Source organism: Hafnia sp. HMSC23F03 (assembly GCF_001816025.1).
Taxonomy (GTDB): Bacteria; Pseudomonadota; Gammaproteobacteria; order Enterobacterales; family Enterobacteriaceae; genus Hafnia; species Hafnia paralvei.
Genome location: NZ_KV824190.1, coordinates 13,995 through 71,665, shown reverse-complemented (window position 1 = coordinate 71,665; position 57,671 = coordinate 13,995). Strand labels below are relative to the sequence as shown.

General features: G+C 49.0%; 44 protein-coding genes and 3 tRNA genes (1 of these 47 only partly in view). 28 read left to right on the top strand and 19 right to left on the bottom strand.

Annotated elements, in window-relative coordinates; translation table 11 throughout:
• Window positions 1-41: 41 nt before the first annotated feature.
• Window positions 42-761 carry a GntR family transcriptional regulator gene (locus HMPREF3091_RS02575; protein ID WP_004094469.1) on the bottom strand — a complete coding sequence of 240 codons (720 nt, stop codon included), beginning with the start codon at window positions 759-761 and terminating at the stop codon, window positions 42-44.
• Window positions 762-888: 127 nt separating this feature from the next.
• Here HMPREF3091_RS02575 and HMPREF3091_RS02570 point away from each other — a divergent pair, with 127 nt between their 5' ends.
• Together HMPREF3091_RS02570 and HMPREF3091_RS02565 are read left to right on the top strand one after the other, a co-directional pair.
• Window positions 889-1,689, top strand: coding sequence for an amidohydrolase family protein (locus tag HMPREF3091_RS02570; protein WP_070714013.1), 801 nt, complete (start codon window positions 889-891; stop codon window positions 1,687-1,689).
• A gap of 28 nt (window positions 1,690-1,717) precedes the next feature.
• Window positions 1,718-3,058, top strand: a complete 1,341-nt coding sequence (locus HMPREF3091_RS02565; RefSeq protein ID WP_070714010.1) for an MFS transporter — start codon at window positions 1,718-1,720, stop codon at window positions 3,056-3,058.
• 187 nt (window positions 3,059-3,245) lie between these two features.
• Here HMPREF3091_RS02565 and HMPREF3091_RS02560 read toward each other — a convergent pair whose 3' ends face one another.
• Complete coding sequence (locus tag HMPREF3091_RS02560; RefSeq protein ID WP_168168167.1) at window positions 3,246-4,880, bottom strand: vWA domain-containing protein; 1,635 nt, start codon at window positions 4,878-4,880, stop codon at window positions 3,246-3,248.
• Window positions 4,881-5,370: 490 nt separating this feature from the next.
• Between HMPREF3091_RS02560 and HMPREF3091_RS02555 the strand changes: the two genes are divergently transcribed.
• Window positions 5,371-6,024, top strand: coding sequence for a tellurite resistance TerB family protein (locus tag HMPREF3091_RS02555; RefSeq protein WP_070714007.1), 654 nt, complete (start codon window positions 5,371-5,373; stop codon window positions 6,022-6,024).
• 336 nt (window positions 6,025-6,360) lie between these two features.
• On the top strand, window positions 6,361-6,726 hold the full coding sequence (yacL, locus tag HMPREF3091_RS02545; RefSeq protein WP_004094450.1) for a protein YacL: 366 nt from the start codon (window positions 6,361-6,363) through the stop codon (window positions 6,724-6,726).
• An 82-nt stretch (window positions 6,727-6,808) separates the two neighbouring features.
• Here yacL and HMPREF3091_RS02540 read toward each other — a convergent pair whose 3' ends face one another.
• Complete coding sequence (locus tag HMPREF3091_RS02540; RefSeq protein ID WP_004094449.1) at window positions 6,809-7,156, bottom strand: YacC family pilotin-like protein; 348 nt, start codon at window positions 7,154-7,156, stop codon at window positions 6,809-6,811.
• A gap of 260 nt (window positions 7,157-7,416) precedes the next feature.
• Between HMPREF3091_RS02540 and cueO the strand changes: the two genes are divergently transcribed.
• Together cueO and HMPREF3091_RS02530 are read left to right on the top strand one after the other, a co-directional pair.
• Complete coding sequence (gene cueO / locus HMPREF3091_RS02535) at window positions 7,417-9,039, top strand: multicopper oxidase CueO (protein WP_070714000.1); 1,623 nt, start codon at window positions 7,417-7,419, stop codon at window positions 9,037-9,039.
• A 286-nt stretch (window positions 9,040-9,325) separates the two neighbouring features.
• Window positions 9,326-10,657: a polysaccharide deacetylase family protein gene (locus HMPREF3091_RS02530; protein ID WP_070713996.1), complete on the top strand. Its 1,332-nt coding sequence runs from the start codon at window positions 9,326-9,328 to the stop codon at window positions 10,655-10,657.
• 67 nt (window positions 10,658-10,724) lie between these two features.
• Here HMPREF3091_RS02530 and panD read toward each other — a convergent pair whose 3' ends face one another.
• The 9 genes from panD to thpR form a co-directional block, all read right to left on the bottom strand.
• The gene (gene panD, locus HMPREF3091_RS02525; RefSeq protein ID WP_008814566.1) at window positions 10,725-11,105 is read right to left on the bottom strand and encodes an aspartate 1-decarboxylase; all 381 of its coding nucleotides are present in this window, start codon (window positions 11,103-11,105) and stop codon (window positions 10,725-10,727) included.
• A gap of 128 nt (window positions 11,106-11,233) precedes the next feature.
• Window positions 11,234-12,094, bottom strand: a complete 861-nt coding sequence (panC, locus tag HMPREF3091_RS02520) for a pantoate--beta-alanine ligase (RefSeq protein ID WP_070713991.1) — start codon at window positions 12,092-12,094, stop codon at window positions 11,234-11,236.
• Window positions 12,095-12,159: 65 nt separating this feature from the next.
• On the bottom strand, window positions 12,160-12,954 hold the full coding sequence (panB, locus tag HMPREF3091_RS02515) for a 3-methyl-2-oxobutanoate hydroxymethyltransferase (RefSeq protein ID WP_035503720.1): 795 nt from the start codon (window positions 12,952-12,954) through the stop codon (window positions 12,160-12,162).
• A gap of 220 nt (window positions 12,955-13,174) precedes the next feature.
• The gene (gene folK, locus HMPREF3091_RS02510; RefSeq protein ID WP_070713989.1) at window positions 13,175-13,654 is read right to left on the bottom strand and encodes a 2-amino-4-hydroxy-6-hydroxymethyldihydropteridine diphosphokinase; all 480 of its coding nucleotides are present in this window, start codon (window positions 13,652-13,654) and stop codon (window positions 13,175-13,177) included.
• A complete protein-coding gene (gene pcnB / locus HMPREF3091_RS02505; protein WP_210403537.1) occupies window positions 13,651-15,045 on the bottom strand; it encodes a polynucleotide adenylyltransferase PcnB in 1,395 nt (464 codons plus the stop codon). Before pcnB ends, folK begins: the two co-directional genes overlap by 4 nt.
• Before the next feature lie 151 nt (window positions 15,046-15,196).
• Window positions 15,197-16,072 carry a tRNA glutamyl-Q(34) synthetase GluQRS gene (gene gluQRS, locus HMPREF3091_RS02500; RefSeq protein ID WP_070713983.1) on the bottom strand — a complete coding sequence of 292 codons (876 nt, stop codon included), beginning with the start codon at window positions 16,070-16,072 and terminating at the stop codon, window positions 15,197-15,199.
• Window positions 16,073-16,219: 147 nt separating this feature from the next.
• Entirely contained in the window at window positions 16,220-16,675 is a 456-nt protein-coding gene (dksA, locus tag HMPREF3091_RS02495; protein WP_004094427.1) for an RNA polymerase-binding protein DksA, read from the bottom strand.
• Window positions 16,676-16,867: 192 nt separating this feature from the next.
• On the bottom strand, window positions 16,868-17,575 hold the full coding sequence (gene sfsA, locus HMPREF3091_RS02490) for a DNA/RNA nuclease SfsA (RefSeq protein ID WP_070713979.1): 708 nt from the start codon (window positions 17,573-17,575) through the stop codon (window positions 16,868-16,870).
• Window positions 17,576-17,612: 37 nt separating this feature from the next.
• Window positions 17,613-18,173, bottom strand: a complete 561-nt coding sequence (gene thpR / locus HMPREF3091_RS02485; protein WP_070713975.1) for an RNA 2',3'-cyclic phosphodiesterase — start codon at window positions 18,171-18,173, stop codon at window positions 17,613-17,615.
• A gap of 89 nt (window positions 18,174-18,262) precedes the next feature.
• Between thpR and hrpB the strand changes: the two genes are divergently transcribed.
• Entirely contained in the window at window positions 18,263-20,701 is a 2,439-nt protein-coding gene (gene hrpB / locus HMPREF3091_RS02480; RefSeq protein ID WP_070714103.1) for an ATP-dependent helicase HrpB, read from the top strand.
• A 106-nt stretch (window positions 20,702-20,807) separates the two neighbouring features.
• Entirely contained in the window at window positions 20,808-23,387 is a 2,580-nt protein-coding gene (gene mrcB, locus HMPREF3091_RS02475; protein WP_070713973.1) for a bifunctional glycosyl transferase/transpeptidase, read from the top strand.
• A gap of 373 nt (window positions 23,388-23,760) precedes the next feature.
• Here mrcB and ompC read toward each other — a convergent pair whose 3' ends face one another.
• A complete protein-coding gene (gene ompC / locus HMPREF3091_RS02470; protein ID WP_035503714.1) occupies window positions 23,761-24,900 on the bottom strand; it encodes a porin OmpC in 1,140 nt (379 codons plus the stop codon).
• A gap of 698 nt (window positions 24,901-25,598) precedes the next feature.
• Here ompC and fhuA point away from each other — a divergent pair.
• From fhuA to fhuB, 4 genes are all read left to right on the top strand, one after another.
• On the top strand, window positions 25,599-27,830 hold the full coding sequence (gene fhuA / locus HMPREF3091_RS02465) for a ferrichrome porin FhuA (RefSeq protein ID WP_070713968.1): 2,232 nt from the start codon (window positions 25,599-25,601) through the stop codon (window positions 27,828-27,830).
• A gap of 77 nt (window positions 27,831-27,907) precedes the next feature.
• Window positions 27,908-28,705, top strand: a complete 798-nt coding sequence (fhuC, locus tag HMPREF3091_RS02460; protein ID WP_035503713.1) for a Fe3+-hydroxamate ABC transporter ATP-binding protein FhuC — start codon at window positions 27,908-27,910, stop codon at window positions 28,703-28,705.
• Window positions 28,706-28,731: 26 nt separating this feature from the next.
• Window positions 28,732-29,646: a Fe(3+)-hydroxamate ABC transporter substrate-binding protein FhuD gene (gene fhuD, locus HMPREF3091_RS02455; protein WP_070713965.1), complete on the top strand. Its 915-nt coding sequence runs from the start codon at window positions 28,732-28,734 to the stop codon at window positions 29,644-29,646.
• The gene (fhuB, locus tag HMPREF3091_RS02450) at window positions 29,646-31,664 is read left to right on the top strand and encodes a Fe(3+)-hydroxamate ABC transporter permease FhuB (RefSeq protein ID WP_070713963.1); all 2,019 of its coding nucleotides are present in this window, start codon (window positions 29,646-29,648) and stop codon (window positions 31,662-31,664) included. The genes fhuD and fhuB overlap by 1 nt, the downstream gene beginning before the upstream one ends.
• Before the next feature lie 67 nt (window positions 31,665-31,731).
• On the opposite strand, the gene HMPREF3091_RS02445 is transcribed toward fhuB, so the two are convergent.
• Window positions 31,732-32,505, bottom strand: coding sequence for a DUF2076 domain-containing protein (locus tag HMPREF3091_RS02445; RefSeq protein WP_070713960.1), 774 nt, complete (start codon window positions 32,503-32,505; stop codon window positions 31,732-31,734).
• Window positions 32,506-32,770: 265 nt separating this feature from the next.
• Window positions 32,771-33,811: an aminopeptidase gene (locus HMPREF3091_RS02440; RefSeq protein WP_004094415.1), complete on the bottom strand. Its 1,041-nt coding sequence runs from the start codon at window positions 33,809-33,811 to the stop codon at window positions 32,771-32,773.
• A 412-nt stretch (window positions 33,812-34,223) separates the two neighbouring features.
• On the opposite strand from HMPREF3091_RS02440, the gene cysD reads away from it, so the two are divergent.
• The 15 genes from cysD (at window position 34,224) to recD (ending at window position 54,372) form a co-directional block, all read left to right on the top strand.
• A complete protein-coding gene (gene cysD, locus HMPREF3091_RS02435; protein ID WP_070713957.1) occupies window positions 34,224-35,132 on the top strand; it encodes a sulfate adenylyltransferase subunit CysD in 909 nt (302 codons plus the stop codon).
• 37 nt (window positions 35,133-35,169) lie between these two features.
• Complete coding sequence (gene cysN / locus HMPREF3091_RS02430; RefSeq protein ID WP_070713953.1) at window positions 35,170-36,609, top strand: sulfate adenylyltransferase subunit CysN; 1,440 nt, start codon at window positions 35,170-35,172, stop codon at window positions 36,607-36,609.
• A gap of 17 nt (window positions 36,610-36,626) precedes the next feature.
• Window positions 36,627-37,268 carry an adenylyl-sulfate kinase gene (gene cysC / locus HMPREF3091_RS02425; protein ID WP_070713950.1) on the top strand — a complete coding sequence of 214 codons (642 nt, stop codon included), beginning with the start codon at window positions 36,627-36,629 and terminating at the stop codon, window positions 37,266-37,268.
• A gap of 61 nt (window positions 37,269-37,329) precedes the next feature.
• Window positions 37,330-37,653 carry a DUF3561 family protein gene (locus HMPREF3091_RS02420; RefSeq protein WP_371328671.1) on the top strand — a complete coding sequence of 108 codons (324 nt, stop codon included), beginning with the start codon at window positions 37,330-37,332 and terminating at the stop codon, window positions 37,651-37,653.
• Window positions 37,654-37,869: 216 nt separating this feature from the next.
• Window positions 37,870-38,265, top strand: coding sequence for a FlxA-like family protein (locus HMPREF3091_RS02415; RefSeq protein ID WP_083321341.1), 396 nt, complete (start codon window positions 37,870-37,872; stop codon window positions 38,263-38,265).
• Window positions 38,266-38,600: 335 nt separating this feature from the next.
• On the top strand, window positions 38,601-39,470 hold the full coding sequence (gene lgt, locus HMPREF3091_RS02410) for a prolipoprotein diacylglyceryl transferase (protein ID WP_008814545.1): 870 nt from the start codon (window positions 38,601-38,603) through the stop codon (window positions 39,468-39,470).
• Between the two features lie 70 nt (window positions 39,471-39,540).
• Window positions 39,541-40,335 carry a thymidylate synthase gene (gene thyA / locus HMPREF3091_RS02405; protein WP_004094404.1) on the top strand — a complete coding sequence of 265 codons (795 nt, stop codon included), beginning with the start codon at window positions 39,541-39,543 and terminating at the stop codon, window positions 40,333-40,335.
• A 246-nt stretch (window positions 40,336-40,581) separates the two neighbouring features.
• Entirely contained in the window at window positions 40,582-41,040 is a 459-nt protein-coding gene (locus tag HMPREF3091_RS02400; RefSeq protein ID WP_246839945.1) for a prepilin-type N-terminal cleavage/methylation domain-containing protein, read from the top strand.
• The gene (locus tag HMPREF3091_RS02395) at window positions 41,031-41,612 is read left to right on the top strand and encodes a prepilin peptidase-dependent protein (protein WP_070713946.1); all 582 of its coding nucleotides are present in this window, start codon (window positions 41,031-41,033) and stop codon (window positions 41,610-41,612) included. Before HMPREF3091_RS02400 ends, HMPREF3091_RS02395 begins: the two co-directional genes overlap by 10 nt.
• Window positions 41,609-42,058: a DUF2509 family protein gene (locus HMPREF3091_RS02390; RefSeq protein WP_070713942.1), complete on the top strand. Its 450-nt coding sequence runs from the start codon at window positions 41,609-41,611 to the stop codon at window positions 42,056-42,058. Before HMPREF3091_RS02395 ends, HMPREF3091_RS02390 begins: the two co-directional genes overlap by 4 nt.
• Window positions 42,052-42,423: a prepilin-type N-terminal cleavage/methylation domain-containing protein gene (locus tag HMPREF3091_RS02385; RefSeq protein WP_070713940.1), complete on the top strand. Its 372-nt coding sequence runs from the start codon at window positions 42,052-42,054 to the stop codon at window positions 42,421-42,423. Before HMPREF3091_RS02390 ends, HMPREF3091_RS02385 begins: the two co-directional genes overlap by 7 nt.
• Window positions 42,424-42,521: 98 nt before the next feature.
• A complete protein-coding gene (recC, locus tag HMPREF3091_RS02380) occupies window positions 42,522-45,893 on the top strand; it encodes an exodeoxyribonuclease V subunit gamma (protein WP_070714098.1) in 3,372 nt (1,123 codons plus the stop codon).
• Between the two features lie 144 nt (window positions 45,894-46,037).
• Window positions 46,038-48,944 (top strand): pitrilysin, encoded by a 2,907-nt coding sequence (gene ptrA, locus HMPREF3091_RS02375; RefSeq protein ID WP_070713937.1) that lies wholly within the window; start codon window positions 46,038-46,040, stop codon window positions 48,942-48,944.
• Window positions 48,944-52,519, top strand: coding sequence for an exodeoxyribonuclease V subunit beta (gene recB / locus HMPREF3091_RS02370; protein ID WP_070713934.1), 3,576 nt, complete (start codon window positions 48,944-48,946; stop codon window positions 52,517-52,519). The genes ptrA and recB overlap by 1 nt, the downstream gene beginning before the upstream one ends.
• Window positions 52,516-54,372, top strand: a complete 1,857-nt coding sequence (recD, locus tag HMPREF3091_RS02365) for an exodeoxyribonuclease V subunit alpha (RefSeq protein WP_070713932.1) — start codon at window positions 52,516-52,518, stop codon at window positions 54,370-54,372. Before recB ends, recD begins: the two co-directional genes overlap by 4 nt.
• 22 nt (window positions 54,373-54,394) lie before the next feature.
• Here the strand turns inward: recD and argA are convergent, their stop codons facing one another.
• Complete coding sequence (gene argA, locus HMPREF3091_RS02360; RefSeq protein WP_070713930.1) at window positions 54,395-55,723, bottom strand: amino-acid N-acetyltransferase; 1,329 nt, start codon at window positions 55,721-55,723, stop codon at window positions 54,395-54,397.
• Window positions 55,724-55,956: 233 nt separating this feature from the next.
• Here argA and amiC point away from each other — a divergent pair, with 233 nt between their 5' ends.
• Window positions 55,957-57,207, top strand: coding sequence for an N-acetylmuramoyl-L-alanine amidase AmiC (gene amiC / locus HMPREF3091_RS02355; protein WP_070713927.1), 1,251 nt, complete (start codon window positions 55,957-55,959; stop codon window positions 57,205-57,207).
• Window positions 57,208-57,351: 144 nt separating this feature from the next.
• Here the strand turns inward: amiC and HMPREF3091_RS02350 are convergent.
• The 3 genes from HMPREF3091_RS02350 to HMPREF3091_RS02340 form a co-directional block, all read right to left on the bottom strand.
• Window positions 57,352-57,428, bottom strand: a tRNA-Met gene (locus HMPREF3091_RS02350).
• A 79-nt stretch (window positions 57,429-57,507) separates the two neighbouring features.
• Window positions 57,508-57,584, bottom strand: a tRNA-Met gene (locus tag HMPREF3091_RS02345).
• A gap of 54 nt (window positions 57,585-57,638) precedes the next feature.
• Window positions 57,639-57,671 (bottom strand) — tRNA-OTHER (locus HMPREF3091_RS02340) (it continues 49 nt past the right edge of the window).

Genomic DNA, 57,671 nt, shown 5'->3' with positions numbered 1-57,671 from the left:
AGATGAAAAGGCGAGCTCATATCTAGCCGATAATGAGAGGGCTAGCGGTGAGAATCGTAATGAATTTCGTACTCTTCGCGATAGAGTGTCTCCCCCCACAATACAGGCTTTTTCTCTGCCGTAAGGTAACTGTGTTGACGAATGAGTATTGGACGAGAGCGCTTGATGTTTAACCACTTGGCCGACTCTTGGTTTGGCAGCGCAACTCGAACTTGATTAGAAATCATCTGGATATTGATTCGCAGGCTTTTTTCAAAAATGAGCTGTAACGCTTGTTCCTCTAGCGACTTCCTTTCTATCTGCAAGGCTAGAATTGACGGCATGTAACGGATTTCTAGCGCAATTGGTTGCTGGTTAATGAATCTCAGCCGCAAGAGCTTATGGACACTCTCCTTGTCGGATAGCTGCAGTTTCTTCTGTAAGAACTCAGTGCAGGGAACCACACTAAAATCTAGCACTTGGTATTGCAGTGTTTTGTCACTGTCTATTAGGTCTTGTTCAAAAAAACCAAGCGTGTGCGTATTCACCGTCGTGACGATAGGTGGGCTTTTGACGAATGTCCCACGGCCTCTAACACGATTAATCAGCCCATCGGCGATCAATCCTTGCATAGCATGAACGACGGTCGCTCGAGTGGTATCAAACTGCTTGGCGAGTTCGTTTTCAGAGGGGAGGCGCTCACCTGGCTTATAAACGCTTTGTGCTATTCCCCGCCGTAGGGCTTCTTGTATTTGCATATAAATGGGCAAAATGTGAGCCATTTAAAATTATTCCTCTTGGCTGGGTTGCATAGTCAACTAGTCAACTTTGAAGTCAGGATACATCATTCTATCAGACTTCAACCTCCAGTTACCGTTAGGGATGTACACAATAAAAATGAGTTATGGAATGACTTTTGATACACATGCACATGTTTTTGTGCGGGGACTAGCGCTTGCAGAGCATTGCCGCTATGTTCCTGATTACGATGCCACACCAGGGAGTTTTCTTACACACCTAGACAATAACGGCATTGATGTCGGTCTTTTAGTACAGCCCAGCTTTTTGGGGACTGACAATCATTTCATGCTGAATGCACTACGCGATTATCCCACTCGATTTCGTGGCGTTGCGGTGGTGAAGCCGGGTATCACTCGCACTGAGTTAGATGATATGGCGCGTCTTGGCGTGGTGGGCATTCGGTTAAATTTAATCGGTACAGATTTGCCCGATCTCACAACCCCAGAATGGCAATCGCTTTTAACTCACGTTAGGGATTTAGGTTGGCATGTTGAGCTACATCGTGCTGCCAGTGATTTACCGGATTTGATTCAGATACTGCTCGATATAAACGTCAAAATAGTGATTGACCATTATGGCTTGCCGTCTACTGCGCTTAAACAATTCGATCCTGGGTTTCAGTTTTTACTTGAGAAGGCTGCGAGTAAAAAAATTTGGGTAAAGTTATCGGGCGCATATCGTAATGGTGGCATTGATACTTTAACGGAAAATGTCACGCCTCTTATCCCTTTGCTACTTAAGCATTTTGGAGCCGAACGATTATTGTGGGGCAGCGACTGGCCTCATACTCGTTTTGAAAAAAATATCAATTACCAGCGTGTATTTGATGCATTTGCAGTTGAAGTCACGGATGAAAAAACAAGAAATAAAATCCTTTCAGCTAGCGCTGAAGCGCTATTGAGAGCGTAAAACTATCAAGGTGATAAAAGGATGTGCCATGGGTGTTTTATATAAAAAAAGCGGGTACAAGTGGGTTGTACTTATCGTTTGTATCTTAGCGTATTCATCGGGAAATTTAGTTCGCTGGAACTATACAGGTATTTCTCAATACTTGATTGGTGAATGGCATATTGGCAAGGAAGAATTAGGGATACTCGGCTCTGCATTTTTTTACTCTTATGCGATAGGGCAGAGTCCATGGGGAACACTTACCGATATATTGGGCGGTAGAAAAGTTATCTCTATCGGAATATTACTTACGGCAATCATGTTTTCCCTATTTGCTTTTGTCGATAGTTACTATCAGGCAATTGTCGTCAGAATTTTGATGGGGTTCGTTGGGGCGGCAACGTTTGTGCCCTGCATGGCTGTGCTGTCTCGTTGGTTCAGTAAAAAAGAACGCGGCATGGTGTTAAATATTTTCTCTGGAACCGGCGGCGGTTTGGGGGAAATTTGGTCATTTTTATTAATGCCGCTTATTTCTTTATTTATGATCGGTGGGGCAACCATATTCGGTCTGAGTTCATGGCGCGCCTCTACGCTGATTATGGCTTTTGTTACGGTAGCTATAGTTATTATGTGTTTTGCGGGGATGCGCTCGGATCCTTCAGAACTAGGCCTACCCTCGATCGTTGAGCAAGAGAATAAAAAACAGAGTAAAGACGCCAGCTATAAAGCCACGCTTTTTAATGCGCTACGCGATCCTTGGTTTTGGGTAATCACTTTTGCATGGCAAGGTTTCACCGTTTGTTTACGTTTGCTTCCTGCTTGGTTACCTATTTATGCTGCGGCTTACTATAAACAAACTCAGGGATTATCTAACTCTGAATCTATGGTCGCTGGCGGTATGATGGCGTCAGTCTATGTTGCCGGTCGAATTATAGGTACCCCATTATTGGGAAAATTATCGGATTTTCTGCTCGTTCGCTATAGTGTTCCTAGAACACTCATCATTGCCTGTTTCCATATCTTCATTACTTTATCGATGTTTATCTTAAGCCATCGTATGCCATCTTCATTCCTGTTTGCTGTGCTTGTATTTGTTATTGGCGCAGCAATAAATATGTTTCCTTTGGTTAATGCGGCCGTTGCTGAAATTTGGCCAATTAAGACGGGCGGTGCCTTAATGGGATTAGTGAATACCGTCGGGCAATTGATCGGCGCATCGGCGTTGGCATACAGCGGTTTTATGGCTGATAAGTTCTCCATTATTGGTGCCGGTTATAGTTTTGAATATCGAGGGATCTGGTATTTAGCCATGATTTTCAGTTCTATTTCTGTTATTGCCTCTTTCTTGGCCAGTTATCGTGAAAGAAGAAGCATCAGAGGGATGAGCTGAGCCATGATTCAGTGTTTGCCACTCATACGTAAGCTGGCGCTTAAATTCGTCATCTAGACATAATAATAACGAGCAAATAGCGTAGTTACTTTTTAAGGAATATGTTAAATCCACCTGCATAGCAGGTGGATTTTTGTATCGTCATAGTTGAAGCGGCATCTAGCGATATGATGGCCTTGCAGACTAATTACTTCTCAGTCGATGAAAGATTTTTCGCTAAAGTCGCAATCTGGATAAACTCGGCGCGCAGGCCTAATGAATCATCTCCCTTTGCATCACGAGCCAGATTTATAGTGTCATCGATACTAAACGATCCCGTATAGCGCCCGCTATTTTTTAGCTGTTGTGCTAATGCTGCTACGGCACTGGCAAAGCGGAAGTCATCGCTTGCTTGCGACAACGACGGCTTTATCTGTGATTTTGTGAGCGGGATTTCAATCAATTTTGAATCGTTTCTTATTTCTGGAGATACGTTCGCGTCTTTGGTTTTTTGCTGCGCCGGTTCCTTATAGCGAATGCGCAGTAGGGCGAGTTCGTTGTTCTTTATATCAGAGGATGGCGTCTCATGCTGATAGCGAGACTTTTCTAGCCAGCCTTTTTCCCCTACCGGAATAATTTCATATAATGCCGTGACCGTATGTCCTGCACCAATATCTCCGGCATCCACTTTATCATTGCTAAAGTCTTCTTGGTTGAGTAGGCGTTTTTCATATCCTAATAAACGATATTCTTTAACCTGCTGCGGATTGAATTCAACTTGTAGTTTAAGATCGTTAGCTACCACGCTCATGGTTGAACTCAGTTGCTCAACCAGTACTTTTTGCGCTTCTTGCATACTGTCTATATAGGCGTAATTACCATTGCCGACGTCTGCAATATGCATCATGAGTGAATCGTTATAGTTTCCTTGACCAAACCCTAACGTGGTTAGATTGATGCCATTTTTAGATTTCTGCTTTATTTTCTCTTCCAACTGATGAGTATCAGTGACACCAACGTTAAAGTCGCCGTCGGTGGCTAAGAGAATACGGTTGATCCCATTTTTAATGAACCCTTTTTCAGCCATTTGGTAGGCCAAGTCAATTCCGGAACCGCCTGCAGTACTGCCGCCAGCACTTAGCTGGTTGATCGCGGAAAGAATATCTGATTTATCTTTACCTGAGGTCGGTGGCAAAATTGTTTTTGTTTCGCCTGAATAAATGACGATAGATATTTTATCCTGCTCGCGCATTTTATTAACCAACAGTTTTAGCGAGCTTTTTACCAGCGGTAATTTATCGTCGTCACTCATGGAACCGGATACATCTATTAAAAACACCAGGTTGGCGGGGGGGAGTGCCGTTGCGTTTATGTCGGTTGCCTTAATGGCAATACGTAACAGCTTAGAGTGCGCGTTCCAAGGGGTTGGCGCAATTTCGGTGGCGACGCTAAACGGCGAGTTATCTACCGGCTTAGGGTAGTTATAGTGGAAGTAATTAAGCCATTCTTCTAAACGTATAGAGTCAGACGGCGGTAATGTTCCTCTATTCAATAAACTGCGCATCACGGTGTAACTGCCAGTATCAACATCGGCGCTAAACGTAGAAATGGGTTCTTGAGCGACAGATTTAACGCTGTTTTCTGTATAGGTTGGATATTTGTTATTGTCCTCAGCCATCGGGGTGGCCTGAGTATTCACTCCCAACTGAGGCTGCATTGTGCCAATGACGTATTCGCTCCCAGTACGTGCGTGTGGGTTTTGTTGTGAACAACCGCTGGATACTAAGCTGGCTACACATAAAGTGCTTACAAGCAGTAGTTTATGCGTTGGTTTTTTTTTCATGCTAAACATTTCCTTATGCAGAACAGAATGGTTAATGAGTTTAATGTTTTATAAGTTTTTCACATCTAGAGAATAGAATTTTATTACCATAGATTATCGGTGACAGAGAGTAGGGCTGTCTGCACGATTATTTACTCTAGCGTTTTTAATACCTCTAGTAGATATCTTAATAAAAAATATAACCAGTATTTTATTCGCGTATTGCTCTGATGGTGATGATATTGAGATTATTCCGTTTTTAATTTGTTGGTGTTATAGGATGTAATTAATGCATTTATCAATCTCAGGGTCATGAAGGAATAATATCTTGATTGTTATTTTGTTTTTCTATAGATGTACTGCGCATTATTAAATTGAATGATACTAATCTAAGTATTAATTAATCGAGCCTTGAAATATAGGCAAGTTTTCAATTCCCATACGTAAACTGACAGATAACCCCGTAATATAGATGTAATAGCATCGATAAAATGTACCTATGGGGTGTGTGATGAAAAATAATTGGATGCAACAAATTCAATCTATGCTGGGGGATAAAACTAAATCACTAGGGGGATCGGAGGGCGTGAGTAAACTACTCGCACCTGCGGCATTAGGTGGTTTGGTTGGGGTTCTGCTAGGAAATAAATCATCCCGTAAACTGGTGGGAAAATTTGGCAAAAGCGCGTTGATTGTCGGTGGTTCTGCGGCGGTTGGCGCGGTGTTATGGAATAAATATAAGCAGCGTGTCAAAGAAACTCATCTGGATGAGCCTCAGTTCGGCGCTCAGGTTTCACCATTAGATACGCGAACTAAACGGCTGATTCAGGCTATTGTGTTTGCGGCAAAAAGTGATGGGCACGTTGATGATACCGAACGTCAGGCAATCGATAAGAGCTTGCATGAGTTGGGGTTAGGTGCGGAAGCTGAACACTGGGTGCAAGACGCTTTGGCGCAGCCGTTAAATCCAGATTTGCTTGTGAAAGATATCAAGAACGAGGATGAAGCGCTTGAGGTTTACTACCTCAGCTGTGTCGTGATCGATATCGATCACTTTATGGAGCGTAGCTATCTGGATGCTTTGGCTCAGTCGTTGAAGATCCCTGAGGATGTTAAGCAGGGCATTGAACATGATATCAGTGAGAAGAAGCGCGAGCTGGCTTGACCCTTGAGGTTATTTTTGCTGATATACCGCGTCGGTTTTTTAGAAAACCGTGTTAATTCCCAGACGGAGGCCATGGCCTCCGTTTTATTTTTCCAGTTTGCGAGCCCCGACAGTACAGCTACGCAACGGATGTTTACACTATACCTGTCATACTTCAAGCTGCATGTGCGTTGGCTGCGCTCGCTCACCTGCGTTACTCGGCAAAGCCTCGCCCTTAGGGGCCAGCGCTGTGCGCTGTTCAAAAAGGCTAACGCTTTTTTGTCCTGCAACTCGAATTATTTAAGGTATATAAATAATCCCCCGATGAAAGAGGGGGAAGTCGCGGAGGGCTGAACGATGGATTATGAATTTCGCCATGATGTAACTGGGCAGGTCGTCGCCGTATTTTCGATGGGGCACGAGGTCGTTGGACATTGGCTTAACGAAGAGGTGAAAGGGAATCTGGAGCTACTGACTCAGGTTGAACAGGCCGCGGCAGAGGTAAAAGGCAGTGAACGTCAATGGCAGCTTACCGGACATGAATATACGTTATGGTTAGACGGGGAAGAGGTCATGGTTCGGGCTAATCAACTGGCCGTTGAAGGCGACGAAATGGAAGAGGGGATGAGCTATTACGATGAAGAAAGTCTCTCCTTCTGTGGTTTAGAAGACTTTTTGCAGGCGCTGGATAAGTATCGGGCGTTTATTACATCAACACGCTAGCTAACCTATATGGTTGCTGGACGTTTAAAAACTAAAAACGGCAGAAATTTCTGCCGTTATTTTGCCAAGCATATATCGTCGATCAGTTTGCGTAGGCTAAAAGGCTCAGAGAGTCTCGAGCCAGATATTTGCATTTGGTTGCCGTTGGCATCGCAATGCGGCTGAGGTCGTGGTAGCTATCTTCACCTAACGCTTTCATTTTTTTAGTATTATAGTTAGATAAATCCCAGCCGTTACGGCTGGCAAAAAACACAATAGCCTTCTTGATTTGAGCATTAGGCAAATCATTATAGCCACAGTCATTTTTCAGAAAAACGAAGATAGCGGTGAGATCGGCTAAATCTTCGGATTGCATATCATCAAGAGCCTGGCTGGCAGAGGTGAAACTCAGCAAACCTAAAAGCAAAAGCACCAGCGAGGTTTTTTTCATAAACAGATGCACATTATGTATTTGTACTTTGACGGTATCATATTTTAACCCTGTTTCTACAGTGTTTCTTACTCATTTTCTTAATCAATTTTGTTAATCTCGCGTCATTTAATCAAGTCCTTGCTTGACTCTCCCCTTACTGGAAGGTCTACCCTGAATTCATCATACGGGGTACAGAAAAACATTTGGCGACTATAGCCCTATGTTCGTTACTCCAATGTTTAACTGAGTCTTTTCAACGACGCACAAGGGAATCTGACATGCTTCGCCGCGACTTTATCAAACTCACCGCTGTGCTGGGGGCATCGAGTGCTTTACCGCTCTGGAGCCATTCTGTTTTTGCTGCTAATCGACCCAATTTACCCATCCCCTCGCTGCTGATACCTGATGCTGCAGGTAAAATAGATCTGAAAGTTCAAACAGGTAGCATGAATTGGAAAGCGGGCGTGCAGACGCCAACGTGGGGCATTAACGGCCCACTGTTAGGCCCTGCGATGCGTTTAGAGCGTGGTAAAGATGTTGCCATCAATGTGACCAATGCTCTGCCGGAAGCCACAACAATGCACTGGCATGGGATGGAAATCCCCGGAACGTCTGACGGAGGCCCGCAGGCGGTCATTGACGCTGGCAAAGTATGGACGGCTGCCTTTAAGGTCGATCAGCCAGCGACGACGGCATGGTTCCATCCGCATACTCATGGCCTTACAGGGCGTCAGGTGGCGATGGGGCTGGGTGGTCTGATTATTATTGACGATGAAGAGAGCACCAAGCTTCCTTTGCCTAAGGAATGGGGCGTCGATGATATCCCGGTGATCCTGCAAGATAAGCGACTCGATGCTAAAGGTCATATCGATTACCAGCTGGATATCATGACCGCGGCAGTGGGTTGGTTTGGGGATATGATGCTGACGAATGGCGCACTTTATCCGCAGCATCTTGCACCGCGCGGTTGGCTACGACTCCGTTTTCTCAACGGTTGTAACGCCCGTTCGCTCAATTTGGCGACCAGCGATGGCCGCCCAATGTACGTAGTTGCCAGCGATGGTGGCCTGCTGGCTGAGCCAGTGAAGCTGAGTGAATTGCCCATTCTCATGGGGGAGCGCTTTGAAGTGCTGGTCGATACCCGCGATGGTAAAGCGTTCGATATTGTGACACTGCCCGTTAAGCAAATGGGCATGACGTTAGCTCCGTTCGATCATGCATTGCCGGTACTGCATATCCAGCCAACGCTCAAACAAAGCGAAGCAAAATTGCCTGATTCGTTAGTCAATATGCCAGCGATTCCAGTGGTTGATAACGTTAAAACCCGTTGGTTACAGCTGATGATGGATCCACAGCTCGATATGATGGGGATGCAGATGATGATGCAGCGCTACGGTATGGAATCAATGGCGGGTATGAGCATGCAGGGCCATGGTGATATGTCGGGTATGGATCATAGCGGTATGCAGGGCATGAAAATGCAGGGGCATATGGGGCACGACAAAATGAATCATGACGGCATGGGACATGGGCAGAAGACGGCTCAGGACTATGATTTCATGCATGGCAATAAAATCAACGGAATCGCGTTCGATATGGCGAAACCAATGTTTGATGTCAAACGTGGTACCTACGAGAAATGGACGATTTCGGGGGAGGGCGACATGATGCTCCATCCGTTCCATATTCACGGTACTCAGTTCCGTATTCTTTCTGAAAATGGTAAACCACCGGCAGCCCACCGTAGTGGATGGAAAGACACCGTGCGTGTTGAAGGATGGCGTAGTGAGGTGTTAGTGAAATTTAATCATGAAGCCCCTAAAGAACGCGCCTACATGGCACATTGTCATCTGCTAGAGCATGAAGATACAGGCATGATGATGTCGTTTACCGTGAGCTAATTTCTCTGACCGCCTATGCCATTTAATGATGAAACATAGGTTGAAGTCGCGTCCATCAGTGAGCATTGATATTTTCACATGAATATTGGTGCTGACTAGTGGACGTCATCGCGCACCATTTCAGTCTTACGAGTTTCTCAGGAGTGCGGATGATTTCCTGAATTCATAAGCTATACCTATATCACCGACAATCTTTTAACCATGTGCCTTCTTACTCACCCATGCTATTCTGTTGTTCTTAAAATGATTTTTAGCCAAGTGACATCTGAATTCCCTAAATATAAAAATGAAGCTATTTCAATCAATAACAGCAGGATTGCTGTTTTCTCTATGGGTTATTTTTACTCCGAATACGGCGATTGCCGACCTTCTGCCTGATAGTTGGCAGCAGTATCAATACATGGAAGCGGAGCGCGACAGCGAGATTTATTCGTTGGTGGGGGAACACGTTATTCCTGTTGGGCAAATTCAGCAGGGGCAGATACTCAACGTGTTTCAAGCTGATTCTGAATATTATGAGTTCCGCTTCGGTAACGGCACCGGCTTTATTGCGCGCGAAGATTTGAAGGAGTCAAAGAAGCGCGATCTTTCGCGTGACAACCTGAGCGATTTGCGTAAAAAAAGTTTCCAAAATCTGGTGACAAGCCGTCCTGTGACGGTTTATAGCCAAGCAGACAATCAAAGTACGTCTGTGGCAATACTGGAAGAGAACCTGCGTTATCCGATCCTTGATAAGCAAAAAGATCGTCTTAACCAGACATGGTATGCCATTAACCTAGGCGATCGCTTTGGTTATGTCAGTGCCCTTGATGCCGATTTAGATAACGGTATCGCGGTGCTTACGTATCACCATATTTTGAAAAATGAAGAGAATAAGCGTTTCCGCCGGACATCGACGACCACGTCGGATGTGGCTTTCAGTAACCAGATGGCCTATCTCAAGCAGGCTGGCTACAGTACGCTGTCGATGTATCAGTTGGAAGGCTATCTCACTGGAAGCATGAATCTACCGGCGAAAGCCGTGGTGTTAACCTTCGATGATGGTTTGAAATCGGTTTATCGCTATGCCTATCCGGTGCTTAAGCAAAATGGGCAAAGAGCCACGGCGTTTATTATCTCTTCGCGTATTAAGCGCCATCCTCAAACTTGGAATCCTAACGGACTCCAGTTTATGAGTATCTCCGAGTTGCGTGAAATCCAGGATGTATTTGATATCCAATCTCACACTCATTTCCTGCATCGGGTGAGCGCTAACAAGCAGCCTATTCTGTTCAGCCGGTCATATCACAATATTCTGTTCGATTTTCAGCGTTCACGACGTGCTTTGTCACAGTTCAATCCGCACGTACAGTATTTGTCATACCCCTTTGGCGGTTACAACCAAAAGGCGATGGACGCCGCACGTGATGCGGGATTTCATTTAGCGGTAACGACGGTGCAGGGAAGAGTCAGAATGGGGGATAATCCGTTTGCACTGAAACGGTTATATGTCCTACGCACGGATTCGGTACAGAGCATGGCTGCGCTGATTGCGAATAACCCACAACCGGTGCCAGAAAAGCCGAATGCGGTGCCAGTGAAAGTGCCTGCGAAGGCGGTGACGGCACCTGTATTGTAAATCGTGAAGAGGCGCTAGCGTGCGCCTCTTCATCGTACTCGTGTGCTCCGATCGGTTTAAATCGGGATTATGCCACCTGCACCGGGACTGCTTTTGCCAAGCGCTTCATCACATTGTCACCTTCAAAATAGGCAACTTTAGGGTTGTGTGAGCGCGCCTGTTCGTCAGACATTTGTACGTAGGAGCAGATAATCATGGTGTCACCAACGCATGCGCAGCGAGCGGCAGCACCGTTGACGGAAATGATTTTTGAACCACGTTCGGCGGCGATGGCATAGGTTGAGAAGCGCTGACCGTTATCGACGTTATAAATATCGATAGCTTCATATTGCAGGATTCCCGCTGCATCCAGAAAATCCTGATCGATGGCGCAAGAACCTTCGTAATGCAAATCTGCCTGAGTCACTTTGACGCGGTGGAGTTTGCCTTGCAACATAGTGCGTACCATAACAATACCTTCATTAACATCTATTGATGGCAACCGCCACGCTGAAAGCCGCGACGGCAATTCTTCCTATTTTAACCGAATGGTCGACTAAATTATCTGAAATAAGTTTACCACTGTATGCAAAATAATTAACTCTCGGCGTTAAAAGGCACGCGCATGTTATCGATAAGGCGAGCCTTACCTAACCATGCAGATACCAGAATCACCGCTGTTTTGGTATCGACGTTAACATCCAGTAGCGTGTCAGCATCACGGACAAACAGTTCATCTGGCTGTAAACCTGCTTCACGCAGGCGGCTGGTGGCTTGTTCTAGCAGCTCGTCGATATTACGCTCACCGTTCTCTAGCTGAGTGGCTAAATGACTCATGATGTTATATAGGCGCGGCGCTAAGCGACGTTCATCTGCGGTGAGATAGCCATTACGTGAACTCAAGGCTAATCCATCTGGTCCACGTACAATCGGCACACCGACGATATCAATATCGAAGTTCAGGTCAGATACCATCTTGCGGATCAGAGCCAACTGCTGGAAATCTTTTTCACCAAAGCAGGCAATATCCGGCTGGATCAAGTTGAACAGTTTGCTGACGATAGTAGAGACACCGCGGAAATGCCCAGGACGGCTAGCGCCTTCTAGCATGGTTGAAAGCGATGGCACATCGACATAGGTCTGTTGTTCTAATCCTTTCGGATAGACTTCTTTTTCAGACGGAGCGAAGACCAAGTCCACGCCTAGACGAGTTAATTTCTCGCAATCTTCCTGCAACGTGCGAGGATAGCGCGCTAAATCGTCAGGGCGGTCAAACTGCATTGGGTTCACAAAAACGCTGACCACAACGACATCGGCCCGCGTTTTGGCTTCTTCGACGAGTGTAAGATGACCTTGGTGTAGATTACCCATGGTGGGTACCAACGCAATGCGCTTGCCTTCCTGACGCCAGCGGCGAATTTCACGACGCAACAGAGGGATTGTCTCAATGATTAACACAGTGGTTCTCCAAACTGATGATCTATCCCCTCCCTAAAGAGGGAGCGGTGGATGACGCTGACGAATTAGTTAAACGTATGTTCTGGTGCTGGATACAAACCCTGCTCCACTTCTTCAATATACAGACGAATAGCTGAGCGAATGTCACTTTGTCCTGCAAGGAAGTTCTTAGCAAACTTAGGCGTGTGGCCGCCGGTAATGCCTAAAGCATCGTGCATGACGAGAATTTGGCCATCGGTGTCTTTACCCGCGCCGATGCCGATAACAGGAATTTGTAGAGCGTCGGTAATGGTTTTCGCCAGCGCAGCCGGTACACACTCTAATACCAGCAACTGTGCACCCGCGGCTTCCAACGCTAGCGCATCTTCCAGCAGTTTATCCGCGCCGTCTTTATCACGCCCCTGAACTTTATAGCCACCGAAAATATTTACCGACTGTGGCGTTAAACCTAGATGAGCACAAACGGGGACGGCACGATCGGTAAGCATCTGCACGGTTTCAGTTAGCCAACTCCCGCCTTCTAGCTTGACCATATTGGCCCCAGCGCGCATTAACGTCGCTGCGTTGGCGCAGGCCTGTTCCGGCGTGGCATAGGTCATGAACGGAAGATCGGAAAGTAACAGACAGTATGGTGCACCACGCCGTACGGCACGCGTATGGTAAGCCACATCTTCGATCGTAACAGGCAGTGTTGAATCATGCCCCTGCAGCGTCATGCCAAGAGAATCGCCAACTAACATCACGCGAATTCCCTGATCTTCAAACAACTTGGCAAAGCTGGCGTCATAAGCCGTGATGGTGGCAAATTTGGTTTTTTGTTGTTTTAACTGTAACAGATGGGTGATGCTGGTCGGTTTCATGGGATCCCCTGACGGCGTCATTCAGACTGAGACAAAAGCGCATTCTAAGAGATGTTATGCGGTAGGAACAGCGCTTTATCTGTCCGTCGCTTTGGAAAGGTATTATCGCAGGCTTAACACTAACTATTAGAAAACAAAGAGGAAAACGCTAGTGGGAACGGGAATGGATATATACAGAGGAATAATTATTTTTAGTTATTTCATGGATATAACTATTAAATTACCAGCGATGGAGTGGCGCTGCGCCAAGTTTTTTGAGGGCGTGGCACAGGCTTTCTCCGTCAGGAAAATGGAGATCAGGCGCAATTTCAGCCAGAGGATAGAGCATGAATGAACGATTTTTCATGTCGTAATGCGGCACGGTTAATCGCTCGGTGTTAATGACGTCATTGCCAAAAAGCAAAATATCAAGATCCAGCGTCCGTGGCCCCCAACGCTCATCTTTGCGCACACGACCGTGTTCTAGCTCGATTTTTTGCGTGTGATCCAACAGGCGTTCTGCGGGCAAATCGGTGTCCAATTCCACCACCGCATTCAGGTAATCCGGTTGATCCTGAGGCCCGAGCGGCGGTGTACGATACAGCGATGAGGTTGCAATGAGCTGAGTCTGTGGCAGTTCAGCCAGCGCGTTGAGCGCTGACTGAACCTGATGCAAAGGGTCAGCAAGGTTGCTGCCCAAGGCAATATAGACGCGTGTCATTCGCTATTGCCTTCACGACGCGGTGCGCGGCGGCGAGGACGACGTGGGCGACGGCGAGCACCATCATCACCAAGTTCGTTGGCCATCGTTTTCTGACGCGTCAGCGGAGCTTTCTGGAATTCATCCCACCACTGAGTCAAACGCTGTAGCTCATTGCTGTTCTCAGCCTGAGCACGCAGCGCCAGCAGATCAAAAGCGGCACGGAACTTAGGTTGTTCCATTAGCTTATGTGCACGTTTCCCTTGGCGGCGAGACAGACGCAGTTGCAGAGACCAGATATCACGAACTAATGCGGTGATACGCTTTGGAATCGCGAGAGTGCGGCATTGCTCGTCCAAAACATCATTCATCGCCAGAGCGAAAGCGTCGTAGTAAGTCAATCCACTTTCATCATTAATTTTTTGTGCCAGCTCAATCAGCGGATACCACAGCATTGCAGCGAACAGAAATGCAGGATTCACTCGCATGCTGTTTTGCAAACGATGATCGGTGTTTTTCAGCACCTGATTGATGATTCGTTCCAGCGGGCTATCGCCATTAGGTGTGAAGTGGCGAGAGATGACGGGGAACAACGGCTGGAATAGCTGGTATTCGCACAGCAATTTATAAGTGGCAAAACCATAGCCAGACTGTAGTAGTTTCAGTGACTCTTCAAACAGACGAGCTGATGGGATCTCATGCAACAGTGCCGCTAAACGTGGAATAGGCTCCGCCGTTTGCGGGCAGATAGTCATATCCAGCTTGGCTGCAAAGCGTACCGCACGCAGCATTCGTACCGGATCTTCACGGTAGCGCGTTTCAGGATCGCCTATCAGGCGAATTCGACCTTCCTGCAAATCACGCAGGCCGCCGGTGTAATCACGAACCGTAAAATCTGAAATGCTGTAATAAAGACTATTGATGGTGAAATCGCGACGCTGGGCATCTTCTTCGATATTGCCGTAAACGTTGTCGCGCAGCAGCATGCCGTTTTGCGCTTGCTGAGAGATATTTTTGCCATCACCAGCATGTTCATGGTGACCACGGAAAGTGGCAACTTCGATAATTTCTGGGCCAAACATCACGTGGGCCAAACGGAAACGGCGGCCAACTAAGCGACAGTTGCGGAACAATTTACGTACTTGCTCCGGCGTTGCGCTCGTGGTGATGTCAAAATCTTTAGGCTGTTTACCGAGCAGCAGATCGCGCACGCCACCACCAACCAGATACGCTTCGTATCCTGATTTGTTCAGGCGATAGAGAACCTTGAGGGCGTTCTCACTGATTTGTTGGCGCGAAATGTTATGTTGATCGCGCGGGATCACCGTCATTGAACGTGACTCCTCCGCTTGTGCGCTCTCCGCCTCTCGGCTTAAAACCTTACGGCAAAAGTTGGCGACTCGGGTAAAAATGGTGCACCTCGATAGTGTCTTGTTAGTCGTATGCTCTGAATCATTCAAGCCGCGTTTAGCGCCCGCAACTTGATACATGACGAGTATATGCAGAAAAAATAGCGGGTCATCATAGCGTAAGCGGGCCATTTTGAGAATGGCGCTGATAAATTCACGCCATTAATCGCGAGTTTTTTGGTATTTGCTGCATATCCCAATGGCTCACTGCATATTCTAGCAGCGCTTCGGTTGTTAAATCAGCCCATTCTTCCGGCACTGACTGCCCCAAAAACCGAAGGGCCGCAGCCAGAACGGGGCGCGGATCGCTCATCGGAATGGGTTCAGCGTGATTCTGCTTAGATAGTTTGTTTCCGTCGGGATTTAACGCCAGTGGCAAATGCAGGTAGCGCGGCGTTTGCCAGTTAAACTGGTGATACAGCGCCATCTGTCGGACGGTTGGCTCAATTAAATCAGCGCCGCGTACGATTTCAGTAATACCCTGAAAATGATCGTCAACCACCACCGCCAAATTATAGGCAAACAATCCGTCTCGGCGGTGAATAATAAAGTCTTCCTCCGCCATAGCGCGATCGGCGGCCAGCCATCCGTGTAGCTCATCATCAAACCCATACACCGGATGCGTTTGTTCCAGACGTAGCGCCGCATGAGCAGAGCCAAGACCTAACGTTCGGCAATGACCGTCGTAAAACCCGCCTAACGAATGGATACGGCTGCGGGTACAGGTGCAAAAATAGGCTTTGTGTTCATGCCGCAAAAAATCCAGCGCGGCGCGATAGGCATCGTGGCGGTGTGATTGATACAGCACGCTGCCATCCCAATGAAGTTTATAGTGCTCGAGCGTACGCAGAATGCGATCGGCTGCACCGGGAACTTCACGTGGAGGATCAATATCTTCGATGCGAACTAGCCAACGACCCTGTTGCGATCGAGATTGCAAATAACTACCGAGGGCGGCAATAAGCGAACCAAAGTGCAAATCGCCAGATGGGGATGGGGCAAAGCGGCCAATATAGTGATGTGATGGCATTTGGTTTGTGGATTTCGTTACGTTGGCGTCATGCCTCTGTACGGGAAGAATTCACCACGGTGTTGGCTTCCTGCATTAACGCCGTGGTGAGGCTGGGCTAAAACTATCAACGCCCTAATGGGCGTTGAAGGTTCTTGGTATCCCAGATTAACCGGCCATCTGCTTTTCGCGGATTTCGGCCAGAGTTTTACAGTCGATGCAAAGATCGGCTGTTGGGCGCGCTTCTAAGCGACGAATACCGATCTCAACACCGCAAGACTCACAGAAGCCGAAATCGTCGTCTTCGACTTTCTTCAGAGTTTTTTCGATCTTTTTGATCAGCTTGCGCTCACGATCGCGGTTGCGCAGTTCTAAGCTGAATTCTTCTTCCTGTGCCGCACGGTCAACCGGATCCGGGAAGTTTGACGCCTCGTCCTGCATATGGGACACAGTGCGGTCAACTTCGTCACGGAGCTGGTTACGCCACGCTTCAAGAATCAGTTTGAAATGAGCCAGCTGGGCTGCATTCATGTACTCTTCGCCTGGCTTCTCTTGGTACGGCTCCACCCCAGCGATGGCGAGAATGCTTAAGGACGACGGTTTACGGTTTTGCCCTTCTTGCATGTTGCTTCTCCTACATAACACGCATTAGCGATCCCCAAACGGGGGAAAAATCAGGCCGCTATAAATAGCAGATGCAGTTCAGGTTGGCAATTATTCCTGCATAATGCTTGACAATGGTGTGAAGGACGGCGTATTTGGCGAGCGGCTCTGCGTTTTTTGTTGTTTTTTTCAACAGAAGACGAAATAGCTGACTCAAGACAGCCCGAACGGTAGCGGGTTGTTTAGCTCAATTCCTTCCGCGTTTATCTGTGCTCCATAGCATATGACTTCTACGCCTAGCGCACAGGCTTGTGCCAGTAATTCCGCGTATTGCGGGTCAATATGTTGTGCTGGCGCAACTTTCTCAATACCGGTATGCAGCACGGCGAAAAACAGCACTGCGCGTTGTCCGTTTTGAACCTGTTGTGCAAGCTCCCTAAGGTGCTTTTGCCCGCGCAACGTTACAGCATCAGGGAAGTATCCACAGTCCTGTTGCAGTAGGGTGACAGACTTCACCTCAATATAGCAGTCAGGTCTATTTTCTGCCTGTAATAACAAGTCGATACGGCTATTTTCTTCACCGTAGCGCACCTCGGTACGCACTTTTGTGTAACCAGATAATTCTTTTATCCGTCCTGCCGCGATGGCTTCCTGCACTAACGTATTGGCTCGCATAGTATTTACGCAAATCCAATGCCCTTGCTGAGTTTGGGTTAGCTCCCAAGAATGGGCATACTTTCGTTTGAGATTATCCGACGTGGAATACCACACGGTATCGCCAGGCGTTGCACATCCCGTCATGGCGCCGGTATTCGCACAGTGCATTGTCATTTCGCTACCGTCAGTCAGCTGAACGTCAGCGAGAAAACGTTTATAGCGTTGAATGAGGCGGGCTGATTGAAGTGGAGGAGCAAAAAGCATGGGTTATCTCTGTTTCTTTCTATTATATAGATCAAGATTATTCTGAAAGTTCAGAACCGCGTTTTGTTTGCGTGATTAATGGCCAACATGCGATCTGATCATACCGAGTGCGTCCGCGCCGAAATTCAGAAGAGTAGAGCGCAAAGTGTTCAAATGCCACGGGCCAATGAAAACCTGATGGCGGTATTGCCACCGTTTTTGTCGCGCCACGTAGCAGCGTAACATGAGGGTGAAAGGGTAAAGGGCTTTGATAGCACCCACTACGAGCGGCCTGTGAGCGCAAAAGTTCAGCTAATTGCAGTAGCCCGCGTGGTGCTCGGCGTGAGCCAAGCCATACAACCCCTGCGCCGGGCCAGTGACCCGCATCGTCCAAATCAAGGCTAAACGCAGGCTGTTTGATACGAGAAGCCATATTTTGTAATGCCAGCGATTTTTGTTCGCTCACGTCGCCGAGAAAAGCCAGTGTGATATGCAGATTGGCCGCAGCAATCGGTCGCCCAGCTTCTGGTGGAAACTGCTCTGCACGCCATTTCACCAGCGCTCGCTGGGTTTTGGGCGGTAATGGCAGAGCAAAAAATAGGCGGCGGGTATCAGACATGCGTTCTCATTTCTCTTAGTTTCACCGCTGAATGCTACAATGCAGCCCAGCTGATGTTAAAGCATTATACCTCTTATTTTGGAGTCTTCGTGTCCTTACTTCCCGTTGCCGCCGTGCTTGAGCCATTACTGGCCGCCTTACAATCATCTGCTCGGGTGTTACTCAATGCGCCAACAGGTGCGGGTAAATCTACGTGGTTGCCGCTGCAGTTACTGAAAGCCGACTGGCTGGATGGCAAGATTATTATGCTGGAACCGCGTCGTTTGGCTGCGCGTAGCGTGGCGAATCGCCTTGCTCAGCAGTTAGGTGAAAACGTTGGGCAGACAGTGGGCTACCGTATGCGAGCCGACACAAAGGTGAGTATGCAAACGCGGCTGGAAGTCGTCACCGAAGGTATTTTGACCCGAATGTTACAGCAAGATCCGGAGCTGTCCGGCGTTTCTTTGGTGATTCTGGATGAGTTTCATGAGCGTAGCCTACAGGCCGATTTAGCTCTGGCGTTGCTGCTGGATGTACAGCAAGGACTTCGTGACGATTTACGTCTGCTGATTATGTCTGCGACGCTGGACGACATTCGCTTAACTAAATTGTTACCGGATGCCCCCGTGATCCGTTCAGAAGGGCGAAGTTTCCCTGTAGTTCGTCGTTATATGCCCGTTTCTGCGCATGAGCGGTTGGAGCAATCTGCCTGTAATGCGGTGCTGAATTTGTTACGACAAGAATCTGGCTCTTTATTGCTGTTTTTGCCTGGGGTGGGGGAAATTCGACGCACCGCTGAATTGCTGCAGAGCTGTGTTGATGACGATACGGATCTTTGCCCGTTATACGGTGCTTTGCCTTTGTCTGAACAGCAGAAGGCTATCGATCCGTCACCGGCAGGTCGTCGAAAGGTGGTGCTGGCCACTAACATTGCGGAAACCAGTCTGACGATTGACGGTATTCGCTTAGTTATCGATAGCACATTGGAGCGCGCGAGCCAGTTTGATATCCGCAGTGGGCTGACTAAGCTTGTGACACAAAGAGCCAGCCAAGCCTCAATGACACAGCGTGCGGGGCGCGCAGGGCGTCTCGAACCCGGTATTTGCTGGCATTTGATGGCTGCAGAGCAGGCAGAACGTACCGCTGAATACAGTGAGCCAGAGATCTTACACAGTGACTTGAGCAGCCTGTGGTTGAATCTGTTGCAATGGGGATGCACCGACGTCGCTCAGCTTCAATGGCTGGATAGGCCTCCGCAGGCCGCGATCTCGGTGGCACAGCGGCTGCTATTTCAATTGGGAGCCGTCAATGAGCAAGGTGTTTTAACGGCGGCAGGCCGTGTCATGAGCGATGCGGGCAGCGATCCGCGATTATCAGCCATGTTGTGCACAGCGCAGCAGGCTGGAGAAAATGCGCTGGCGACGGCGGCTTTGCTGGCGGCAATTATCGAAGAGCCCCCGCGTGGCGGTAATGTCGATCTGCGTAATGCGCTTTATCATCCGCAAAACCATTGGCAGCGGCGTGCGGATCAGCTTTGTCGGCGTTTAGGAAAAGGCCGTGGGAATGTTGAGCCTGAGGAGGCGGCATTTTGGCTTGCGCATGCATATCCCGATCGTATCGCCAATTTACGCGGACAAGATGGACGATATCTGCTGGCTAACGGGTTAGGGGCTGCGATGGAACCGGACGATGCGTTGGCGCGTACACCGTGGATCATCGTGGCGAATCTATTGCAGGGCGTAAATAACAGTGAAGCAAGAATTTTGCTGGCGTTACCCTGCGATATTGAGCGTCTGGCGCCACGCTTGCCGCATCTCATCAGCGAGCAAACCAGCGTAGAGTGGGATGAGTCCAAGGGCACTCTGCGGGCATGGAAACGCCAGCAGTTAGGGCGCTTGGTGCTGAAAGCTCAGCCATTGGCAAAACCTTCCGCAGACGAGCTTTCTCAGGCGTTACTCAATTGGGTTCGCCACCAAGGAATTAGCGCCTTAAACTGGAGTGACTCTGCGCAACAGCTGCGTTTACGGCTACAATGTGCGGCGCAGTGGCTGCCAGACGTTAACTGGCCAGCCGTTGATGATGATAGCCTGCTAGATTCGCTGGAAGATTGGTTGCTCCCGGCTCTGAATGGCGTGCGTGATTTGCGCGGTTTGCAGAATATTAATTTAACTGAGGCTCTGTTAAGTTTGATGGATTGGCCGACCCGCCAGCGTCTAGATAGTGCCTTGCCGACGCATTACACTGTGCCGACGGGATCGCATTTGCCCATCCAGTATTTTAGCGATAAATCTCCCGTGTTAGCTGTGCGTTTACAGGAAGTTTTCGGCGAGCAGCAAAGTCCTAAGATTGCTGAGGGGCGTGTGGCGCTGGTGTTAGAGCTATTATCTCCGGCTCGTAGGCCTCTACAAATTACTCGCGATCTCGCTGCGTTTTGGCAAGGTTCGTACCGCGAAGTGCAAAAAGAGATGAAAGGGCGTTATCCAAAGCACGCGTGGCCTGACGATCCGGGTAATGCGCTGCCGACGCGCCGCACCAAGCGTTTTCAGTAAATGATTTTCCAAGCTCAGTGGTCATTCTGGGTGAATTTCAGAGGTTTCCTCTTTCCCCAGTGGACCGTGAGGAACAGATTAGGCGCCAATGCTGGAGAACTGAATAATGTCTAGGGATGATGATCGCGAGCCGATCGGACGTAAAAGTAAAAAGGGGGGAAATCCACCTCCCCGTAAAACGGCTTCTAAGCGCCGCCGCCATTATGACGACGACGATGATGACTATCGCGATGATTTTCGTCGCAGCTCGGACTATCACGACGAAGACGAGTATGAAGAAGAAGATGATGATTATGAAGATGACGATGACAGAGAGGACGATGTGGCGCGTAAGAAGGTGAAAAAATCGCGTAAACGCAGACTGCTTGGATTACTGATCAAATTGGCGCTGATCGTCTTTGTACTATTGGCGATTTACGGATTTTATCTTGATCAGCAGATCCGCGCGCGCATCGACGGTAAAGTCTGGCAGTTGCCAGCCACCGTATATGGCCGCATGGTCGATCTAGAACCGGGTATGTCCTACAGCAAAAAAGAGATGGTGAATCTGCTGGAAGGAATGCAATACCGTCAGGTTAGCCGTATTACACGTCCGGGTGAATTCTCGGTGAACGGCGATAATATTGATTTGCTGCGTCGACCGTTTGATTTTCCTGATGGAAAAGAAGGGCAGATCCACGCTCGTCTGGTATTCAGCAACGATCGTTTGAGTCAGATCCAGAATATGGACAACCAGCGCCAGTTTGGTTTCTTCCGTTTGGATCCTCGTTTAATCACCATGCTGCAATCGCCGAACGGTGAGCAGCGTCTTTTTGTCCCGCGTAGCGGATTCCCTGATCTGCTGGTGGATACGCTGATCGCAACGGAAGACCGTCATTTCTATGAGCATGACGGGATTAGCTTCTACTCTATTGGACGTGCCGTGGTCGCCAACCTGACCGCTGGACGTGCGGTGCAGGGCGGGAGTACGTTGACTCAGCAGTTGGTGAAGAACCTGTTCTTGAGTAACGAACGTTCTCTGTGGCGTAAGATCAATGAAGCGTATATGGCGCTGATCGTCGATTATCGCTATAGCAAAGATCGGATCTTAGAGCTGTATCTGAACGAAGTTTATCTTGGGCAAAGTGGGAGCGATCAGATCCGTGGTTTCCCGCTGGCTAGCTTGTATTACTTCGGACGCCCGGTTGATGAACTGAGTCTCGATCAGCAAGCGTTGCTGGTGGGGATGGTGAAAGGTGCTTCGCTGTATAACCCGTGGCGCAATCCTACGTTAGCGCTGGAACGTCGTAACTTGGTTCTAAAACTGCTGGAAAACCAGCAGATTATTGACCAAGAGCTTTATGACATGCTGAGCGCTCGCCCTCTCGGTGTACAGCCTAAAGGTGGCGTGATTTCGCCACAGCCTGCATTTATGCAAATGGTTCGCCAAGAGCTGCAGCAGAAACTCGGCAATAAGATAAACGACCTGTCAGGGGTGAAAATCTTTACCACGCTAGACCCTGTGTCTCAGGACGCGGCAGAAAAAGCGGTAGAGGACGGTATTCCTGCCCTGAAAGCAGCGCGCCATGTGAACGACCTTGAAGCCGCAATGGTGATTGTTGACCGCTTCAGCGGTGAGGTTCGTGCGATGGTGGGGGGCGCTCAGCCTCAGTTTGCTGGTTTTAACCGTGCGATGGACGCCCGTCGTTCAGTCGGTTCACTGGCTAAGCCACCGACTTATCTGACGGCGTTGAGCGAGCCAGATAAATATCGTCTAAACACGTGGCTTGCGGATCAGCCGCTGTCATTGAAGCAGCCTAATGGCAGCATATGGCAGCCGAAAAACTACGATCGCCAGTATCGTGGTCAGGTGATGCTGGTGGATGCGTTAGCAAACTCGCTTAACGTACCAACGGTGAACTTGGGCATGTCTGTGGGATTAGATCAAATCAGCGCGACTTTGCAGCGTTTGGGCATTCCTAAAGATGTGATTAATCCGGTTCCATCGATGTTATTGGGGGCTATTAGTCTTACTCCGATGGAAGTGGCGCAGGAGTATCAAACGATTGCAGGTGGTGGTAATCGTGCACCGCTATCGGCCGTACGTTCGGTGATTGCCGAAGATGGCACCGTGCTGTATCAAAGTTTGCCACAGGCGCAAAGTGTCGTTCCTCCTCAGGCGGCTTATCTGACACTGTATGGAATGCAGCAGGTTGTGGCTCGCGGGACGTCACGTTCTCTTACTGCGAAGTTTGGTAACTATCACTTAGCGGCGAAAACAGGGACCACGAACGATCTGCGCGACAGTTGGTTTGCAGGCGTAGATGGTAAGGAAGTCACTATTGCTTGGGTGGGACGTGATAACAATGGTCCAGCCAAGCTCACTGGGGCGAACGGTGCTCTGACCTTATATCGCCGCTATCTGGAAAACCAAACGCCTCTGCCGTTGAATTTGGTACCGCCAGAGGGCATTACCACGATGAGTATTGATGGCTCAGGTAACTTTGTGTGTAACGGCAGTGGTTCGCGGACTCTTCCGGTTTGGACAGAGAATCCAGAGGGATTATGTGCCGCGTCAGCGGCCCAGCAAATGGCGACTCAGTCACAGCAACCTCAGACTGAAGGCCAGCCGCCTCAGCAGCCACAGGAACAAAAAAGTAGTGATGGTGTTGCGGGTTGGATAAAGGATATGTTTGGTAGCAACTAGCGACTAATTGCTGAAAAACATAAAAAGCCTTACTCGTAGTGGAACACATGGATGTGTTCCATAATCGTCCTGCGGTGCTAAACCCCATGTAACTCAATCTCTTAAACGAATAGCATCCGCCGCTAAAGCGTTGTTCAGCTTTGCCCATAGCAAAGTTGTCGGCGGTTTCGCAGCTACGCCTTATCGGTGTCCCTCCTCTAAATCAGGCTTAAACGAACGATGTTAACTCGTAGGGGCTTTTTTATTAGATAAGTTATGAATAATGATCTCGGTATTAAATGAATTCTCAATGAAATTCGGTGATCATTAAATAAACAAAAAACGGGCAGCTTGCGCTACCCGTTGCATTCAATAAGATAAAAATCAGACTAGATTAGAACTGGTAAACCAAGCCAACACCAACAACGTCGTCTGTTGAAATACCAGCCGCGCGAGTGAAGTCATTATCGTTCATTAAGTTGATTTTATAATCAATATAGGTCGACATGTTTTTATTGAAGTAGTAGTAAGTACCGATGTCAATGTAATTCACTAAATCTTCATTGTCATGACGGCCATCGCCAGCGATGCTGCCGAGGTCTTTACCTTTGGAGTAAACATACGCTAATGATGGACGCAGGCCGAAATCAAACTGGTATTGAGCCGTGACTTCAACGTTCTGTGTTTTGTTGGCAATAAACCCGTCGGTATCACCGAATGCGGTCATATTCTGGGTTTGAGCATACATTGCCGCTAAATAAACGTTGTTAGCATCATATTTAGCACCTAAGGTCCAAACGTCAGCCGTGTTACCACCCGCAGTAGAGTGGAATTCTTGATCATGGGTACGGTTCGACGTTGCAAAAGATGCACCGAAGTTCAGGCCCATTCCAGTATCATAAGTGGTTGAAATACCAAAACCGTCACCGTTCTGGGTGGATATTTTGCGCTCACCATTATTCGTACCGTTGTTGCCTTCAGCGCCGCCATTGTCGTTCGCGCCTTGGTATTGCAGAGCAAAGTTCCAACCATCAACCAAACCGAAGAAATCGTTGTTGCGGTAGGTCGCCATGCCATTACCACGGGTAGTCATGAAGGTATCAGTTTGCGTGTAGCTATCGCCACCGAATACAGGCAGCATATCAGTCCACGCTTCAACATCGTACACGACGCCGTAGTTACGACCATAGTCAAATGAGCCGTAATCACCAAACTTCAGACCAGCAAAACCTAAACGAGTGGCGTTACCGTTGGTTCCGCCGCTAGAGCCATTTTCGGTGTGGTTTGCTTGAACGTTATATTCCCACTGGCCAAAGCCTGTGAGCTGATCGTTGATCTGAGTTTCGCCTCTGAAGCCTACACGCAGGTAAGTTTCATCACCATCATCACCTTTGTTTTCAGAAAACTGATGACGGGCATCGACTTTAGCTTCTAAATCTAACTTATTGCCATCTTTATTATAAATCTCGGTAGCATTTGCCATGCCTGCCAGTAATAAAGAAGGAATTACCACCGCTAGAATTTTACGCTTCATTATCATTTCCTTGAATTGACGCTTTTGTATTATTCTTATTCCTTATTATTTATAAGGATTCCTTTTAAGACATGAGCAGGATAAGTCTCTTGGTTATTAAATTACAATATGGTTCATAAAATAAATAATTAATTTTGTGACGGAGGCGGTAAATAATAACGATACCAATGTTATTTTATTATGATTTAATTTTAATAATGTTTCTGTGTTATGGTTTTTCTGTTTTTTACCAAATTTTATGAGCGATTTTATTTATTTAATCTGCGCTTAAATTTAAATGTCATTTAATTTAAATGATGTGGGTAGTCAAAGCATGCTCTGCATGGTGAGAGCGTGGTTCTCTATGCAAAAATAGACGCTCGATGGTGTGAAAAAAAGAGAAAAGTAAAAAATATACAGGGTGTTTTAATTTGTTATTTGTATGCATTTAATTAAATTATTTTGGCAAACCAAATATAACATTCACATAACGTCTAAGATCATGCTTTTAATATTCTCTCCCTTCAATGAATCCCCGTGTTTAGATAGTTCTTACCTATTGATTTATCCCATAACAAATTAAAGGTTATTTTTTGTGCCCTTGATTCTTATAAGGACGAAATTTGCTTGAACTTTACATTTGGTTACGCATAAAATGCGATCTTTATAATAATCATTCTCGTTTACTTTATTATTTGTCTTTCGCCAGAGAAACCAACATGACTTTACCATCGTTCAAATATTCCCGTACTAAGGTTGCAGTTTCTATTGCTGCCAGCTTAGGTATGTGGGCTACATTTGCCAATGCTGCTGATACAGCTGAAAAAAATCAGACAGATGACACTATGGTTGTGACTGCCGGCGGCGGTGTTGAGCAGGAAAGCGCATGGGGGCCATCTCCGACTATCGCGGCTAAACGTAGCGCTACGGCAACCAAAACTGATACGCCAATTGAGAAAACCCCACAGTCTGTATCGGTGGTGACCAATGAAGAGATGCAGATCCATCAACCGAAATCAGTTAAAGAAGCATTGGGCTATACACCGGGGGTAACGGTTAGCAGCCGTGGGGCATCCAGCACCTATGACTTTGCCATTATTCGTGGTTTTTCTTCCGTAGGCTTGAACCAGAATAACTATTTAGACGGTCTGAAATTACAGGGTGACTTCTATAACGACGCAGTCATCGATCCGTACATGCTTGAGCGCGTTGAACTCATGCGTGGACCAACGTCAGTTCTGTACGGAAAGAGCAATCCAGGCGGAATTATTTCGATGGTTAGCAAACGACCGACCACTGAACCACTGAAAGAAGTGCAGTTTAAGATGGGGACAGACAATCTGTTCCAGACCGGCTTTGATTTCAGTGATGCAGTGGATGATAACGGCGAGCTTTCTTATCGTTTAACAGGAGTTGCGCGTTCCAATAATGAACAGCAGGATGGTGCCAAGCAAAAACGCTACGCCATCGCGCCATCTTTTACTTGGCGTCCTAACGACCAGACTAACTTTACGTTCCTGTCTTATTTCCAGAATGAGCCAGAAACAGGTTATTACGGATGGTTGCCAAAAGAAGGAACGGTTGAACCGTTACCGAATGGCGGTCGCCTATCAACAAGCTTCAATGAAGGTGCGACCAATAATACCTATTCGCGTAACCAGAAAATGGTTGGTTATAGCTTTGATCACAGTTTCAACGACACTTTTACCGTACGGCAGAACCTACGTTTTTCAGAGATGAAAACGTCTCAAAAGAGTGCTTATGGTACTGGGCTGTGTAACAACAGCATGAATGGTTTTAATCCATATTGCCAGTCGCTGTCCGCTGCTGATAAAGCTCACTATCTGGGACGCGGTACAGTTGTTGATGAGGAACGCTTGCAGAACTTTAGCGTTGATACTCAATTGCAAAGCAAGTTTGCAACTGGCGATATTGATCATACCCTTTTAACTGGTGTTGACTATATGCGTATGCGTAATGACATCAGTGCACTGTTTGGAAATGCTCCATCGTTAGATCTCAACGATCTACCTGATAGAACAGACGTTGACTTTGGTAGTGCCGTTCCGTATCAGATGAATGAAAGCAAACAGACTGGCTTGTATGTTCAGGATCAGGCTGAATGGAATAAATGGGTTCTAACACTGGGGGGACGCTACGATTGGTCCACTCAAGCTACAACCGTGCGTAGCGATAATGGCTATATTGAGCGTAATGATCACCAATTTACTTGGCGTGGTGGTATTAACTACCTGTTTGACAATGGAATTTCACCGTATGTCAGCTATAGTCAATCTTTCGAACCGAACGCATTTAGCCTTTACAGCACACCGCGGGTTGCTTACGCACCTTCTAAAGGTGAGCAGTATGAAGCTGGTGTGAAATATGTTCCGAAAGATATGCCAATCGTGGTTACCGGTGCTGTTTACCAGCTGACGAAAAGCGATAACCTTATGGCTGATCCAACTAACGCGCTGAATCAGATCCCAGCTGGTGAAATTCGTTCACGAGGCGTGGAGTTTGAGGCTAAAGCTGCTGTTAATACAAATATTAATATGACGGCGTCTTACACTTACACCGATGCTGAATATACCAAAGATACAAATTTGAAAGGTAATAGCCCAGTTCAGGTACCTAAGCATATGGCATCCCTGTGGGGCGATTATACCTTCCATGAAGGCTCTCTGAGCGGTTTAACGCTGGGGACTGGCGGTCGCTTCATTGGTTCAAGCTATGGCGATCCGGCGAACACCTTTAAGGTAGGTAGTGCTGCGGTGATGGATGCAGTGATCAAATATGATCTTGCACGTTTCAATCTGCCGGGTTCTAGCGTGGCGGTTAACGTTAACAACCTGCTTGACCGTGAATATGTCGCCAGTTGCTTCGATACTTATGGCTGCTTCTGGGGCGCAGAGCGTCAGATTGTTGCTACAGCGACATTCCGTTTCTAAGATGTACTCTCAAGGGCGCGGGTTAACCGCGCCCGTTCTTTTATACAAAGAACATAAGACTAAAGGTCATACCGCAATTGAGTAAAACGGCGATTTCCACCCCATCTACCTTCGCTTTGCAACAGGTTAGCTTTACTGTCCCTGGGCGCACATTGCTGCAAAATGTCTCTCTTACTTTTCCTCAGGGGCAGGTTTGCGGCCTGATTGGTCATAATGGCTCGGGAAAATCTACGCTGTTAAAAATGCTTGGCCGTCATCAATCTCCTAGTGAGGGGCAGATCCTGTTAGGCAATAAGCCGCTCGCTGATTGGGACAGCAAGGCGTTTGCGCGTGAGGTTGCCTATTTGCCGCAGCAGCTTCCGGCCGCTGAAGGTATGACCGTGCGCGAATTAGTCGCTATTGGTCGCTATCCTTGGCACGGTGCTTTGGGGCGTTTTCGCAGTGAAGATCGTGAACGAGTGGAAGAGGCGATTGCGTTGGTCGATCTCAAGCCTCTGGCTGGACGCTTGGTTGATAGCTTATCCGGCGGTGAACGACAGAGGGCTTGGTTGGCAATGACCGTAGCGCAAAATAGCCGCTGCTTATTGCTTGATGAACCCACTTCCGCACTGGATATTGCGCATCAGGTTGAAGTGCTGGCGCTGATCCAACGCCTCAGTCGCGAACGCGGCTTAACCGTTATTGCGGTGTTACACGATATTAATATGGCTGCACGATACTGCGATTATCTCATGGCGCTGCGTTCTGGTGAGCTAATCGCTCAGGGTACACCGGACCAAATCATGCAAGGTGAGGTGTTAGAAAAAATCTACGGTATCCCTATGGGGACGCTGCCGCATCCAAGCGGTGGTGCTCCGGTGAGCTTTGTTTTTTGATGATCGTTTTCTGATGAGCATTACCCATGAGCCGTTTTAACTTTCCCGATCTAGGGCGTCGCCGTTTTGTGATGGCTCTGACTTTATCGCCGTTCCTGCTGCCTCTAGCCACGCATGCATCGCTAAATCCTAAAACAGAATTTCCCGATCTCAACCGGATCGTGGCGCTCGAGTGGTTACCGATTGAGTTACTGATGACGCTCGGCATCACACCTCTTGCCGTAGCGGAAATTGCCAATTACCGTTTGTGGGTACAAGAGCCTCAGTTAGCGCCTACGGTGCTCGATCTTGGTAATCGTACCGAACCCAATATGGAATTACTCCAGCAGATCGACCCCTCGTTGATTCTTTACTCTGAAGGCTTTGGCCCGTCGGTGCCAAAGATGCAAACTATCGCCCCAACGATGGGATTTTCCTTTAACGATGGTTCAGGCACACCGCTTAAGCTTGCTAAACAATCGCTGCAGAAGCTAGCGGCAAGGCTGGGCATTCCAGAGCGTGCCACCGAGCATTTAGCGCAGTTTCAGCAACGTTTGGCACAAAGTAAACAGCGTCTACGTCCTTGGGATAAAACCCCGCTGCTGCTGTTTACGTTGTTGGATGCTGACCATGCGTTAGTTTTTGGCAAAGGCAGTATGTTCCAAGAAGTGATGGATGAACTTGGTTTAAAAAATGCGTGGACGGGGGAAACGAACTTCTGGGGAAGCGCCATTGTCGGCATTGAGCAGTTGGCGACGGTATCACCACAGTCACAGGCCATTTTCTTTAGCCATGGTAATGACGCATTATTTGCTCAGGTACAGCAGACACCTTTGTGGCAGGCGTTGCCATGTGTTCGAGCCAGAAAAGTGATTAGCCAACCGGGCGTTTGGTTCTACGGGGCGACGCTTTCGGCTATGCGTTTTTGTGATTTGCTTGAATCGGCGCTAGGAGCAAAATGATGAACGCCAGAGTTAATCATCCTCAACGTAAAAACGCCCAACTCAAAATCTTGCTTTGGCTGATTCCGCTCTTACTGGCGCTGCCTGCGCTGGCTTTGACGCTGTTTAATCTCCATCACCAGCTACCGGTTAATCAATGGTGGCAGGCGATGACCGCGCCCGATATTCATAATATCCAACAGGTTGTGATGCATTACAGCATTTTGCCGCGCGGTGTGGTGTCTCTGCTGGTTGGTGCCGGTCTTGGCCTTGCGGGGCTGCTGTTCCAACAGGTGCTGAAAAACCCACTGGCTGAACCCGCAACGCTGGGGGTTTCTGCCGGTGCGCAGTTTGGCGTGACGGCTGCGATACTGCTGGCTGTAGCCCCCGGAAGTTGGATGATGCAAGTCGCCGCGTTGCTCGGTGCGGTGTTAGTGGCGCTTATCGTGTTTGGATTATCGTGGGGCAAGCGTATGTCCCCGGTGACGTTAATCCTTGCGGGCTTGGTCATGGGGCTGTACTGCGGTGCACTTAACTCCCTGATGGCACTGTTTAACTATGAGTCGCTACAGGGCATGTTTGTGTGGGCGAGTGGGGCGTTAAACCAGCACGATTGGCATAATGTTACCGATCTTGCGCCGCGCTTGTTGGTGGCATTCATTCTCTCTGCGCTGCTGATTCGCCCTTTGACGCTCCTCGGTTTAGACGACGGTGTTGCGAAAAATTTAGGTCTAGGTTTGAGCACTGCGCGTCTCGCGACCTTGGCGTTGGCAGTTTTAATCAGTGCCCAAATGGTGAATGCCGTTGGGGTTATTGGTTTTATCGGTTTGTTCTCCCCACTGCTAGCACGTATCTGCGGCGCTCGTCGTCTGTCTCAACGCCTAGTAATGGCTCCTCTGATCGGCGCTTTACTGCTCTGGTTGACCGATCAGGTTGTGCAATGGTTAGCGGTGGTTTGGCATGAAATTCCAACCGGCTCCGCGACCGCGTTGATTGGTGCGCCGGTATTGCTGTGGTTATTGCCTAAGCTGCGAACCAGCGGCAATGTGCCTGATATGAATCAGGGCGACCAAGTCGCGCCGGAGCGTCATCATCTTTGGCGCTGGATGATTGTAGGCATGGTTTTGCTTGCGCTTGCACTGCTCATTGCGCTGCTGTTTGGGCGTGGTAGCGAAGGCTGGTACTGGGCACAGGGCATACAGATTGAAGAGATGATGCCGTGGCGCTGGCCGCGTGTGGTTGCCGCGTTAGCGGCAGGCATGATGCTCGCCGTTGCGGGAACCATGATCCAAAAACTCACGGGAAACCCGATGGCGAGCCCTGAGGTTTTAGGTATCACTTCTGGTGCGGCACTCGGCGTATTAGTGCTGCTATTGCTGGTTCCGGGCAACGCGTTCGTTTGGCTACTCCCAGCAGGCAGTCTCGGTGCGGCGCTCACGCTACTGTTGGTGATGATTACGTCAAGTCGAAACGGTTTTTCTGCCCAGCGAATGCTGCTGGCGGGGATCGCCGTAAGCACGGTTTTCTCCACGCTCGTTGTCATGGTCTTGGCAAGCGGTGATCCGCGTACAGGGATGCTGCTGACGTGGCTGGCGGGGTCAACCTATGGTGTTGATGGCGCTCAGGCGTTACGTACCGCTGGGGTGGCTGCGGTATTGATTGCCGTGACGCCGCTATGCCGACGCTGGCTGATGCTGTTGCCGCTGGGGTCTGTCACCGCGAAAGCCGTTGGCGTGGCGCTAATGCCTTCTCGGATAACGATTTTACTGATTGCCTCTGCGCTCACGGCGGCGGCAACGCTGATGACGGGCCCGTTAAGCTTCGTGGGGCTGATGGCCCCCCACATGGCACGTATGTTAGGTTTCAAACGCGCCATGCCACAACTGATGATCGCAGCGCTTATCGGCGGTTTCCTGATGATGTTTGCGGATTGGTGTGGGCGAATGGTGATGTTCCCTTACCAAATTCCAGCCGGTTTACTCGCGACCTTCATTGGTGCGCCATACTTTATTTTCTTGCTACGCAAGCAGGCAAAATAGAACTCACTTCAAATCGATAAAAAACTAGCCGCATTGTGCGGCTAGTTTTGATGTTTATCTATGAGCGTTAGAAAAACGAATCATCGTCGTTGTTATTGTAACTGTCGTCGTCGCTACCAAAGCCTGAATCGAAGAACCCGCTGTCTTGTCCATTTTGATTAGACGTATCATCTTGCCAATCAGCATTCTGCAAGTCAGGTTGGGTGTTATCAGGTTGAGCATTATCCGCTTGAGTTATATCGGGCTGAGCTGAATCGGGTTGAACAATATTGTTGTCTTCAACCACGTTCACAATCTCTTCTGGCTGGCTGTTGCGGAACATACCTGTCAGCATATCGGCAATCACAACGCCCCCAGCGACACCCGCCGCAGTTTGTAACGCCCCGCTTAAGAAACTGCCGCTACGAGACGGCGCCGCAGCATAGCTATTATTGGCATAGCTATTATTGGCATAGCCGTTGTTAGCATAATTGCTGTTAGCGTAGTTTGCCGCACCAGGAATGGGTTGGCTTCCACTGTTTGAAGCCGATGTTGGTCGAGTTTCGCTGCCGCCGCCAAACAAACCTGCCAGAAAACCACCGCTGCTTTGACGCGGCTGACTTTGCAATTGAGTCACCTGCTGCTGTAACGCATTCACCTGATCGTTCAGGCGCTTAATCGCCGCTTCTTGTACCAGCATTGCCTGAGCCATGTAATAAGGCGCCGCAGGCTGTTTAGCGATACATTCCTGAATCAAACGTTCTGCCTCGGCATCCCGGGGCCCACTGCCTGCTTCCGCCTGCTGGATTCGGGAGAAAAGATCGGAAATAACGCGTTGCTCTACGGATTGTTGCTCTGACATAGGAACCTCAACAAATACTTTTGCCAAAAATGGCGATAAAACCCAATCATCTTGAGATTAATGTAATGGCGATCCATCAAAGATCAATATGAGTTAACGCTTTGTCACAAAGGCTGAGGTTTCTATACAGACAGCCCCACAAAGGGGAAATGCTGTTCACTTAAGAGATACGCGGGGGCGGTTACGGAACACATCCATGTGTTCCCCCTAAAATCAGACTCACGTGAATGGCATTACCATAAACAGGGGCTGATGGAGGGGCGCATTACTTGGCGATTTCTTGCACCAGCGGCAGTAAAATTTTCACGCTATCGCGGGTGCGAGCTTTGATTCGTCCCGGCAGATGTTTGTCCAAATACTGAAGGTTGTCATATTGCGGCTGATGCCAACTGGTTCCAGCAGGGAATTGAGTGGTTTTATTTGTTTGCTGATAACCATCTTTTTTGCCCAAAGACCAATTGCTGGCCTCAACGGCCAACACTGGAATTTTGGCGGCATCAAACGGCATTTGATCGGAGCAACAGCCGGTACCCTGCGGATAATGTTCGCTATGCCCATTGTTGATCGCGGCGTGAATACCGAAGCGTTTTGCCAGCTTAAGCGCACGATCGCGGGTTTTTTCGGCCACGGCTTTCGGCGTGTTGACGCCGCTGTGGAAATAGAGCTTATCCCCGGTAATTAACGAATCGAGGTTGATCACTAACAAAGTATTGGCTTTGTCGGCTTGGCTCATTCTGCTCAGATAGTTTTCTGCCCCTTTGTTACCCAATTCCTCTGCGCTGAGTGCGAGAAAGCGGACGGTAGCCTTGGTTTTTACATTGCGCAAACGCTCGGCAAGTTCCAGCATTACGCCAACTCCTGAGGCATTGTCATCCACACCCTGTAGCGTTAAACCGCCCAGATTATGGTTCACATCGTCATCGCTCAGCGGCGTGTAGGTATCCAAATGCGCCACGATTAAAACTTGTTTGTCTGTTGTCCCTGGTTTTACCGCAATGACAGAGGTGGCATTAACGTTATGCCAGTCTTTTTTGCCTTCGTTTGAGGTGTAAATGTATCGGGTTTTGAAATCTCTTAAATCACTTTGATAGCCCATCGTTTGGAAGCGCTGATTGACGTAATCGGCCATCATCAGCTCTGCTGGACTACCCGCCATACGGCCGGGAAAATAGGTGGCGATATGGCGTACTTCTTGTTCGGCAATTTTGCCAACGGGCTGATGAGTGACGCCTGCAGCTGAAACCGTAAAGCTACTGCTCAGGCATAAGGCGGCACACACCAGTTTAAGGGAACGGCAGGAGAACATGGGTAAAGCGTCCTTAGATCTGCTGAGAGCCTGTAAGGCGAGCAACAGAGTAATAATCAGGGTGATAAATCAGTGTAGGTAGTATGGAGTCTCTATTGTTATTAAACAATTTCTAGCGTTCTTAAAATTTAAGGAAATGTTTTATTGTTTAATCTTGCGCTATCTAGCCTGCCTGCATATTTCTTTCGGTTATTTCAAATACCTTTTCGTCATTTCATTTGCGTTAAGCTGACGTCTTATAGTGCCTCTATTCTTCGCCCTTGACGTTACAGCTGCGCTCACCCACCGCAATGACGGTCAGAGTCTTATGGCCGTTTTCGACAGGCTGCTTTGCCGTAACATCAATGGCTTGGGAAAAGAGTCCGAGGTGCCAGCGTGGCCTTCGGGAGAATTTCTGGCTTAAGGATCGTCCATGGATAACCAACGACTGACTCACTTACGGCAGCTCGAAGCGGAGAGTATTCATATTATTCGCGAAGTGGCTGCCGAGTTTTCCAACCCTGTCATGATGTACTCCATCGGCAAAGATTCTTCGGTGATGTTGCATTTGGCGCGTAAAGCATTTTATCCCGGCACGCTGCCGTTCCCTTTGTTGCATGTTGATACCGGCTGGAAATTCCGTGAAATGTACGAATTTCGTGACCGTACCGCAAAAGCCTATGGCTGCGAACTTCTGGTACACAAAAACCCCGAAGGGGTTGCCATGGGCATCAGCCCGTTCGTGCATGGCAGCGCTAAGCACACCGATATTATGAAAACCGAAGGGCTGAAGCAGGCGCTAAATAAATATGGTTTTGATGCCGCCTTTGGCGGTGCCCGTCGTGATGAAGAAAAATCTCGCGCCAAAGAGCGGATCTACTCATTCCGCGATCGCTTTCATCGCTGGGACCCGAAAAACCAACGTCCGGAGCTATGGCACAACTACAACGGACAGGTCAATAAAGGGGAAAGTATCCGCGTATTCCCGCTTTCCAACTGGACCGAACTCGATATCTGGCAATACATCTATTTAGAAAATATCGAGATTGTTCCGCTTTATCTGGCTAAGCCACGTCCCGTACTTGAGCGTGATGGCATGCTAATGATGGTGGATGACGATCGTATCGATCTCCAGCCGGGTGAAGTGATTAAACAGAGAATGGTGCGATTCAGAACGCTAGGCTGCTGGCCACTCACCGGAGCGGTAGAGTCTCAGGCACAAACGCTGCCGGAAATTATCGAAGAAATGCTGATCTCAACCACCAGTGAACGTCAGGGTAGGATGATCGACCGCGATCAGTCTGGGTCGATGGAGCTGAAAAAGCGCCAAGGTTATTTTTAAGGATTTGCTTGAAGAAATTAGCTGAGGAGCTAGCGTCATGAGCCAGATTATCAACCATTCGATTGCTGACCAAATCGCTGAGCAGGGCGGTGTGGAAGCCTATTTACAACTGCAACAAGATAAAAGCCTACTGCGTTTTCTCACCTGCGGTAGCGTAGACGACGGAAAAAGTACGCTGATTGGCCGTTTGCTGCACGATACACGTCAAATTTACGAAGATCAGCTCACTACGCTACACAGTGATAGTAAACGTATCGGTACGCAGGGGGAAAAGCTCGATCTGGCTCTGCTGGTCGATGGTCTACAGGCTGAGCGCGAGCAGGGGATCACGATTGATGTTGCCTACCGCTATTTCTCAACCGAAAAACGCAAATTTATCATCGCCGATACCCCGGGCCATGAGCAATATACTCGTAATATGGCCACCGGCGCATCTACCTGTGATTTGGCCATTTTATTGATCGATGCACGTAAAGGTGTGTTGGATCAAACACGTCGTCACAGCTTTATTGCCACGCTGCTCGGCATCCGTCATTTGGTCGTCGCCGTGAATAAAATGGACTTGCGCGATTATCAACAGGATGTCTTTGAGCAAATTAAACAGGATTACCTGAGTTTTGCAGAGCAGCTACCCGCTGATTTAGAAATCAAATTTGTACCGCTATCGGCGCTTGATGGGGATAACGTGGCGTCGCAAAGCACGGCGATGAGTTGGTATCACGGACCCACACTGCTGGAAATCTTGGAGTCTGTAGACGTTGTGCACGATGCTGAAAAACAGCCGCTACGTTTTCCGGTGCAATATGTTAATCGACCGAATCTGGATTTCCGTGGCTACGCGGGTACGTTATCTGCTGGCGTTATCAGCGTCGGGCAGGCCGTCAAAGTGTTACCGTCCGGCGTATCTTCGCGCGTTGCTCGCATTGTGACCTTTGATGGCGACTTGCAAAAAGCGGTTCCCGGTGAGGCTATTACGTTAGTTCTGGAAGACGAAATCGACATCAGCCGCGGCGATCTTATCGTCGCGGCGGAAGAGTCGATTCCCGCCGCACAGGGCGCTAGCGTGGACGTGGTGTGGATGTCTGAGCAACCGTTGAGCCAAGGACAAAGCTTCGACATCAAGTTGGGCGGCAAGAAAACCCGAGCGCGTATCGAAAGAATTCACTATCAGGTTGAGATCAACACGCTGACACAGCGAGCAGTTGAATCACTCCCGCTTAACGGCATTGGTTTGGTTGAACTGACCTTTGATGAGCCGTTGGTGATTGACAGCTATGCACAAAATCATGATACCGGTAGCTTCATCTTTATCGACCGCTTAACCAACGTCACCGTTGGCGCAGGTTTGATCCGTGAAGCTCTGACTCAACAACCGCTAGAAAGCGACACTTACAGCGCGTTTGAACTTGAGCTTAATGCCTTGGTTCGTCGTCACTTCCCACACTGGGGCGCACGTGATTTGCTGGGCGGTAAATAATGCGAAAGGATGTTTGAGTGACTGATATCAATTTATTTCAACAGGCTACTGAAAGTAACGCCGCCAACCCTGATATCGTCTGGCATGAGCATGCAGTGAGGCGCGAGGATCGCGAAAAACTGCATGCTCATCAAGGGGCGGTTCTGTGGTTCACCGGACTTTCTGGTTCGGGCAAATCGTCGATTGCCGGTGCTTTGGAACAGGCTCTGCACCAGATAGGGGTAAGTACCTACTTATTAGACGGGGATAATGTGCGTCATGGCCTGTCGCGCGATCTGGGTTTTAGTGACAGAGACCGCGTTGAGAACATTCGTCGCGTCGGTGAGGTGGCTAAGCTAATGCAGGATGCGGGATTGATAGTGCTCACCGCATTTATTTCCCCCCATCGCCATGAACGCCAATTAGTGCGTGAACTCTTGCCTGAGGGGCGCTTTATTGAGGTGTTTGTGGATACGCCGTTGGCGGTGTGTGAGCAACGTGATCCCAAGGGGCTCTACAAAAAAGCGCGTGCCGGTGAGATTAAAAATTTCACTGGAATCAGCTCGGTTTATGAAGCCCCCGAGCAGCCTGAAGTTCATTTAAATGGCGAACAATTAGTAACAAATTTGGTCGCACAAATGTTAGACGTTTTACGCCATAACGCTATTATCAAACCCTAGTTATTGTTGCTTGGAATTCATTCTTGGAGTGAATGCAACGATTTTTCAGGGTTGATATATGCTGATAAATGCCGCCAACATTCCCGCTGACAAGAAAACGTCATTGGATAAAGAAGAGCCTTCGTACGCCTTTGCTGGTGGCGTCTTGGGCTTTTCATTCTATTGGTTAGCTTTTGTTCTGCCATTTATCGTCTACGGCATGAATACGCCTTTCTTCTTGCTTTATACCTGGCCGTTTTTTTTAGCGCTGATGCCGATTTCTGTGTTATTAGGCATTGGCATTAATAAGCTGGTTTCAGGTCGACTGCTGTTCAGCGTGCCGCTGTGTGCCGTGCTCGTTGTGATGCTGTTTTGGCAAACCTTCACTTTACTGACCGGCTGGTGATTTCGCCGTTTAGACTCGTCAAACTTCAAATGGCATGCGCGTTAGCTATGTTGGATCACCTGAACTCACAGGTCAGCCTTGGGCGCTCACTTGCCGTGTGACTTAGCGTAAAAAGCCCGCACGATTCAAACTATTTTGATTCTATTGTTCAATATTCCCGCGGCGCTGCCGATAACCCAGAGATATTATAAAAATATATCTTTGGGGAAAGATATTATGGCAAATGTATCAATCACGATGGCCGTTCCTGCGGCGGGGAAATCACCGGCGCTCACTGGCAGTGGTGAAAGCGTTGGCAGCGGTAGCGGCAAAACCGTGGGCGCCAGCACTGCCGGTAGTGGTGGTTCAGGGCGTATTCAACAGCTCACCAAACAAATCCAAGAGCTACAGCAGCAGCTGCGCGATTTAGCCAACTCTGGCGGCTCGCCGGAAGAAATTAAAAAGCAGCAAGAGCTGATTCAGGCTCAAATTAAAGCGCTTCAGGCAGAGATTGCACGTATTCGTCAGCAAGAAATGGAGCAGGCTCAGCAAAATCAATTAGATAAAGTAGGCAAAACCGGTGATGGGGTAAACCGTCCAACCGATGAAAACCAGATCGATGTCTATATTTGATGCACTGATTTGCTAGTCATTCTCTAATGGAAGAGTGCCGTTCACTTCATCCTGATGTTGGGGGGAAGTACACCGATGGCGCCTCAGCGGTGTGCCAGCCCCATGTTTCTCGCTCTCTGAAACGTGCAGTATTATTCTTAGGGGGGCGGCTTCTTGAGCCGCTGGCTCAACGGTGATACTACGATTCACGGTTTTACATAACTTTTCCGCAACCTCTAGCCCGCTCGATTTCTTTCCTATGCTATTATGCGCAACTTGCCTTCCCGCTTATGCCCTGCATCTTGCAAATTGCAGGTGTGATGGGGAATAAATATTCGATATTGTCGTGGTGATAGATGACGAACTATCTGCATTTTCCTAGTTTTGACCCAGTGATTTTCTCCATCGGACCGGTCTCTTTACATTGGTATGGCTTGATGTATTTGGTGGGCTTTGTCTTTGCCATGTGGCTGGCAGTGCGCCGTGCTAACAAGCCGGGAAGCGGCTGGACCAAAGATGAAGTTGAAAATCTGCTGTATGTCGGTTTTTTGGGGGTCTTCCTCGGTGGCCGTATCGGCTATGTCCTGTTTTATAATTTCCCCCTATTTCTTGAAAATCCACTTTACCTATTCAAAGTGTGGGATGGCGGGATGTCATTCCATGGCGGCCTGATTGGGGTCATCGTGGTGATGTTAGTGTTTGCGTACCGCACCAAACGTAATTTCTTCCAGGTATCTGATTTTATTGCTCCATTGATTCCTTTTGGTTTGGGCGCTGGTCGTTTGGGTAACTTTATCAACGGCGAGCTGTGGGGACGAGTGACCACGGATACACCGTGGGCGATGTTATTCCCAAGCTCACGTAGCGAAGATATCCCTTTGGCGGCGAGCAATCCGCAGTGGCAAGAGATTTTAAACCAGTATGGCGTGCTGCCTCGCCATCCGTCCCAGCTGTATGAACTGCTGCTGGAAGGTGTGGTTCTGTTTATTATTTTGAACCTGTTTATTCGTAAACCGCGCCCAATGGGCAGCGTTTCTGGGTTATTCCTGATTGGCTACGGTGCGTTTCGTATCATCGTTGAATTCTTCCGCCAGCCCGATGCTCAGCTCGGTCTGTTCGATGGCGTCATTAGCATGGGGCAGATCCTTTCCATCCCAATGATTATTGCGGGTGTGATCATGATGATTTGGGCCTATCGCCGCCAGCCGCAGCAAAAAACTCTTTAAGCAACGCCGAAAGCCTGTAGCAGAAAAAACACTGCTGCAGGAATCAACAGTACAAACGTCGTGAGGTGACATGAAACAGTATCTGGATTTAATGAAAAAAGTGCTCGCAGAGGGAACACAAAAAGCCGACCGTACAGGAACCGGCACTGTGTCTATTTTTGGGCATCAGATGCGTTTCAACCTGCAAGAAGGCTTCCCGCTGGTCACCACTAAACGTTGTCATTTACGTTCCATCATTCATGAGTTGCTGTGGTTCCTGAATGGCGATACCAATACTGCCTATCTGCGTGAAAATAACGTCACCATTTGGGATGAATGGGCAGATGAAAACGGCGACCTTGGCCCTGTTTACGGTAAACAGTGGCGGGCTTGGGGCGCTGCTGATGGCCGCCAGATCGACCAAATCAGCAAGGTGATGGAACAGTTAAAACAGGATCCTGATTCACGTCGCATTATTGTTTCGGCATGGAACGTGGGTGAACTGGATCAAATGGCGCTGGCGCCTTGCCATGCGTTCTTCCAGTTCTATGTCGCTGACGGAAAACTGTCCTGCCAGCTCTATCAGCGTTCCTGCGACGTATTCCTTGGTTTGCCGTTCAATATTGCTAGCTATGCGTTGTTAGTGCATATGATGGCACAGCAGTTGGATCTCGAGGTGGGTGACTTTGTTTGGACTGGCGGTGATACCCACCTGTACAGCAATCATATGGAACAGACTCAGCTCCAGCTAAGCCGTGAGCCTCGAGCGTTGCCTAAGTTAGTGATTAAGCGCAAACCTGAATCCATCTTCGACTACCGTTTCGAAGATTTCGAGATTGAAGGTTACGATCCGCACCCAGGGATTAAAGCTCCGGTCGCGATTTAGTTTCATCGCTCCGTTCAATAAAGCGCCAGCCACCGAGCTGGCGTTTTTTTATCTTATTTATCTTCGCTTTTCCTCTCCTTTTTCATACTTCCAGACGACGTTGAGCAGTGTTTCGCAAATCTTCGTGCAAGTTACATCGATAGCTCAAATCGTCTGCGGCGGGCATTCCTGAAGTTGAGCGCTGCGCTTTTCTTTCTTATCAGGACCGCTAGGGTATGCCTATCGGTCATGACACAGGAAAAGACAATGGAATGCTCACGCATGAGCGGCTTTACTTTGCTGGAAATGATGGTGGTTATGTTGCTGGTCTCCAGTATGGCTGTGTATGGCTTACACGGATTCAAACAACAACGGATGGCGCTACAGCTTGAACAGACTAGCCTGCAACTATTGGCATTTTTACAGCAGGCTCAGCAACGTGCTTTTGCCGAAAACAGCACGGCTCAAATTGTGGTTGATGCTTCGCAACGGAGCGTGAATGTTAAAAATACTGCACGGCGTTTTACACCCTCTACGCCAGATATTTCTATCGCATCCCAAATGAGCAAAAGTGCAGGGTTTTACGGCATACGGAATAATGCGATGGGTGGACATATCGAATTGAGCAGCGAAGCGGGAACGGTAAGCGCCATTTGGTCGGCTCAAGGACGGCTACGTTTGTGTGCTCAGCCTAAACGCCTGCTGGGAATCCCATCATGCAGCTAAACTCTCAGAATGGCATGACGCTTCCCGATGTGTTGGTGACTTTGTTGCTCTCAAGCGTCGTGCTGTTATCAACCAGCCAAATATTGGTCATGCTACGCGCTGGCAGTATTAAAGCTCAGCGTTGGCAGCAGATGCAGGAATCCATTACTCAGCTTTTAGATCGTATTGATAAAGATCTCACTCGGTCAGGATTTTGCGCTCAAGGATGTTCAGTGCCGAAGCCAATGATTGCTAGCACTGGTGGGGAGCCAGCAAATTCGTGTTTGATCGTGTTCTACGATCTAGATACTAACGGGCGAATCGATCTCTCTTCTGCTGCTACTGCAGATTCATTCGGTTATCGCTTACGCAATGGCGCTTTGGAAACGGCGCGAGGCATCCAGCAATGTTCGGGAAATGGGTGGGACAAAATCACGGATGAAAAAGAGATTAAGGTTTCGCTTTTCAACGTGGTTCCGCTGTATCGCGGGTATGAAGTACAGCTCGCGCTACAGCGACTAAAGTCGCCTTTTACTGCCGTACAGCAAACGCGATATATACTGCCAGAGAATGGGCGAATGGTTGAAAAATGAACTTATCTAACCGCCATGAAAATAATCAGTCAGGCAGCATGCTATTACCCTCGGTGCTTATGATGTTGAGCTTGTCACTCTTAGTCGTTGGTGCGCAGCAGGGGCGTATAGAACATCAGGTACAAACTCTCGCCTACCAACGGCAGCTAAAGACTGTGCGTCAACAGGTTGAATCAACGCTAAGTCAGGTAATCGCGAACCATGAATGGCCAAAACCACAAGTGGATAGCTGCCAGAGTTTTTCATCCGTGACGGTATGTTTTAAATCCATCACCGCCGAGCTCGGCATTGTGTGTGCGGTTGTACAGACGAAAACCTATGCGGCGCAAATCAGGCGATTTAGCTATGTAACATCGCGGGTGACGTCACAGGGCACGACGCGTTTGCTACGACTTACTACCGGGTGGCTCGATTATTCTCCGCTAGGATTTGAAAGCCTATGTTAGCCGCGATAGAGCAGAAGACTCATAGCCAGTCTGGTTTTGGTCTGATTGAAGTGATGGTGAGTATTCTATTAGTCTCGGTTGGATTTTTGGGGTTACTCAACTATCAACAATGGATGGCGCGATCGCAAATCAGGCTATGGCAGCAGCAACAGGCATGGCAATGGAGTGAACAGGCGATAACGCTGCATCGGATGGGGGTATCCAATGCTGAAATACCCGCGCGGCTCGCTTTGCCCAATACGTGGTCGATAGTCGTCACGGCGCGGTCGCAGTTTGAGTGCGAAGTCATTTCAGCCAGCATTCGAGCACCGTTGAATATTCAGGCTCAGCTTGAAAGGACAATCTGCAGTCAGTTGATGGAGTAAGTCGCGGTTGTTATTCCCTGAGCTGGCGTGAAAGGCTAAAGTGTATACCCCGTCATACTTCAAGCTGTATGCGCATTGCCTGTATTGTTGGAGAACGCATGTTTACTGTTTATCACTCGAACCAATTGGATTTGCTCAAACAGCTGATTGCGGCGCTGATTGAAGGACAACCTTTGCAGAATCCTTTTGAGCCGGAAGTGATTTTGGTACAAAGTCCCGGTATGGCGCAGTGGCTCCAAATGGAGTTGGCGAAACAGTTTGGTATTGCTGCCAATATCGAATTCCCTCTGCCCGCGACGTTCATCTGGAACCTGTTTACACAGGTCATGCCCGGCATTCCCAAAGAGAGTGCTTTCAGTAAAGATGCCATGACGTGGAAACTGATGTGGCTATTGCCGAAAATGCTGGAGCAAGAAGCGTTTGCGCCGCTGGCGCGTTATCTCTCTGACGATGAGGATCGCCGTAAACATTTCCAGCTTGCGGCGCGTGTTGCTGACCTTTACGACCAGTACTTAGTGTACCGCCCTGAGTGGCTACAGATTTGGGAGCGCGGTGAGTATGTAGACGGTCTGGATGAGTCACAGCAATGGCAGGCCCCACTGTGGGTGGCGTTGAAAGAATATACCGCCGAGCTCAAACAGCCTGAATGGCACCGCGCTAATTTATACGAAAAATTTATACAAACCTTAGAGCAGGCAACAGAATGTCCGCAAGGGCTGCCTAAACGTGTCTTCATCTGTGGGATTGCCGCGCTGCCACCGATTTATTTAGATGCTTTAAAGGCATTAGGTAAGCATATTGATGTGCACCTGATGTTTACTAACCCATGTCGCTATTATTGGGGCGATATTCAAGACTATGCGTTTCTCGCCAAACTACAGACCCGGAAACGTCGTCACCATATTCAACGGCAGCAGGAAATTAGCCTCTTCCGCGATCCTCAGAGCGCGTCTGAGCTATTTAAATCAGACGGTGAACAAGACCTCAGTAACCCTCTGCTAGCGTCTTGGGGAAAGCTAGGGCGCGATCACATGTATCTGTTGGCGCAGCGCGAGCCGCAGGAAGTACATGCTTTTGTCGACTTGACGGAAGATACACTTCTGACGCGTATTCAACGCGATTTGCTTGAGCTGGAAGACCACAGCCAGATAGTCGATAGCCCAGAGCACCTAAACAGCAGCAGTGGAAAACGGCTATTAGAGCGGGGAGATCGCAGCATTAGCGTAAACCTTTGCCACAGCCCTCAGCGTGAAGTTGAAGTTTTACATGACAGACTGCTGGATTTATTTGCGGAAGATCCTTCTCTGACTCCGCGCGATGTCATCGTGATGGTTGCGGACATCGACAGCTATACGCCATTTATTCAGGCGGTGTTTGGTAATGCGCCGCGTGAGCGCTATCTGCCTTTTGCTATTTCTGACCGCAGTGCGCGTCAGGCACATCCAGTAATACAGGCTTTCTTGACGTTGCTTGAGCTACCTAACAGCCGCTTTACCTCTGAGCACGTTTTAACTTTGCTTGAAGTACCTGCTCTGGCCGCACATTTTGGCATTAGCGAAGAGGGATTACGTCGTTTACGCCATTGGGTTGATGAGTCTGGGATCCGCTGGGGGTTAGACGATGACAATGTGCGTGCGCTGGATCTGCCCGCGACGGGGCAGCATACGTGGCAGTTTGGTTTAACCCGCATGTTGCTCGGTTATGCAATGGATAGTCGCTGTGGCGATTGGAACGGGGTGCTACCTTATGATGAATCCAGCGGGCTTATAGCAGAGTTAGCCGGTCAACTGGCTGATTTGTTGATGAGGCTCAGCGTGTGGCGCACGCGGCTTAGCGGCGAATATCGAGTTCAGGAGTGGCAGCCGCTATGCCGTGAAATCCTTAACGAGTTCTTTGAGCAAGATAGTGAAACCGAGGCGGTTCAGGTTCTCATTGAGCAGCAATGGTTGAAAGTGATTGGTTATGGCATTAGCGCGGAGTATCCCCAGGCGATACCTATCTCAATTCTGCGCGATGAATTGACATCACGTTTAGACAACGAGCGAATTAGCCAGCGTTTTCTGGCTGGGCCGATAAACTTCTGTACTCTTATGCCAATGCGTTCCATACCCTTCAAAGTGGTATGTCTGCTCGGCATGAACGATGGCATTTACCCGCGTACTATTGCGCCATTAGGTTTTGATCTGATGGCAAACAAAGTACAACGCGGAGATAGAAGTCGCCGAGACGACGACCGCTATCTGTTTCTTGAAGCGCTGCTGTCAGCACAAGAACGTCTTTATATCAGCTATATAGGGCGTTCTATTCAGGATAATGCGCCGCGTTATCCATCGGTATTGGTCAGTGAGCTGATGGAATATATTGCTCAAAGCCACCATTTGCCGGGAGACGAGACGCTGGACGTCGATAGCAGCGCGAAGCGAGTAATGGAATATTTGCAAATTCAGCACCCGCGAGTGCCTTTTGCCTCCGAAAACTATGCCGTGGGAAGTGAAAGCCAAAGTTATGCGGCTGAATGGTTGCCTGCTGCTCGACGTAGTGGTGAAGCACATCAGGAGTTTGCTTTAGCGTTGCCGCTAGAAGAGTTTTCGACGATTACGCTAGATGAGCTGATTCGTTTTTACCGTCATCCGGTACGCGCCTTTTTCCAGATGCGCCTTGGGGTCAACTTCGTTTTAGAAGAAACCGAGCTACCGGATGAAGAACCTTTCACGCTGGATAACCTCAGCCGCTATCAGCTCAATAGTCAGCTCTTGAATCAGTTGATTGATGGCGATGAGGCTGAGACGTTGTTCCGCCGTTTTCGCTCTGCGGGTGGCTTGCCATACGGTGCCTTTGGTGAGCTCTATTGGGAAAAACAGCAGGAAGAAATGGCTGAGGTTGCCGCAAAGGTAAGAGAGCATCGGCAAGCGGGGCGCAGCATTGAGATTGATTATATGCTGGGTGGCGTGCGGTTAACCGGTTGGCTACAGCAGGTACAAGACAACGGTTTGGTACGCTGGCGGCCTGCGATCCTGGGGGCGGTAGATGGTATGGCTTTGTGGATTGAGCATTTGTTTTATTGCTTCAGCGGTGGTGAAGGCGAAAGCCGGTGTTTTGGTCGCCAAAACTCGGCGTGGCATTTTGCGCCTTTATCACCCAAAGACGCTGAAAAAGCGCTATTACCACTGATTGAAGGTTATCGCCAAGGTCGCAGCTGTCCTCTTTTACTGCTGCCTAAAACCGGTTGGGCATGGCTGAGCGCCTGCTTTGATAAGGATTTAGGTATGGTCGATTGGGATGAGCAAACCCAATCGAAGGCACAAATGAAACTATTGTTAGCATGGCAGGGCGACCAGCGTGTCATGGGAGAGGGATCTGATCCTTATATCCAGCGCGTAATGCGCACCATGGATGAGACAAAAATGCGCGAAGTTCAGCAATGGGCGGAGCAGTATTATTTGCCTATCGCGCGGAATAATCTGGATTGATGGTGGTCAAACACCGGTGTTTTTGTCAGACCGAATTTGCGTGAGCGCTTAGTCTGTCTTAACGTGATGTCTATTCGCTGCTGAGACGGTGTATCAATGGCATTATTTTTCGGCTTTTTGGGGTAAATGATGGTTAGGTTATTCATGCGCAGGCAGTTTTCATTCCTGACGGTAATGGTATTACTGTTGATGAGCACATCGCTTTTATGGTCAACGGCGAGCACGGCCAAGACTGAGCCTGCCGGATGGCAAGCCTTGGCTGAGAAAATCGATAAGAGCGCCAGCGATCCGCGTTTATATCAGGCTATTAAGCTAGATAATGGGATGAAGGTGATTTTGGTATCAGATAAAGATGCGCCTAAATCGCTTGCGGCATTAGCGCTGCCGGTAGGCTCACTGGAGGATCCTAATTCACAGCTCGGTTTGGCTCATTATCTTGAGCATATGGTTTTGATGGGCTCGAAACGATACCCACAGGCCGATAACCTTTCCGAATTCCTGAAAAAGCATGGCGGTAGCCATAATGCCAGTACGGCCTCCTATCGCACGGCGTTCTATCTTGAGGTCGAAAACGATGCGCTGTCGCCAGCCGTTGATCGACTCGCGGATGCTATTGCTGAACCTTTGCTTGATCCAGTCAATGCCGATCGTGAGCGTAATGCCGTCAATGCTGAGTTAACCATGGCGCGTTCACGCGACGGTATGCGTATGGCTCAGGTTTCAGCCGAAACGCTAAATCCCGCTCATCCGAGTGCGCGTTTCTCTGGTGGTAACTTAGAGACGTTGAGTGATAAACCCAACAGCAAGCTGCACCAAGAGTTACTGTCGTTTTATCATCGCTACTATTCCGCTAACTTGATGGTAGGCGTTATTTACAGTAACCAGCCGCTCTCCAGTCTCGCCAAGCTCGCGGTCACTTCTTTTGGCCGTATACCTAATCGTGATGCAAGTGTGCCACCAATTACGGTGCCAGTGGTTACGCCGGAACAGCAAGGGATTATTATCCACTATGTACCGGCTCAGCCACGCAAGATGCTGAAAATTGAATATCGTATTGAAAACAATAGCGCTGCGTTTCGTAGTAAAACCGATACGTATATTGCTTACCTAATTGGTAATCGCAGTAAGAATACGCTGTCTGATTGGCTGCAAAAACAGGGGTTGGCGGAGTCTATTGGCGCAGGTGCCGATCCGATGGTCGATCGCAATGGTGGCGTTTTCTCTATTAGCGTTTCGCTCACCGACAAAGGTTTAGCCGAGCGTGATCGCGTTATTGCTGCTGTATATGACTATTTAAAACTGCTGCGTGAACAGGGTGTGAAGCAAAGCTACTTTGATGAAATTGCGCATGTACTCGATCTAGATTTCCGCTATCCGTCGATTACCCGTGACATGGATTACATCGAATGGTTGGTGGACAACATGCTGCGAGTGCCAGTGCAAAATGTGCTGGACTCGTCATATCTAGCGGATAAGTATGATCCGCAGGCGATCACTGCCCGTCTGAGTAGTATGACGCCAGAGAATGCTCGTATCTGGTTTATCAGCCCTGATGAGCCACATAACAAAACGGCTTATTTCGTTGATGCTCCGTATCAGGTCGATCGCATCACAGCGAAGCAGTTTGCTGATTGGAATAATTTAGAGCAACGTATTTCGCTGTCATTACCCGCGTTAAATCCTTACATTCCTGACGATTTTTCACTTATCAAACCGGTTTCTCCGACGCTGACAAAACCGGAGATCGTGCTCGATCAACCGGGATTGCGTGCTCTGTATATGCCGAGTCGTTATTTTGCCGATGAGCCAAAAGCGAATATTACACTCTCCTTGCGTAACAAAGTGGGGAGCGACGGCGCCAAAGAACAGGTCATGTTTGCACTGACGGATTATCTCGCCGGCATTGAACTAGATCAGCTGGCCTATCAGGCCTCAATCGGTGGTATTGGTTTTTCGACGACCTATAATGATGGGCTAACCATCAGCGCTAGCGGGTTTACACAACGTCTGCCACAGTTGTTGACCACCTTAGTTGAAGGTTATGCCAATTTTGATGCCACCGAAGAACATTTGGAGCAGGCGAAGTCTTGGTATCGTGAACGCTTAGATTCTGCTGAAAAAGCCAAGGCGTTTGAGCAGGCGATGCAGCCGATTCAGGCATTATCTAACGTTCCTTACACCGAACGCAGTGAGCGACGTGCGCTGTTGGATAAAATTACGCTAAGCGATATCAAAAACTACCGTAGCCAGCTCATTGAAGGTGCAACGCCGGAGCTGCTGGTGGTGGGCAATATGACCGCCATTCAGGTGAAAGCTTTGGCACAAAATATCCGTGCCCAGCTTAAATGCGGCGGCACACTCTGGTGGCACGGTCAGGATGTGGTCATTGAGCATAAGCAGCTTGCCAACCTACAGCGGGCGGGGAGCAGCACCGATTCTGCGTTGGGGGCGGTCTATATTCCAACGGGTTACGATGAAGTGCAGGGAATGGCGCGCAGCAATCTGTTGAGCCAGATCATTCAACCGTGGTTCTACGATCAGTTGCGGACTAAAGAGCAGTTGGGTTACGCGGTGTTTGCCTTCCCATCCTCAATGGGTAATCAATGGGGTATCGGTTTCCTGCTACAAAGCAATAATCAGGCTCCAGCGTATCTGTATGACCGCTATCTCGACTTTTATGCACAGGCAGATAAACGCCTGAAATCGTTAAAAGAGGCGGATTTCAATCAGTACAAGCTCGCGTTGGTGAATCAGCTACGCCAGCGTCCGCAGACGTTAGATGAAGAGGCTGGACGCTTTGCCAATGATTTTGATCGTGGCAACTTTGAATTCAATACGCGCGAAAAGTTAATCAAACAAATTGACATGCTTAAACGTGAGAACATTGTGACGTTCTACCGTCAGGCGGTGATTAAACCTCAGGGAATGGCGCTGCTATCACAGGTGCTCGGCAGTCATGCGAAGGGGCACTATGCCGCACCAAAAGGCTGGAAGACCTATGCAAACGCCTCCGCGTTGCAGCAAACTCTGCCAGTTAAGGTTGCGCCGTAATGATTCAAGCACAAACGCTAGATGCTCTGGCGCTGCCACTGATTGGGGAGCGCCTTATTGAGGCCTCAGCCGGTACCGGCAAAACGTTTACTATCGCTGCGCTGTATCTGCGTTTGCTGTTAGGACTTGGAGGGGAGAATGCCTTCCCTCGCCCCTTGTCTGTTGAAGAAATTCTGGTAGTAACTTTCACCGAAGCGGCTACGGAAGAACTGCGTGGGCGTATTCGTAGCAATATTCACGAATTACGCTTGGCCTGTGTGCGTGGCAGCAGTACAAATCCTTTGTTATCTGATTTACTCGATTTGATTGATGACAAGGAAGATGCTGTCAGCCAGTTATTGGCAGCCGAGCGTCAAATGGACGAAGCGGCGATTTATACCATCCACGGTTTTTGCCAGCGGATGCTCAGTAACAATGCGTTTGAATCAGGCATCTTATTCCAGCAAACGCTATTGCAAGATGAACTGCCGCTGCGTCGACAGGCATGTGCCGACTTCTGGCGTCGCCATTGTTACCCGCTGCCGCTGAGTATTGCTGCGGCTATCAGCCAAGAGTGGAGCGGTCCTGAACAGCTATTGGCTGATTTACAGCCTTACCTACACGGTGAATTACCCGCGCTGCGGCAGGCTATCGCTGACGATGAAACGTTGACTCAGCGTCATCAGCAAATCATTGAACGCATTGATGCCGTAAAAACACATTGGCGTGAGGTTGCAGGCGAGATCGAAAGCCTGATTGTGGATTCTGGCGTGGATAAGCGCAGCTATAGCAGTCGCTTTTTGCCCAAATGGCTAACCACCGTCGGCGATTGGGCTACATCGGAAACGCGGGACTATCAGCTTCCTGATGAACTCAAACGTTTTGGACAAAATCTTCTGCTGGAGAAAACCAAGAAAGGGACGCCTCCGCAGCATGCGTTATTTGTGGCTATTGACCAACTGCTCGCAGAGCCGCTATCGCTGCGCGATTTATTGTTGTCTCGAGCGTTAAGCGAAGTGCGTACTAGCGTGCAGCAAGAGAAACGCCAGCATGCACAGCTCGGCTTTGATGACCTTCTGAGTCGTCTTTCACAGGCGTTAAATCAGTCTGGTGGTGATGTATTAGCTCAGGCGATTAGAAAGCGCTATCCCGTTGCTATGATTGATGAATTCCAAGATACCGATCCACAGCAATATGGCATTTTTCAGGCTATTTATTTACAACCCCAGAGTGACAAACAACCGGACTCAGCGCTGTTGCTGATAGGCGATCCTAAACAGGCTATTTATGCTTTTCGTGGTGCCGATATTTTTACTTATATGTACGCGCGCAGCGAAGTGAAGCATCACTATACGTTAGGAACAAACTGGCGCTCATCACCTGGAATGGTGTCGGCGGTCAATCAGGTTTTCTCTGCGGTTGAATCCCCATTTCTTTTTGCCGATATCCCCTTTTTACCGGTGTCCGCAGCCAAGAAAAATCAGGCTTTGCGTTTTGAAATAGCCGGCGATATTCAAAAAGCCATGCATATATGGCTGCAACCGGGGGAAGGCTGCGGCACAGTGGAATACCAACAGTCTTTGGCGGCGCAGTGTGCGGCGCAAATTCGTGATTGGTTAACGGCAGGCCAGCAGGGAAAAGCGCTGCTTTACACTGACAAGAAGGACTCACAGGGGCGTGAAATAGCTAAGCCGGTTGAGGCGTCAGATATCACGATTCTGGTGCGTAGCCGTGCAGAAGCTGCATTGGTTAGAGATGCGCTAAGCGCGCTGGCAATACCGTCTGTTTATCTCTCCAATCGAGACAACGTTTTTCAAACCCCAGAAGCTCGCGATCTGCTTTGGTTATTACAGGCGGTTCTGGCTCCTGAGCAAGAGCGTCTGTTACGCAGCGCCTTGGCGACCAGTCTGATGGGGCTGAATTCACAGCAGCTCAATGAGCTTAATCAGGATGAGCGTCTATGGGATGAGCTGGTGGATGAGTTTGACGCTTACCGCCAACAGTGGCAAAAGCAGGGCGTATTGCCGATGCTACGTGAGATTATGGGGCGTAGGCATCTGGCTGAGAACCTTCTCGCGAGCGAGGGGGGAGAGCGTCGTTTAACCGATGTGCTGCATATTGGGGAACTGTTGCAGGAGGCGTCGCTTACGTTGGATAGCGAGCCAGCACTTCTACGTTGGTTGGCTCAACAAATCGATAGCCCTGAGGTTCAATCGGAAAACCAGCAACTACGTTTGGAAAGCGATCGCCATCTGGTACAGGTGGTGACGATTCATAAGTCGAAAGGATTAGAATTTCCTATTGTCTGGCTGCCATTTATCGGCAGTTATCGGTTGCAAAAACAGCCGCTTTATCATGACCGAGACAGTTTCAATGCGGTTCTCGATCTCAACTATAGCGACGATGCGGTTAAGTTGGCAGAAGAGGAGCGCCTTGCAGAGGATCTCCGCTTGCTTTACGTTGCGCTTACGCGCTCGGTTTATCACTGTAGCCTCGGGCTTGCACCGCTGTTTTTAGGCGGGCGCAAGAAGCAAGGGGAAACCGATGTCCACAACAGCGCTATCGGACACTTGCTACAAAAAGGCGAGCCCGGCGACGCAGCAATGCTATTTGCATGTCTTGAGCGCTTACAGAACGACGATATTCAGGTCACCACGGTTGAGGCTCAAGATGGCTCTCCGTGGGTAGCGACGATGCAAGAAGCACAAGAACTGCAGGCTAAACTTTTCACTCGCAAGATGCAGGATGACTGGCGAGTCACCAGCTATTCAGGCTTACAGCAGCACGGCAGTTCCCAATTTTTGGATCTGTTACCCAAGCTCGATGTGGATGCGGTAGGGGAGTCAGAGGTAGAGAGTATACCTGCGCTCACACCGCATACTTTCCCTAAAGGCGCCGCTCCGGGGACGTTTTTACATAGCTTATTAGAGCCGATGGATTTCACTCAGCCCCGTGATATCACAGAGTTGACTGAGCAGGTGACGCAACAGGGGCTGAATACTGAGTGGGTTCCTGTGTTAGATAGCTGGCTGGACGCTATTCTTCGCGCTCCATTAGCAGAGAGTGGACCGTGTTTAGCGCAGCTTGCGCCAAGCCAAGTGCAGGCCGAGCTACAGTTTTATTTGCCGATTGAACAGTTGGTACGCAGTGCTGAACTAGACGCTTTAATTAAGCGTTACGATCCACTTTCAGCACAGTGTGCGCCACTAGATTTTCGACAGGTGCGCGGCATGTTGAAAGGCTTTATCGATTTGGTCTTCTTCTGGCAAGGGCGTTTCTACGTGCTGGATTATAAGTCCAATTGGTTAGGCGAGGATGCGAGTGCTTATACACAAGAGGCGATGGTCGCCGCTATGGCTGAGCATCGCTACGATTTCCAATATCAGCTCTATTCATTAGCATTGCACCGTTATCTGCGTCACCGTTTGCCAAACTACCAATATGAACAGCATTTCGGCGGCGTTTTTTATTGCTTCCTGCGTGGTATGACGCCAGCTCAACCAGGGCAAGGCATTTTCCATTGCCGTCCTGATGCGGCGCTGATAGACGGTATGGATAGGCTGTTTGGCTATATTCCGGAGGGGGAAGCACAATGATTTTTGATCTTCTGCAACGGATGGGAGAGCAAAACCAGCTTCGTTCTCTGGATGTTCAGTTTGCTCGCCTAATGGCTAGCCAAGGGCAGCCATATCTGGCTTTAGCCGCGGCATTGGTGAGTCAGGAAGTTGCTTCTGGACATGTTTGCTTGCCTTTGAACCAGCTTAGAATGGATGCGTTAGCGGCACAGTTCCCAGACTTTACCGATGATCTGAAAACGTTGTTTGGCGATATGGATGAGATGCAATGGCAGGCATTATTGCTGGCAGAGCCTGAGGTCAGCGATGGAGGCTATGCGGCTCCGTTGGTTTTGCAAAATCAACGTTTGTACCTACAGCGCTTGTGGCAGGATGAAGGCGTCGTGGCGCAGTTTTTTGCCGCTTCAGATTTGCCACCAGACGAGAGTGAATCAACGCTACCGCCGATTTTATCCCAGCTGTTTCCGTCGGCAAATTCTGCCGATGAGATCAATTGGCAGCAGGTGGCCGCTGCCGTTGCGGCTACACGAAGAGTGTCGGTTATTTCAGGCGGTCCAGGCACGGGGAAAACCACGACGGTGGCGAAGCTGCTTACCGCTCTGATCCGCTTGCATCCACGCCAGAAGCTACGTATTCAACTGGCAGCACCGACGGGAAAGGCGGCAGCACGGCTAACCGAATCCTTAGGCGCGGCTATTGAAGCGCTGAACTTGACCCCGAACGAGCGTGAATCTATCCCACAAGAGGCTTATACGCTGCATCGCCTGCTGGGCGCTCAACCTAATAGCATTCGTCTGCGTTATCATCGCGATAATCCACTGCATTTGGATGTGCTGGTGGTGGATGAGGCTTCCATGGTTGATTTGCCGATGATGTCGAAGCTTATCGCAGCGCTGCCATATAGGGCGCGCTTGATTTTATTAGGTGACCGCGATCAGTTGGCTTCAGTTGAAGCGGGAGCCGTATTAGGCGATTTGTGTCGCTTTGCCGAGTTTGGTTTTCGCCCTGCGCGTGCTCAAGAACTCTCTACGCTGTGCCAGAGCGTAATTCCTGAAGGCGCTGAGGCACCAGATATTGCCGTTCGTGACAGTATTTGCCTGTTGAGAAAGAGCTACCGTTTTGATGCCAATTCTGGCATTGGTCAGTTGGCGACGGCGGTGAATTTAGGTGATACCGCGCGCGCGCGCCGTTGTTTTGATGGGCAGTTTTCTGACATTGCATGGATACCGATGACCAAGGATGAGGATTACTCTACGCTTATCCAAACCTGCGTTGACGGTTATCGCTCGACGCTGCAATTAGTCGCGAATATGGCCGATGCCGCTGACGTTCTCGCCAGTTTTTCGCGTTTCCGATTGCTGTGTGCGCTACGCGAAGGGCCTTTTGGTCAGACGGGACTCAATGAACGTATCGAGTTGGCGTTAGCTAAGGCCAAACTTATTCATAAGCCGACGCAGGCACACCAGCGCTGGTATAGCGGAAGACCCGTTATGGTCACGCGCAACGATAGTTCTCTTGGGTTGTTTAACGGCGATATTGGTATTGCGCTTGCCGATTCGGCGGGGAATATCCGCGTGTACTTCCAATTACCCGATGGTTCAATCAAATCCGTTCAGCCTAGCCGCTTGCCACAAACGGAAACGGCCTATGCGATGACGGTGCATAAATCACAGGGTTCTGAATTCGAACACACGCTATTGGCGCTGCCCGCTGATTTCTCGCCGATAGTCACCCGTGAGTTGCTCTATACCGCGATAACGCGTGCCAAGCAGCAACTGACGTTGTTCAGCAGGGATAAAATTTTGCTGACGGCGATCCGTACGCCGACGCTGCGTCGAAGCGGTTTAATGGAGCGAATGATGCAGCCCGCTTGATCAGCGGGCCGCGAGGAATGTTTTAGGATAGATCGGCGAGCAAGATCTTGGAGCGGCGCTGGTAGTTGTAGAGTTCTTGCTTTTGAAGCGGTAAAACATCAACTTCGGCAGGTGTAAAGCCTCGTTCCTGAAACCAATGAATGCTGCGGGTAGTCAGCACAAAGAGTTTCTCCAGTCCCATCTGCCGTGCTTGCGCCGCGACGCGCTTAAGTAGCGCTTCGCCTCGCGATGAACTGCGATAGTCAGGATGAACGGCGACACATGCCATTTCACCAATACGTTCTTCTGGGAAGGGATAGAGCGCAGCGCAGGCAATGGTGAGATTGTCTCGTTCAATGATCGTGAACTGATCGATTTCACGCTCTAACTGCTCGCGCGAGCGGCGTACCAAAATGCCTTGCTGCTCAAGCGGACGGATGAGTTCTAAAATGCCGCCGATATCGTTGATATTGGCACGGCGAATTTGCTCTGCGCTTTCCATGACGATCTGCGTGCCGATGCCGTCGCGTGAGAACAGCTCTTGCACCAAAGCGCCATCTTCCTGATAACTAATCAGATGACTGCGACCGACTCCGCTACGGCAGGCTTTAACTGCACCGCGCAGAAAACGGACAGTGCCGGAGTTATAATCGCCAGACGCTTCCAGCTTTTCGATGCGCGTTTGCGCTTCGTTAGGCAGCAATTCTGACATGATACTGCCATCTTCATCGATCACGCCCTGAGAAGAGCAAAAGCCAATGAGCTTTTCTGCTTTCAGCTTTATGGCGAGCTGAGTGGCGACCTCCTCGGAGGTCAGGTTGAAGCTTTCGCCGGTAACTGAAACAGCTACGGGGCCCATCAACACGATGGCACCGTTGTCGAGTTGACGGTGGATGGCTTCTTCATCGATCCGGCGAATACGCCCGCTGTGGCAATAGTCTACGCCATCATCCACGCCAAGCGGCTGAGCGATAATAAAGTTTCCGCTGACCACATTGATATGTGCGCCTTGCAGTGGCGTGTTGTTGAGACTCATCGACAGGCGCGCTGTAATATCCAGTTGCAACTGACCCGCTGCCTGTTTAACCAGTTCTAGCGTTCGCGAATCCGTCACACGAGTGTGTTTGTGATAAATAGGCTCATAGTGGTGTTCATTCAGATTGCTATCGATCTGCGGGCGAGCGCCATACACAACCACGAGCCGGATACCCAAGCTGTGTAATAGCCCAATATCATTAACAATATTGGCAAAGTTTTCATGCTCAATCGCCTCTCCACCTAGCATGATGACGAACGTCTTGCCGCGATGAGTATTGATATAGGGTACTGAGTGACGAAAACCCTGAACCAGTTCGGTGCTGCGCTCCTTCATGAAACCCTCTGAATTTTTATTCGCTAAAACTGTATTTTTATTCTTTATTGCGAATAAAGGCAAGTGTGAATTTTATGTAAATTCAAGTGATGAACGAGATTAACGTCGCCATCTGTAAAACTCCGTTAAGCATTTTCTAATGACAGCACTCCTCTGATTCGATAAAGTTTTGCCCTAAAATTTGTGCGGGAGCGTTCTACTCCGCTGTTTTTGGCTATTTTATTTGGGATTGCATGACAAACTCGAACCATAATCTGACTCGTCGTCGTCTGTTGCAGGGTGCTGCAGCTACCTGGTTTTTGAGCGTAAGCCGGGTAGGTTTTGCTGCGTCTGCACAGGTGATTGCTGTGAGGGTATGGCCATCGTCAACTTATACTCGAGTGACGCTGGAATCGAAAATTCCACTGAAATATAAACAGTTTGCATTAACTAGCCCTAATCGCATCGTGGTGGATATCGAAGGTGTTCACCTTAATAGCGTATTGAAAGGGATTAGTAGTCAGGTGCAGTCGGGCGATCCCTACTTGAAAACGGCTCGCGTAGGGCAGTTTGACAAAAATACTGTGCGTCTGGTGTTAGAACTTAAGCAGGAAATCAGTCCTAAGCTGTTTACCCTTGCGCCTTTTGCCGAGTTTAACAATCGCTTAGTTGTTGATCTCTACCCAGCTAAAGGTTCTGTGGCAGAAGAGTCAGATCCTTTGCTCGCATTGCTGGAAGATTACAACAAAGGTGATTTAGGCAAGAGCCTACCGCCAGAGGGGCCACAGAAAGGGAAAGCAGGGCGCGATAGACCGATTGTTATCATGCTGGATCCTGGTCACGGCGGTGAAGATCCCGGCGCAATTGGTAAGAACAAAACTCGCGAAAAAGATATTGTGCTGAAAATTGCGCGCCGTTTGAGTGCGCTAATTAAGAAACAGCCGAATATGCGTGTCTATATGACGCGTAACGAAGATGTGTTTATCCCACTTAAAGTACGCGTGGCTAAAGCGCGTAAACAGCGTGCAGATTTGTTTATTTCGATTCATGCAGACGCCTTTACCAGCCGTTCGGTGCGTGGCTCATCGGTGTTTGCACTTTCAACCAAAGGTGCGACCAGCGCGGCAGCTAAATTCTTGGCGCAGACGCAGAACGAATCGGATGAAATTGGTGGTGTAAGCCGCAGTGGCGATCAGTATCTTGACCATACTATTTTTGATTTGATGCAGACGGCAACGGTCAACGACAGTTTGAAGTTCGGCAAAGAAGTGCTCAAGAATATGGGGCGAGTGAACAAACTGCATAAAAACAGCGTTGAGCAGGCTGGATTTGCCGTGCTTAAGGCTCCGGATATCCCTTCTATTCTGGTAGAAACTGCATTTATCAGTAACGTGGAAGAGGAACGTAAGCTACGTACTAGCGCGTTCCAGCAACAGGTTGCAGAGTCTATCTTGGCAGGCATTAAAGCTTATTTTGCCAATGGCGGGGAGTTGGCGAGGAGATAGCTGTTCGCTATTGCTGGGGGATATCGTTCGTCTGGTATTACGGCGAAATGTACACGATGCCAGCGAGATTTGGAGTGCTGACCACTCAAATTTTAGATATAAAAAAACACCCGCTAAGGTGTTGATTTACTTCAGTATGAAAATTGGTTGCGGGGGCCAGATTTGAACTGACGACCTTCGGGTTATGAGCCCGACGAGCTACCGGGCTGCTCCACCCCGCGTCCGACATACTGTTTTTTCTTCTTTCTTCTTTCGTTCTTTTTTTTTCTTTCTTAAGTCAACTTTCTATGAAGTTGAAGTTGGTTGCGGGGGCCAGATTTGAACTGACGACCTTCGGGTTATGAGCCCGACGAGCTACCAGGCTGCTCCACCCCGCGTCCGGTTACTACTTTTATTTTTATATACTGCTATGTACTTCTTTTTCATCGGTTTGGTTGCGGGGGCCAGATTTGAACTGACGACCT

Excerpts from the sequence above, each read along its gene's own strand:
- HMPREF3091_RS02540 (WP_004094449.1), bottom strand. The coding sequence starts at position 7,156 with ATGAAAAAAACCTCGCTGGTGCTTTTGCTTTTAGGTTTGCTGAGTTTC.
- HMPREF3091_RS02440 (WP_004094415.1), bottom strand. The coding sequence starts at position 33,811 with ATGTTCTCCTGCCGTTCCCTTAAACTGGTGTGTGCCGCCTTATGCCTG.
- HMPREF3091_RS02390 (WP_070713942.1), top strand. The coding sequence starts at position 41,609 with ATGAACTTATCTAACCGCCATGAAAATAATCAGTCAGGCAGCATGCTA.
- cueO (WP_070714000.1), top strand. The coding sequence starts at position 7,417 with ATGCTTCGCCGCGACTTTATCAAACTCACCGCTGTGCTGGGGGCATCG.
- HMPREF3091_RS02565 (WP_070714010.1), top strand. The coding sequence starts at position 1,718 with ATGGGTGTTTTATATAAAAAAAGCGGGTACAAGTGGGTTGTACTTATC.
- argA (WP_070713930.1), bottom strand. The coding sequence starts at position 55,723 with ATGAAGGAGCGCAGCACCGAACTGGTTCAGGGTTTTCGTCACTCAGTA.
- HMPREF3091_RS02415 (WP_083321341.1), top strand. The coding sequence starts at position 37,870 with ATGGCAAATGTATCAATCACGATGGCCGTTCCTGCGGCGGGGAAATCA.
- fhuB (WP_070713963.1), top strand. The coding sequence starts at position 29,646 with ATGAACGCCAGAGTTAATCATCCTCAACGTAAAAACGCCCAACTCAAA.
- mrcB (WP_070713973.1), top strand. The coding sequence starts at position 20,808 with ATGTCTAGGGATGATGATCGCGAGCCGATCGGACGTAAAAGTAAAAAG.
- fhuA (WP_070713968.1), top strand. The coding sequence starts at position 25,599 with ATGACTTTACCATCGTTCAAATATTCCCGTACTAAGGTTGCAGTTTCT.
- amiC (WP_070713927.1), top strand. The coding sequence starts at position 55,957 with ATGACAAACTCGAACCATAATCTGACTCGTCGTCGTCTGTTGCAGGGT.
- recC (WP_070714098.1), top strand. The coding sequence starts at position 42,522 with ATGTTTACTGTTTATCACTCGAACCAATTGGATTTGCTCAAACAGCTG.
- yacL (WP_004094450.1), top strand. The coding sequence starts at position 6,361 with ATGGATTATGAATTTCGCCATGATGTAACTGGGCAGGTCGTCGCCGTA.
- folK (WP_070713989.1), bottom strand. The coding sequence starts at position 13,654 with ATGACACGCGTCTATATTGCCTTGGGCAGCAACCTTGCTGACCCTTTG.
- HMPREF3091_RS02530 (WP_070713996.1), top strand. The coding sequence starts at position 9,326 with ATGAAGCTATTTCAATCAATAACAGCAGGATTGCTGTTTTCTCTATGG.
- HMPREF3091_RS02555 (WP_070714007.1), top strand. The coding sequence starts at position 5,371 with ATGAAAAATAATTGGATGCAACAAATTCAATCTATGCTGGGGGATAAA.
- panB (WP_035503720.1), bottom strand. The coding sequence starts at position 12,954 with ATGAAACCGACCAGCATCACCCATCTGTTACAGTTAAAACAACAAAAA.
- HMPREF3091_RS02400 (WP_246839945.1), top strand. The coding sequence starts at position 40,582 with ATGGAATGCTCACGCATGAGCGGCTTTACTTTGCTGGAAATGATGGTG.
- dksA (WP_004094427.1), bottom strand. The coding sequence starts at position 16,675 with ATGCAAGAAGGGCAAAACCGTAAACCGTCGTCCTTAAGCATTCTCGCC.
- lgt (WP_008814545.1), top strand. The coding sequence starts at position 38,601 with ATGACGAACTATCTGCATTTTCCTAGTTTTGACCCAGTGATTTTCTCC.
- HMPREF3091_RS02570 (WP_070714013.1), top strand. The coding sequence starts at position 889 with ATGACTTTTGATACACATGCACATGTTTTTGTGCGGGGACTAGCGCTT.
- HMPREF3091_RS02395 (WP_070713946.1), top strand. The coding sequence starts at position 41,031 with ATGCAGCTAAACTCTCAGAATGGCATGACGCTTCCCGATGTGTTGGTG.
- HMPREF3091_RS02385 (WP_070713940.1), top strand. The coding sequence starts at position 42,052 with ATGTTAGCCGCGATAGAGCAGAAGACTCATAGCCAGTCTGGTTTTGGT.
- panD (WP_008814566.1), bottom strand. The coding sequence starts at position 11,105 with ATGGTACGCACTATGTTGCAAGGCAAACTCCACCGCGTCAAAGTGACT.
- fhuD (WP_070713965.1), top strand. The coding sequence starts at position 28,732 with ATGAGCCGTTTTAACTTTCCCGATCTAGGGCGTCGCCGTTTTGTGATG.
- gluQRS (WP_070713983.1), bottom strand. The coding sequence starts at position 16,072 with ATGCCATCACATCACTATATTGGCCGCTTTGCCCCATCCCCATCTGGC.
- thpR (WP_070713975.1), bottom strand. The coding sequence starts at position 18,173 with ATGTCTGATACCCGCCGCCTATTTTTTGCTCTGCCATTACCGCCCAAA.
- recD (WP_070713932.1), top strand. The coding sequence starts at position 52,516 with ATGATTTTTGATCTTCTGCAACGGATGGGAGAGCAAAACCAGCTTCGT.
- HMPREF3091_RS02575 (WP_004094469.1), bottom strand. The coding sequence starts at position 761 with ATGGCTCACATTTTGCCCATTTATATGCAAATACAAGAAGCCCTACGG.
- ptrA (WP_070713937.1), top strand. The coding sequence starts at position 46,038 with ATGCGCAGGCAGTTTTCATTCCTGACGGTAATGGTATTACTGTTGATG.
- sfsA (WP_070713979.1), bottom strand. The coding sequence starts at position 17,575 with ATGCTTTTTGCTCCTCCACTTCAATCAGCCCGCCTCATTCAACGCTAT.
- recB (WP_070713934.1), top strand. The coding sequence starts at position 48,944 with ATGATTCAAGCACAAACGCTAGATGCTCTGGCGCTGCCACTGATTGGG.
- HMPREF3091_RS02560 (WP_168168167.1), bottom strand. The coding sequence starts at position 4,880 with ATGAAAAAAAAACCAACGCATAAACTACTGCTTGTAAGCACTTTATGT.
- cysD (WP_070713957.1), top strand. The coding sequence starts at position 34,224 with ATGGATAACCAACGACTGACTCACTTACGGCAGCTCGAAGCGGAGAGT.
- thyA (WP_004094404.1), top strand. The coding sequence starts at position 39,541 with ATGAAACAGTATCTGGATTTAATGAAAAAAGTGCTCGCAGAGGGAACA.
- cysN (WP_070713953.1), top strand. The coding sequence starts at position 35,170 with ATGAGCCAGATTATCAACCATTCGATTGCTGACCAAATCGCTGAGCAG.
- ompC (WP_035503714.1), bottom strand. The coding sequence starts at position 24,900 with ATGAAGCGTAAAATTCTAGCGGTGGTAATTCCTTCTTTATTACTGGCA.
- HMPREF3091_RS02445 (WP_070713960.1), bottom strand. The coding sequence starts at position 32,505 with ATGTCAGAGCAACAATCCGTAGAGCAACGCGTTATTTCCGATCTTTTC.